At 64.5% G+C, this 54,077-nt stretch carries 62 protein-coding genes and 2 tRNA genes (2 of these 64 running past the window's edge); 49 read left to right on the top strand and 15 right to left on the bottom strand.

What is annotated here, in order from left to right:
• From pqqB to A9O65_RS01385, 12 genes are all read left to right on the top strand, one after another.
• Nucleotides 1–621 carry the 3' portion of a pyrroloquinoline quinone biosynthesis protein PqqB gene (gene pqqB, locus A9O65_RS01440; RefSeq protein ID WP_064701137.1) on the top strand. The gene continues 279 nt to the left of window position 1, outside the view, so 621 of the gene's 900 nt are visible here — the last part of the coding sequence; its start codon lies beyond the left edge, outside the window; the stop codon is at nt 619–621.
• Nucleotides 621–1,406 (top strand): pyrroloquinoline-quinone synthase PqqC, encoded by a 786-nt coding sequence (pqqC, locus tag A9O65_RS01435; RefSeq protein ID WP_064699150.1) that lies wholly within the window; start codon nt 621–623, stop codon nt 1,404–1,406. The genes pqqB and pqqC overlap by 1 nt, the downstream gene beginning before the upstream one ends.
• Nucleotides 1,403–1,684 (top strand): pyrroloquinoline quinone biosynthesis peptide chaperone PqqD, encoded by a 282-nt coding sequence (gene pqqD / locus A9O65_RS01430; RefSeq protein ID WP_064701136.1) that lies wholly within the window; start codon nt 1,403–1,405, stop codon nt 1,682–1,684. The genes pqqC and pqqD overlap by 4 nt, the downstream gene beginning before the upstream one ends.
• Complete coding sequence (gene pqqE, locus A9O65_RS01425) at nt 1,681–2,787, top strand: pyrroloquinoline quinone biosynthesis protein PqqE (protein WP_074749309.1); 1,107 nt, start codon at nt 1,681–1,683, stop codon at nt 2,785–2,787. The genes pqqD and pqqE overlap by 4 nt, the downstream gene beginning before the upstream one ends.
• A 112-nt stretch (nt 2,788–2,899) precedes the next feature.
• On the top strand, nt 2,900–3,835 hold the full coding sequence (locus tag A9O65_RS01420; RefSeq protein WP_064701135.1) for a segregation and condensation protein A: 936 nt from the start codon (nt 2,900–2,902) through the stop codon (nt 3,833–3,835).
• Nucleotides 3,832–4,743: an SMC-Scp complex subunit ScpB gene (gene scpB / locus A9O65_RS01415; RefSeq protein ID WP_064701134.1), complete on the top strand. Its 912-nt coding sequence runs from the start codon at nt 3,832–3,834 to the stop codon at nt 4,741–4,743. Before A9O65_RS01420 ends, scpB begins: the two co-directional genes overlap by 4 nt.
• On the top strand, nt 4,743–5,606 hold the full coding sequence (gene rluB, locus A9O65_RS01410) for a 23S rRNA pseudouridine(2605) synthase RluB (RefSeq protein WP_064699154.1): 864 nt from the start codon (nt 4,743–4,745) through the stop codon (nt 5,604–5,606). Before scpB ends, rluB begins: the two co-directional genes overlap by 1 nt.
• A gap of 143 nt (nt 5,607–5,749) precedes the next feature.
• A tRNA-Lys gene (locus A9O65_RS01405) sits at nt 5,750–5,825 on the top strand.
• 34 nt (nt 5,826–5,859) lie between these two features.
• A tRNA-Lys gene (locus A9O65_RS01400) sits at nt 5,860–5,935 on the top strand.
• Between the two features lie 308 nt (nt 5,936–6,243).
• Nucleotides 6,244–7,263 (top strand): quinolinate synthase NadA, encoded by a 1,020-nt coding sequence (nadA, locus tag A9O65_RS01395; RefSeq protein WP_074749310.1) that lies wholly within the window; start codon nt 6,244–6,246, stop codon nt 7,261–7,263.
• A 187-nt stretch (nt 7,264–7,450) separates the two neighbouring features.
• On the top strand, nt 7,451–9,295 hold the full coding sequence (ilvD, locus tag A9O65_RS01390; RefSeq protein WP_064699156.1) for a dihydroxy-acid dehydratase: 1,845 nt from the start codon (nt 7,451–7,453) through the stop codon (nt 9,293–9,295).
• A gap of 77 nt (nt 9,296–9,372) precedes the next feature.
• Nucleotides 9,373–10,482, top strand: coding sequence for an oxidoreductase (locus A9O65_RS01385; protein ID WP_064699157.1), 1,110 nt, complete (start codon nt 9,373–9,375; stop codon nt 10,480–10,482).
• A gap of 6 nt (nt 10,483–10,488) precedes the next feature.
• Here the strand turns inward: A9O65_RS01385 and nudE are convergent, their stop codons facing one another.
• Nucleotides 10,489–11,070: an ADP compounds hydrolase NudE gene (nudE, locus tag A9O65_RS01380; RefSeq protein WP_064699158.1), complete on the bottom strand. Its 582-nt coding sequence runs from the start codon at nt 11,068–11,070 to the stop codon at nt 10,489–10,491.
• A gap of 106 nt (nt 11,071–11,176) precedes the next feature.
• Between nudE and yrfG the strand changes: the two genes are divergently transcribed.
• From yrfG to hemH, 13 genes are all read left to right on the top strand, one after another.
• The gene (gene yrfG, locus A9O65_RS01375; RefSeq protein WP_064701132.1) at nt 11,177–11,857 is read left to right on the top strand and encodes a GMP/IMP nucleotidase; all 681 of its coding nucleotides are present in this window, start codon (nt 11,177–11,179) and stop codon (nt 11,855–11,857) included.
• Complete coding sequence (locus tag A9O65_RS01370; RefSeq protein ID WP_064699160.1) at nt 11,850–12,230, top strand: RNA-binding S4 domain-containing protein; 381 nt, start codon at nt 11,850–11,852, stop codon at nt 12,228–12,230. Before yrfG ends, A9O65_RS01370 begins: the two co-directional genes overlap by 8 nt.
• A gap of 105 nt (nt 12,231–12,335) precedes the next feature.
• Complete coding sequence (hslO, locus tag A9O65_RS01365) at nt 12,336–13,211, top strand: Hsp33 family molecular chaperone HslO (protein ID WP_064699161.1); 876 nt, start codon at nt 12,336–12,338, stop codon at nt 13,209–13,211.
• 255 nt (nt 13,212–13,466) lie between these two features.
• Complete coding sequence (locus A9O65_RS01360; RefSeq protein ID WP_064699162.1) at nt 13,467–15,047, top strand: phosphoenolpyruvate carboxykinase; 1,581 nt, start codon at nt 13,467–13,469, stop codon at nt 15,045–15,047.
• 132 nt (nt 15,048–15,179) lie between these two features.
• The gene (gene msrB / locus A9O65_RS01355) at nt 15,180–15,677 is read left to right on the top strand and encodes a peptide-methionine (R)-S-oxide reductase MsrB (RefSeq protein WP_064699163.1); all 498 of its coding nucleotides are present in this window, start codon (nt 15,180–15,182) and stop codon (nt 15,675–15,677) included.
• 214 nt (nt 15,678–15,891) lie between these two features.
• Nucleotides 15,892–16,263 carry a 30S ribosomal protein S6 gene (rpsF, locus tag A9O65_RS01350; protein ID WP_013333282.1) on the top strand — a complete coding sequence of 124 codons (372 nt, stop codon included), beginning with the start codon at nt 15,892–15,894 and terminating at the stop codon, nt 16,261–16,263.
• A 33-nt stretch (nt 16,264–16,296) separates the two neighbouring features.
• Nucleotides 16,297–16,524 carry a 30S ribosomal protein S18 gene (gene rpsR / locus A9O65_RS01345; RefSeq protein ID WP_013333281.1) on the top strand — a complete coding sequence of 76 codons (228 nt, stop codon included), beginning with the start codon at nt 16,297–16,299 and terminating at the stop codon, nt 16,522–16,524.
• A gap of 12 nt (nt 16,525–16,536) precedes the next feature.
• Nucleotides 16,537–17,388 (top strand): hypothetical protein, encoded by an 852-nt coding sequence (locus A9O65_RS01340; RefSeq protein WP_064699164.1) that lies wholly within the window; start codon nt 16,537–16,539, stop codon nt 17,386–17,388.
• A gap of 15 nt (nt 17,389–17,403) precedes the next feature.
• The gene (gene rplI, locus A9O65_RS01335) at nt 17,404–17,850 is read left to right on the top strand and encodes a 50S ribosomal protein L9 (RefSeq protein WP_064699165.1); all 447 of its coding nucleotides are present in this window, start codon (nt 17,404–17,406) and stop codon (nt 17,848–17,850) included.
• Between the two features lie 152 nt (nt 17,851–18,002).
• Nucleotides 18,003–19,394, top strand: coding sequence for a replicative DNA helicase (gene dnaB, locus A9O65_RS01330; protein WP_064699166.1), 1,392 nt, complete (start codon nt 18,003–18,005; stop codon nt 19,392–19,394).
• 70 nt (nt 19,395–19,464) lie between these two features.
• Nucleotides 19,465–19,758 (top strand): hypothetical protein, encoded by a 294-nt coding sequence (locus tag A9O65_RS01325; RefSeq protein ID WP_064699167.1) that lies wholly within the window; start codon nt 19,465–19,467, stop codon nt 19,756–19,758.
• A gap of 118 nt (nt 19,759–19,876) precedes the next feature.
• Entirely contained in the window at nt 19,877–20,179 is a 303-nt protein-coding gene (locus tag A9O65_RS01320; protein ID WP_064699168.1) for a DUF6482 family protein, read from the top strand.
• A 302-nt stretch (nt 20,180–20,481) separates the two neighbouring features.
• Entirely contained in the window at nt 20,482–21,537 is a 1,056-nt protein-coding gene (gene hemH / locus A9O65_RS01315; protein WP_064701131.1) for a ferrochelatase, read from the top strand.
• 34 nt (nt 21,538–21,571) lie between these two features.
• Here hemH and A9O65_RS01310 read toward each other — a convergent pair whose 3' ends face one another.
• Genes A9O65_RS01310 through A9O65_RS01285 form a run of 6 tightly spaced genes read right to left on the bottom strand, consistent with a single transcriptional unit; the run spans nt 21,572 to nt 27,410 of the window.
• Nucleotides 21,572–21,967 (bottom strand): Na+/H+ antiporter subunit G, encoded by a 396-nt coding sequence (locus A9O65_RS01310; RefSeq protein WP_170825749.1) that lies wholly within the window; start codon nt 21,965–21,967, stop codon nt 21,572–21,574.
• A 14-nt stretch (nt 21,968–21,981) separates the two neighbouring features.
• The gene (locus tag A9O65_RS01305) at nt 21,982–22,251 is read right to left on the bottom strand and encodes a K+/H+ antiporter subunit F (protein WP_064699170.1); all 270 of its coding nucleotides are present in this window, start codon (nt 22,249–22,251) and stop codon (nt 21,982–21,984) included.
• Nucleotides 22,245–22,742: a Na+/H+ antiporter subunit E gene (locus A9O65_RS01300; RefSeq protein WP_064699171.1), complete on the bottom strand. Its 498-nt coding sequence runs from the start codon at nt 22,740–22,742 to the stop codon at nt 22,245–22,247. The genes A9O65_RS01305 and A9O65_RS01300 overlap by 7 nt, the downstream gene beginning before the upstream one ends.
• Entirely contained in the window at nt 22,739–24,250 is a 1,512-nt protein-coding gene (locus tag A9O65_RS01295) for a monovalent cation/H+ antiporter subunit D (protein ID WP_064699172.1), read from the bottom strand. The genes A9O65_RS01300 and A9O65_RS01295 overlap by 4 nt, the downstream gene beginning before the upstream one ends.
• Complete coding sequence (locus tag A9O65_RS01290; RefSeq protein ID WP_064699173.1) at nt 24,247–24,594, bottom strand: Na+/H+ antiporter subunit C; 348 nt, start codon at nt 24,592–24,594, stop codon at nt 24,247–24,249. Before A9O65_RS01290 ends, A9O65_RS01295 begins: the two co-directional genes overlap by 4 nt.
• Complete coding sequence (locus A9O65_RS01285; RefSeq protein WP_064701130.1) at nt 24,594–27,410, bottom strand: monovalent cation/H+ antiporter subunit A; 2,817 nt, start codon at nt 27,408–27,410, stop codon at nt 24,594–24,596. The genes A9O65_RS01290 and A9O65_RS01285 overlap by 1 nt, the downstream gene beginning before the upstream one ends.
• 266 nt (nt 27,411–27,676) lie before the next feature.
• On the opposite strand from A9O65_RS01285, the gene A9O65_RS01280 reads away from it, so the two are divergent.
• From A9O65_RS01280 to rloA3, 9 genes are all read left to right on the top strand, one after another.
• Nucleotides 27,677–30,007: a putative monovalent cation/H+ antiporter subunit A gene (locus tag A9O65_RS01280; RefSeq protein ID WP_064701129.1), complete on the top strand. Its 2,331-nt coding sequence runs from the start codon at nt 27,677–27,679 to the stop codon at nt 30,005–30,007.
• On the top strand, nt 30,000–30,437 hold the full coding sequence (locus A9O65_RS01275) for a Na+/H+ antiporter subunit B (protein WP_064699176.1): 438 nt from the start codon (nt 30,000–30,002) through the stop codon (nt 30,435–30,437). Before A9O65_RS01280 ends, A9O65_RS01275 begins: the two co-directional genes overlap by 8 nt.
• 10 nt (nt 30,438–30,447) lie before the next feature.
• Nucleotides 30,448–30,795 carry a Na+/H+ antiporter subunit C gene (locus tag A9O65_RS01270; RefSeq protein ID WP_064699177.1) on the top strand — a complete coding sequence of 116 codons (348 nt, stop codon included), beginning with the start codon at nt 30,448–30,450 and terminating at the stop codon, nt 30,793–30,795.
• Complete coding sequence (locus A9O65_RS01265; RefSeq protein ID WP_064701128.1) at nt 30,792–32,309, top strand: Na+/H+ antiporter subunit D; 1,518 nt, start codon at nt 30,792–30,794, stop codon at nt 32,307–32,309. Before A9O65_RS01270 ends, A9O65_RS01265 begins: the two co-directional genes overlap by 4 nt.
• The gene (locus A9O65_RS01260) at nt 32,306–32,779 is read left to right on the top strand and encodes a Na+/H+ antiporter subunit E (protein ID WP_064699179.1); all 474 of its coding nucleotides are present in this window, start codon (nt 32,306–32,308) and stop codon (nt 32,777–32,779) included. Before A9O65_RS01265 ends, A9O65_RS01260 begins: the two co-directional genes overlap by 4 nt.
• Nucleotides 32,780–32,794: 15 nt before the next feature.
• Complete coding sequence (locus tag A9O65_RS01255; RefSeq protein WP_064701127.1) at nt 32,795–33,064, top strand: MrpF/PhaF family protein; 270 nt, start codon at nt 32,795–32,797, stop codon at nt 33,062–33,064.
• Nucleotides 33,057–33,458, top strand: a complete 402-nt coding sequence (gene mnhG / locus A9O65_RS01250; protein ID WP_064699181.1) for a monovalent cation/H(+) antiporter subunit G — start codon at nt 33,057–33,059, stop codon at nt 33,456–33,458. Before A9O65_RS01255 ends, mnhG begins: the two co-directional genes overlap by 8 nt.
• Nucleotides 33,459–33,537: 79 nt before the next feature.
• On the top strand, nt 33,538–34,803 hold the full coding sequence (locus A9O65_RS01245; RefSeq protein ID WP_064699358.1) for a lytic murein transglycosylase: 1,266 nt from the start codon (nt 33,538–33,540) through the stop codon (nt 34,801–34,803).
• A gap of 67 nt (nt 34,804–34,870) precedes the next feature.
• On the top strand, nt 34,871–35,422 hold the full coding sequence (rloA3, locus tag A9O65_RS01240) for a retropepsin-like aspartic peptidase RloA3 (protein ID WP_064699182.1): 552 nt from the start codon (nt 34,871–34,873) through the stop codon (nt 35,420–35,422).
• A 14-nt stretch (nt 35,423–35,436) separates the two neighbouring features.
• Here the strand turns inward: rloA3 and A9O65_RS01235 are convergent, their stop codons facing one another.
• Nucleotides 35,437–36,150, bottom strand: a complete 714-nt coding sequence (locus A9O65_RS01235) for a 16S rRNA (uracil(1498)-N(3))-methyltransferase (protein WP_064699183.1) — start codon at nt 36,148–36,150, stop codon at nt 35,437–35,439.
• 146 nt (nt 36,151–36,296) lie between these two features.
• On the opposite strand from A9O65_RS01235, the gene phaR reads away from it, so the two are divergent.
• From phaR to coq7, 6 genes are all read left to right on the top strand, one after another.
• On the top strand, nt 36,297–36,758 hold the full coding sequence (phaR, locus tag A9O65_RS01230; protein WP_064699184.1) for a polyhydroxyalkanoate synthesis repressor PhaR: 462 nt from the start codon (nt 36,297–36,299) through the stop codon (nt 36,756–36,758).
• A gap of 73 nt (nt 36,759–36,831) precedes the next feature.
• The gene (gene purD / locus A9O65_RS01225; protein ID WP_064701126.1) at nt 36,832–38,121 is read left to right on the top strand and encodes a phosphoribosylamine--glycine ligase; all 1,290 of its coding nucleotides are present in this window, start codon (nt 36,832–36,834) and stop codon (nt 38,119–38,121) included.
• A 55-nt stretch (nt 38,122–38,176) separates the two neighbouring features.
• Nucleotides 38,177–38,611, top strand: a complete 435-nt coding sequence (locus A9O65_RS01220) for an acyl-CoA thioesterase (RefSeq protein ID WP_064699186.1) — start codon at nt 38,177–38,179, stop codon at nt 38,609–38,611.
• Nucleotides 38,611–39,483, top strand: a complete 873-nt coding sequence (locus tag A9O65_RS01215) for a phosphoribulokinase (RefSeq protein ID WP_013333256.1) — start codon at nt 38,611–38,613, stop codon at nt 39,481–39,483. The genes A9O65_RS01220 and A9O65_RS01215 overlap by 1 nt, the downstream gene beginning before the upstream one ends.
• A gap of 83 nt (nt 39,484–39,566) precedes the next feature.
• On the top strand, nt 39,567–39,908 hold the full coding sequence (locus A9O65_RS01210; protein ID WP_064699187.1) for a histidine triad nucleotide-binding protein: 342 nt from the start codon (nt 39,567–39,569) through the stop codon (nt 39,906–39,908).
• Nucleotides 39,909–40,065: 157 nt separating this feature from the next.
• Nucleotides 40,066–40,710 carry a 2-polyprenyl-3-methyl-6-methoxy-1,4-benzoquinone monooxygenase gene (gene coq7 / locus A9O65_RS01205; protein WP_064701125.1) on the top strand — a complete coding sequence of 215 codons (645 nt, stop codon included), beginning with the start codon at nt 40,066–40,068 and terminating at the stop codon, nt 40,708–40,710.
• A 133-nt stretch (nt 40,711–40,843) separates the two neighbouring features.
• Here the strand turns inward: coq7 and speD are convergent, their stop codons facing one another.
• The 4 genes from speD to A9O65_RS01185 form a co-directional block, all read right to left on the bottom strand.
• Entirely contained in the window at nt 40,844–41,638 is a 795-nt protein-coding gene (gene speD / locus A9O65_RS01200) for an adenosylmethionine decarboxylase (RefSeq protein ID WP_064699189.1), read from the bottom strand.
• A gap of 151 nt (nt 41,639–41,789) precedes the next feature.
• The gene (locus tag A9O65_RS01195) at nt 41,790–42,209 is read right to left on the bottom strand and encodes an OsmC family protein (protein WP_064699190.1); all 420 of its coding nucleotides are present in this window, start codon (nt 42,207–42,209) and stop codon (nt 41,790–41,792) included.
• Nucleotides 42,210–42,279: 70 nt separating this feature from the next.
• Entirely contained in the window at nt 42,280–42,945 is a 666-nt protein-coding gene (gene murU, locus A9O65_RS01190) for an N-acetylmuramate alpha-1-phosphate uridylyltransferase MurU (protein ID WP_064701124.1), read from the bottom strand.
• Complete coding sequence (locus A9O65_RS01185) at nt 42,942–43,985, bottom strand: aminoglycoside phosphotransferase family protein (RefSeq protein WP_064701182.1); 1,044 nt, start codon at nt 43,983–43,985, stop codon at nt 42,942–42,944. The genes murU and A9O65_RS01185 overlap by 4 nt, the downstream gene beginning before the upstream one ends.
• A gap of 165 nt (nt 43,986–44,150) precedes the next feature.
• Between A9O65_RS01185 and A9O65_RS01180 the strand changes: the two genes are divergently transcribed.
• The 8 genes from A9O65_RS01180 to A9O65_RS01145 all read left to right on the top strand — a co-directional run bounded on the left by A9O65_RS01180 (nt 44,151) and on the right by A9O65_RS01145 (nt 51,991).
• On the top strand, nt 44,151–46,616 hold the full coding sequence (locus tag A9O65_RS01180) for an LPS-assembly protein LptD (protein ID WP_064701123.1): 2,466 nt from the start codon (nt 44,151–44,153) through the stop codon (nt 46,614–46,616).
• Between the two features lie 75 nt (nt 46,617–46,691).
• On the top strand, nt 46,692–47,336 hold the full coding sequence (locus tag A9O65_RS01175) for a SurA N-terminal domain-containing protein (RefSeq protein ID WP_064701122.1): 645 nt from the start codon (nt 46,692–46,694) through the stop codon (nt 47,334–47,336).
• Entirely contained in the window at nt 47,333–48,376 is a 1,044-nt protein-coding gene (gene pdxA, locus A9O65_RS01170) for a 4-hydroxythreonine-4-phosphate dehydrogenase PdxA (protein WP_064701121.1), read from the top strand. Before A9O65_RS01175 ends, pdxA begins: the two co-directional genes overlap by 4 nt.
• 37 nt (nt 48,377–48,413) lie before the next feature.
• Nucleotides 48,414–49,220, top strand: a complete 807-nt coding sequence (gene rsmA, locus A9O65_RS01165; RefSeq protein ID WP_064699195.1) for a 16S rRNA (adenine(1518)-N(6)/adenine(1519)-N(6))-dimethyltransferase RsmA — start codon at nt 48,414–48,416, stop codon at nt 49,218–49,220.
• The gene (apaG, locus tag A9O65_RS01160; protein WP_064701120.1) at nt 49,220–49,609 is read left to right on the top strand and encodes a Co2+/Mg2+ efflux facilitator ApaG/CorD; all 390 of its coding nucleotides are present in this window, start codon (nt 49,220–49,222) and stop codon (nt 49,607–49,609) included. Before rsmA ends, apaG begins: the two co-directional genes overlap by 1 nt.
• Nucleotides 49,610–49,679: 70 nt before the next feature.
• On the top strand, nt 49,680–50,486 hold the full coding sequence (locus A9O65_RS01155; protein ID WP_064701119.1) for a symmetrical bis(5'-nucleosyl)-tetraphosphatase: 807 nt from the start codon (nt 49,680–49,682) through the stop codon (nt 50,484–50,486).
• Between the two features lie 28 nt (nt 50,487–50,514).
• The gene (glpE, locus tag A9O65_RS01150; RefSeq protein WP_064701118.1) at nt 50,515–50,862 is read left to right on the top strand and encodes a thiosulfate sulfurtransferase GlpE; all 348 of its coding nucleotides are present in this window, start codon (nt 50,515–50,517) and stop codon (nt 50,860–50,862) included.
• Nucleotides 50,846–51,991, top strand: a complete 1,146-nt coding sequence (locus tag A9O65_RS01145) for a tRNA nucleotidyltransferase/poly(A) polymerase-related protein (protein ID WP_064701117.1) — start codon at nt 50,846–50,848, stop codon at nt 51,989–51,991. Before glpE ends, A9O65_RS01145 begins: the two co-directional genes overlap by 17 nt.
• A gap of 70 nt (nt 51,992–52,061) precedes the next feature.
• Here the strand turns inward: A9O65_RS01145 and folK are convergent, their stop codons facing one another.
• Nucleotides 52,062–52,577, bottom strand: coding sequence for a 2-amino-4-hydroxy-6-hydroxymethyldihydropteridine diphosphokinase (gene folK, locus A9O65_RS01140; protein WP_064701116.1), 516 nt, complete (start codon nt 52,575–52,577; stop codon nt 52,062–52,064).
• The gene (gene folB, locus A9O65_RS01135) at nt 52,577–52,942 is read right to left on the bottom strand and encodes a dihydroneopterin aldolase (RefSeq protein ID WP_064699201.1); all 366 of its coding nucleotides are present in this window, start codon (nt 52,940–52,942) and stop codon (nt 52,577–52,579) included. Before folB ends, folK begins: the two co-directional genes overlap by 1 nt.
• A gap of 136 nt (nt 52,943–53,078) precedes the next feature.
• Between folB and A9O65_RS01130 the strand changes: the two genes are divergently transcribed.
• On the top strand, nt 53,079–53,663 hold the full coding sequence (locus tag A9O65_RS01130; RefSeq protein ID WP_249260694.1) for a glycerol-3-phosphate acyltransferase: 585 nt from the start codon (nt 53,079–53,081) through the stop codon (nt 53,661–53,663).
• A 30-nt stretch (nt 53,664–53,693) separates the two neighbouring features.
• On the opposite strand, the gene tsaD is transcribed toward A9O65_RS01130, so the two are convergent.
• Nucleotides 53,694–54,077 carry the end of a tRNA (adenosine(37)-N6)-threonylcarbamoyltransferase complex transferase subunit TsaD gene (gene tsaD / locus A9O65_RS01125; RefSeq protein ID WP_064701115.1) on the bottom strand. It continues 645 nt past the right edge of the window, so the window shows 384 of its 1,029 coding nt (coding positions 646–1,029); its start codon lies beyond the right edge, outside the window; the stop codon is at nt 53,694–53,696.

The following is a 54,077-nucleotide window of genomic DNA, read 5'->3' as shown; positions in this document are numbered from 1 at the left end:
ATCGGTGGCCTGCTGAGCCTGCGTGAAAGCTCTCCCTATCGCCTCTATGCCACGCCGGAAATCCATACCGCCCTGGGCGACAGCCCGGTCTTCAACGTGCTCAACCCCGATCACGTCGAGCGCTGCGGCGTCGAACTGGAGCAGACCCTGGAGCTGGCCGAGGGGCTCGAGGCGCGGATCTTCGCCGTGCCCGGCAAGGCGGCGCTGTACCTGGAAGGCGATGACGTCGAGATCGGTGGCGAGGGCGAGGCCACTGTGGGCGTGGAGTTCCGCGTCGGTGAACGGCGGGCCTACTACATTCCCGGCTGCGCGACGCTGACCGAGCGACTGGCGGCGCGCCTTGAGGGCGCCGACCTGGTGATGTTCGACGGCACCCTGTGGCGGGACGACGAGATGATTCGCGCCGGCGTCGGCCACAAGACCGGCCTGCGGATGGGGCACATGTCGATGGCCGGCAATGACGGCAGCATGGCTGCTCTGGCGTCGTTGAACCTCGGACGGCGCGTGTTCGTCCACATCAACAACACCAACCCGGTGCTGATCGAGGGCTCCCCCGAGCGGCAGGAGGCCGAGCGGCAGGGATGGGAAATCTCCTACGATGGCATGGAGCTGGAGTGCTGATGAGTGATATCGATGCGCCGCTGCGCGAGGTGCTGAGTCCGAATGAACTTGAGGCCCGGCTGCGCGCCATCGGCGAGCAGCGCTACCACCATCGGCATCCCTTCCAGCTGATGCTGCAGAACGGCGAGCTCGACCGCCGCCAGGTAAGTGCCTGGGCGCTCAATCGCTACTACTATCAGTCGATGATCCCGCTCAAGGATGGCTCGCTGATCGGGCGTCTGGAGGAGCCGGCGCTGCGCCGCGAGTGGCGCTCCCGGCTGGAGGATCACGACGGCCACGCCGAGGGTGAAGGTGGCATCGCGCGCTGGTTGATGCTCACCGACGGCCTGGGCCTGGACCGCGAGATGGTGATCTCGACGCGCCGCATCCTGCCGGCCACGCGCTTCGCGGTGGAGGCCTACCTGCATTTCGTGCGTGAGCGCAGCCTGCTGGAAGCCATTGCCTCGTCGCTGACCGAGCTGTTCTCGCCGATGGTGATCGGCCAGCGGGTCAGCGGCATGCTCCAGCATTACGATTTCGTCTCTGCCGAGACCCTGGCTTACTTCGCGCCACGCCTGACCCAGGCGCCGCGGGACGCGGAGATGGCGCTGGACTACGTCAAGCGCCACGCGCTGCGGCTTGACCAGCAGCAGGCGGTGCTCGACGCGCTGATCTTCAAGTGCCAGGTGCTGTGGACCCAGCTCGATGCCCTGCAGCATGCCTACGTCGCGCCCGGCCAGGTGCCGCCCGGCGCCTGGGACGGCGAGACGACCGGCGGCAGGCTCCAACCCGGTAAGGCCCTATGACCGAGATTCAGGAAAGCTACATCGTCCGCATCCCGCGTGGCGTGAGGCTGCGTGAGGACAAGCAGCGTGGCGGCTGGGTGCTGCTGGCGCCCGAGCGTGTCTTCCAGCTCGACGGCATCGCCCAGGCCGTGATCGGCCACGTGGACGGCGAGCGCCGCGTCGGCGAGATCGTCGACCGCCTGTGCGAGGCCTACCAGGCACCGCGCGAGCGCATCGCCGAGGACGTGATCGCCATGTTCGCGGGCCTGGTCGAGAAGCGTGTGCTGGAGGTCGCGTGACGGCATCGCGCTCCTATGACGTCCGCCCGCCCATGGGCCTGCTGGCGGAGCTGACGCATCGCTGCCCGCTGCAGTGTCCCTACTGCTCCAACCCGGTGGCGCTGGAGCGCCGTCGGCAGGAGCTGGACACCGAGACCTGGCGGCGCGTCTTCGCCGAGGCCGCCGAGCTCGGCGTGCTGCAGGTGCATCTGTCCGGCGGCGAGCCGGCCCTGCGGCCCGACCTGCCCGAGCTGGTGGCGGCCTGCGTCGACGCCGGGCTCTATGCCAACCTGATCACCGCCGGGGTCAACCTCGACCGCGCCCGCCTGGAAGAGCTGGCGGATGCCGGGCTCGACCACGTGCAGCTGTCGCTCCAGGGCGCCACGCCCGAGGTCACCGATCACGTCGCCAACATGGCCGGCGCCCATGTGCGCAAGCTGGCCTTCGCCGCCGAGGTAACCGACCTCGGGCTGCCGCTGACCCTCAACGCGGTGATTCACCGCGCCAATCTGCATCAGATCGACGACTTCGTCGACCTGGCGCTGGAACTCGGCGCGCGACGCCTGGAGATCGCCCACGCCCAGTACTACGGTTGGGCGCTGGTCAACCGGGCCGCCCTGATGCCCACCCGGGAGCAGGTTGTGGAAGCCGTCGAACGGGTCGAGGCCGCGCGCGAGCGCCTGCAGGGCCGGCTGGTGATCGACGCCGTGGTGCCGGATTACTACGCGCGTCTGCCCAAGCCGTGCATGAACGGCTGGGGGCGTCAGTCGCTCAACGTCACGCCCTCGGGCAAGGTGCTGCCGTGCCACGTGGCGGAGTCGATCCCGCACCTGGAGTTCTGGAACGTCGCCGAGCATTCGTTGGACGAGATCTGGTACGACAGCCCTGCCTTCAACGCCTACCGCGGCACCGACTGGATGCCCGATGCTTGCCAGAGCTGCGAGCGCAAGGAGATCGACTGGGGTGGTTGCCGCTGTCAGGCGCTGATGCTCACCGGCGACGCTGCCCAGATGGACCCGGTCTGCGAGCAATCGCCCTATCATGACGAGGTCCAGGCGCTGGCGGTGATCGATGCCTCGGGCAGTCCCGACTTCATCTACCGGCGCTTCGCCCGCGCGACCTGACACCGATTCGGACGCCTCGCGACACGCGGGCGTGTTCGCTCCTCGACTGCCTTGCTAAACTGCGCGTTTTTCGCAGGCGCGCCGTAAGGCGCAGTCGAGGAGAAGGTCACGCGTGAGCGATACGCCACAGCCCGCCGATGCCGCCACCGAAGCCGGTGCCGTCCAGAGCGCCGAGGTGTTGGGCCGGCTGTTCGACGAGCCGATCACTCAACTGCCGGAAGATCTCTACATCCCGCCGGAGGCGTTGCGTGTCTTTCTCGAGGCCTTCGAGGGGCCGCTGGATCTGCTGCTGTACCTGATCCGGCGCCAGAATCTGGACATCCTGGCCATCGACGTGGCGGCCATCACCCACCAGTACATCGAGTACGTGGAGCTGATGAAGGCGATGGAGATCGAGCTGGCCGGCGAGTACCTGCTGATGGCGGCGATGCTGGCCGAGATCAAGTCGCGCACCCTGTTGCCCAAGCCGCCCAAGGAAGGCGGTGACGACGAGGAAGAGGATCCGCGCGCCGAGCTGATCCGTCGCCTGCAGGAGTACGAGCGGCTCAAGAATGCCGCCGAGTCGCTGGGCGATCTGCCGCGCCAGGGGCGCGACTGGTTTCCGGCGCGAGCGGCATTGCCGCCGCTCGAGTCCCGAGTGATCCATCCGGAGGTGGAGCTCGATGAGTTGCTGGGAGCGCTGGCCGGCATACTGCGCCGGGCAGAGCTCAACCAGGCTCACCAGATCAGCCGCGAGGTGCTCTCCACCCGCGAGCGCATGCTGGCGATCATGGAGCGCTTGAGTCATGAGCACCATACGCCCTTCGAGTCGCTGTTCAGTCTCGAGGAAGGGCGAGCCGGTGTGGTCGTCACTTTCATGGCGATTCTTGAGCTGGCCAAGGAGTCCTTGATCGAGATCGTGCAGAACGCCCCGCTGTCGCCGATTCATGTCCGCGCCCGGGGCGGCCCGCAGGACGACGAGGCAGAAGAAGACGTCTACGCTGACGACGAGCCAGAAGGGGAGAGCCCCTTCGCGGATGACGACGACCAAGGGAGCCAGTCGCCATGACCGCCATGGAAATTCCCGAGGCCCTGGACGAGATCCTCGAGGCCGCGCTGCTCGCCGCCGGGGAGCCGCTCTCGCTGGAGCGGCTGGAGAGCCTGTTCGACGACCATGAGCTGCCGCCCCGACGCGCCCTGCGCGAGGCCCTGAGGCGCCTCGAGACGCGCCACGAGCGCGGCGCCATGGAGCTGCTAGAAACCGCCTCGGGCTACCAGCTGCGCATCCGGCCGCGGCTCTCGAGCTGGGTCTCGCGGCTGTGGGATGAGCGCCCCCAGCGCTATTCGCGGGCGCTGCTCGAGACCCTGGCGATGATCGCCTACCGCCAGCCGGTGACGCGGGCCGACATCGAGGAGGTGCGTGGCGTTTCGGTGAGCGGCTCCATCATGCGCACTCTGGTCGATCGAGGCTGGGTCAGGGTCGTGGGGCACCGTGATGTTCCCGGTCGACCGGCGGTCTACGCGACGACGCGGTCCTTTCTCGACGACTTTGGCCTCAAGACGCTCGACGAGCTGCCGCCGATGCACGAACTCAAGAGTTTCGGCGAGGAAGCGTCGCATCAGGAGGACGAGCCGCCACCTCCCCAGCAGGAGGTACTGGCGCAGGCGGATGAGCCCATCGATGGTCCCGAGGACGACACCGAGGCGACGGGCGAGTCCGAGAGCGGCAGTGACCGGGAATTCGAGGAGGCGACACCGGAGACGGTCGTCGCCGAGCAAGAAGAATCGCCGGCTCGATCCGGCGAGCCGTCGACCGGGATGGCCGACGAGAACGAGAGACACGCCGGGACGGCGTCCGAGCGGACGAGTCCGAGCTTCGCCGATATCGAGGCTCGGCTGTCCGAGCGTGCCCGTGGCCGCGTCGACGAGGACGCTGCTGCGGGGACGGAATCCACGACAAGTGAGACAGACGACTGATGAGTAACACCAGCGAAAAACTGCAGAAGGTCCTGGCCCGGGCGGGGCTGGGGTCGCGCCGTGAAATGGAAACCGCCATCGCCGATGGCCGGGTCAAGGTCAACGGCCAGGTGGCGACCCTGGGAGACCGGATCGAGCTGCGCGACAAGGTGGCCTTCGACGATCGTCCGGTGACCCTGCGTGGTGCCGACGACGTGCCCCGCCGGGTGATCATGTACAACAAGCCGGAAGGCGAGCTGTGCACGCGCAAGGATCCGGAAGGACGTCGTACCGTCTTCGATCGCCTGCCGCGCCTCAAGGGCGAGCGCTGGATCGCCATCGGCCGGCTGGACATCAACACCAGCGGGTTGCTGCTGTTCACCACCGACGGTGAGCTGGCCAACCGGTTGATGCATCCCGCCACCCAGATCGAGCGCGAATACGCGGTACGCGTGATGGGCGAGGTGACCATGGAGCACATCAAGTCGATGGTCGAGGGCGTGATGCTCGATGATGGTCCGGCGCGCTTCACCGATGTGCAGGAGTTCGGCGGCGAGGGCATCAATACCTGGTTCCATGTGGTCATCATGGAGGGCCGCAACCGCGAGGTGCGCCGGCTGTGGGAGTCCCAGAACCTCACCGTCAGCCGTCTCAAGCGCGTGCGCTATGGCAATATTTTCCTCGACAAGCGCGCCAAGGCGGGGGAGTGGGTCGAACTCGGCCAGGACGAGATCGACGACCTGGCCGGCCAGGCAGGGCTGCCATCGCGCAAGGTGCCGGAACTGACGCCCGATGAAAAGAATCGCTGGAGTCGTGACAAGAACAAGCGACGTCCGGTACAGGGAGTGCGCAAACCCAAGTCACCCCGGAACAGGGGGCGCTGATCCCGCAAGGCGGTGTGGCTCGGGGGCTGCGGCATGCAAGGTCGCTGTTTTTGCAGGACTCGTTGGCAAGCTGATCGCCTGACGATGAAAAAATCGCTTGCCAGCGACCGGGCCCATCCGTATTATGTGCACCCGTTCGGCAGGGGTCGTTAGCTCAGTTGGTAGAGCAGTTGGCTTTTAACCAATTGGTCGTAGGTTCGAATCCTACACGACCCACCAACCGAACCTGTGTTGGCCTCATCAGGGCCATGCCGGGTCGTTAGCTCAGTTGGTAGAGCAGTTGGCTTTTAACCAATTGGTCGTAGGTTCGAATCCTACACGACCCACCAGATATCGCGCCCCCGCCTCGTTTCGAGGCGGGGGCGTTTTCGTCTGTCGGGCTGCGGGCGTGCACGAGGCCGCCGAACCGGTCGAACTTGCAACCCGAGCGTGTCAGCGTCATTATCGAACAACGTCATTTTCATTGCACCGGCATCGCGGAGCGCGAATCGGTCGCAAGAGACGCGGGTCGACCACAGCGAGAGACGCAACGGTTGGCCCTCTGGTGTGTCGAGCCGTGCGGAGCGCACGAATCCCGGCACCTGGTGTAACGCAGGGGGATGCCCTGCCGGTCACAGTGGTAGACACGATGACGATCATGACTTCCCGTGCCGAGCTGCGCGAACAGCTGGCACGCCGCTATTGCCCCACCCGTATTCCCGCCGAGGACGAAGCGCGCGTCGAGGAGATCAAGCGACTGCTCGAGGCCAACAACGCCGTCCTGGTGGCGCATTACTATACCGACGATGCCATTCAACAACTGGCCGAAGAGACGGGCGGCTGCGTGGCCGACTCCCTGGAGATGGCGCGCTTCGGTGCGCGTCACGAGGCCGACACCCTGGTGGTGGCCGGTGTGCGTTTCATGGGCGAGACGGCCAAGATCCTCTCGCCGGAGAAGCGCGTGCTGATGCCGACCCTGGAGGCAACCTGCTCGCTGGACGTCGGCTGTCCGGCCGACGAATTCTCGGCCTTCTGCGACGCGCATCCGGATCGCACCGTGGTGGTCTACGCCAACACCTCGGCGGCGGTGAAGGCACGTGCCGACTGGGTCGTGACATCTTCCATCGCCGTGGACGTGATCGAGCACCTGCAGGCGCGGGGCGAGAAGATCCTGTGGGCTCCGGACAAGCATCTGGGCGGCTACATCCAGCGCAAGACCGGGGCCGACATGCTGCTCTGGGACGGTGCCTGCATCGTCCACGAAGAATTCAAGGCCAAGGGGGTCGAGGACCTCAAGGGGTTGTATCCCGACGCGGCGGTGCTGGTGCATCCGGAATCGCCGTCCTCAGTGGTCGAACTGGCCGACGTCGCCGGTTCCACCTCCCAGTTGATCAAGGCCGCCAAGGAACTGCCGCAGCAGGAACTGATCGTGGCCACCGACCGAGGCATCTTCTTCAAGATGCAGCAGGCGGTACCGGAAAAGACGCTCTTCGAAGCACCCACGGCCGGCGATGGCGCTACCTGCAAGAGCTGCGCCCATTGCCCCTGGATGGCGATGAACGCCCTGGACAACCTGGCAGGCGCCCTGCGTCATGGCAGCGGCGAAATCTTCGTCGACGAGGCGTTGCGTCAGCGCGCGCTCAAGCCGCTGGAGCGGATGCTCAACTTCAGCGCCTGAGGCTGATCGAGGGCGCGTCACGGCAAGCAAGGGGCCTGTGTGGGCGCCGAAGCGCCGGCCCGGCAGCAGGCCGCCGCATCTGGCATGCCTGCGCCTCTCATGCCAGAATCGGAGTCCAACCTGGACACCGAGACCGTCAGGCGGCTGTGCGCCCGCCGGAGGCGGCGTGACTGAGCAAGAGGATCCCATGCCCGAGTACCGCTCCCGAACCACCACTGCCGGCCGCAACATGGCCGGTGCCCGCGCCCTGTGGCGCGCCACCGGCATGAAGGACGATGATTTCCACAAGCCGATCATCGCCGTGGCCAATTCCTTCACCCAGTTCGTGCCGGGGCACGTGCACCTGAAGGACATGGGCCAGCTGGTGGCCCGGGAGATCGAAAAGGCCGGTGGCGTGGCCAAGGAGTTCAACACTATCGCCGTCGATGACGGTATCGCCATGGGCCACGATGGCATGCTCTATTCGCTGCCGAGCCGCGACATCATCGCCGACAGCGTCGAGTACATGGTCAATGCCCACTGTGCCGATGCCCTGGTGTGCATTTCCAACTGCGACAAGATCACGCCGGGAATGCTGATGGCCGCGATGCGCCTCAACGTGCCGGTGATCTTCGTCTCCGGCGGGCCGATGGAGGCCGGCAAGACCAAGCTGCTGGATCATGGGCTGGATCTGGTCGATGCCATGGTCATGGCTGCCGACGACTCGGTGGACGACGAGACGCTCTCCGAGGTGGAGCGTAGCGCCTGCCCGACCTGCGGTAGCTGCTCGGGCATGTTCACCGCCAACTCCATGAACTGTCTGACCGAGGCGCTGGGGCTGGCGCTGCCGGGCAATGGCACCGTGGTGGCGACCCATTCCGATCGCCGCCGGCTCTTCGAGACGGCGGGGCACCGCATCGTCGAGCTGGCCAAGCGCTACTACGAGGGTGACGAGGCGCACCTGCTGCCTCGCGCCATCGGCTCCAAGGCGGCCTTCAAGAACGCCATGACGCTAGACATCGCCATGGGCGGTTCCACCAATACCATCCTGCACCTGCTGGCTGCCGCCCAGGAGGCGGAGATCGATTTCACCATGACCGATATCGATCGCCTCTCCCGGGAGGTGCCGCAGTTGTGCAAGGTGGCGCCCAATACCCAGAAGTATCACATCGAGGACGTTCATCGCGCCGGCGGCATCATGGCCATTCTCGGCGAGCTGGACCGGGCAGGCGTGCTGGATACCCGAGTGCCCACCGTCTATGGCGACAGCTTGGCCGAGGCGCTCGAGACCTGGGATATCATGCGCTCGCCGAGTGCCGACGTGGTGGAGTTCTATCGGGCCGGCCCCGGCGGTGTGCCGACCCAGACGGCATTCTCCCAGAGCGCTCGTTGGCCGAGCCTCGATGGCGACCGGGCCACCGGCTGCATCCGTGATCTCGAGCATGCCTTTTCGAAAGAGGGCGGGCTCGCCGTGCTGCACGGCAATATCGCCCGCGATGGCTGCGTGGTGAAGACGGCCGGGGTCGACGAGTCGATCCTGGTGTTCGAGGGGCCGGCGCATGTCGTCGAGTCCCAGGACCAGGCGGTGGAGCACATCCTTGGCGGCCAGGTAAAAGAGGGCGATGTGGTGGTGATCCGCTACGAGGGCCCCAAGGGCGGCCCGGGCATGCAGGAAATGCTCTACCCGACCTCCTATCTCAAGTCGAAGGGGCTAGGCAAGGCGTGCGCCCTGCTCACCGACGGTCGCTTCTCCGGTGGTACATCGGGGCTTTCGATCGGTCACGTCTCGCCTGAAGCGGCGGCGGGAGGCGCTATCGGGCTGGTCGAGAGCGGCGATACGATTCGCATCGATATCCCGGGACGCGCCATCGACGTCCTGCTCTCCGACGAGGAGCTCGAGCGACGTCGCCAGGCTCAGCAGGCGCGCGGGCGCGATGCCTGGAAACCGACCGTCCAGCGTGTCCGCAAGGTGTCCGCGGCGCTCAAGGCCTATGCGCTGTTGGCGACATCCGCGGACAAGGGCGCGGTGCGCGACCTGACCAAGCTCGATTGAGCGCCTGGTCGCCTGGATCGGATTCCCCCGGCTAGCTTGCCGGGGCCTCATCTTCATTGTTGCTAGGACGCCTTGGTATGAAGACTCAGACCCTCAACGTTGGCCTGATCGGCTTCGGCATGGCCGGCAGAACCTTTCACGCGCCTCTGATACAGGCGGCTCCGGGCCTGGAGTTGTCCGCCGTGGTCAGTGGCGACGCGGCAAAGGTGCAGGCGGTGTATCCCGATGTGACGGTGCATGCCAGGTCCCAGGCGTTGTTCGCCGACAGGGATATCGACCTGGTGGTGATCGCCACGCCCAACGAGTCCCACTTTCCGCTGGCCAAGTCGGCATTGTCTGCCGGCAAGCACGTGGTGATCGACAAGCCCATGTCGGTGTCGCTGGCCGAGGCGCGTCAGTTGAAATCGCAAGCTGATACGGTGGATCGCTTGCTCAGCGTCTTCCACAACCGTCGCTGGGACAGTGACTTCCTGACGCTCAAGTCGCTGCTCGAGCGTGGCGAGTTGGGGCGGGTCGCGGCGCTGGAGTCCCGTTTCGATCGGTTCCGGCCCCATGTCAGCGATCGCTGGCGGGATCATCATCGCCCTGGCAGCGGCATCTGGTTCGACCTGGGGCCGCACCTGCTCGACCAGGCTCGGGAGTTGTTCGGCATGCCGCGGGCGATTCTGCTGGAGTTGTCGACCGCGCGGGACGGTGCCGAGATCGACGATGACTTCCTGGCGGTGCTGGATTATGAGGGCACGCGCGTGATCCTCGGCGCCAGTTCCCTGGTGGCCGAGCCGACACCGCGTTTTGCGGTGTATGGCACGCGAGGCAGTTTCATCAAGTATGGCCTCGATCCCCAGGAAGCCTGGCTCAAGGCCGGCGAAACGCCGGAAGTGGGCTGGGGCGAGGATGACAATCCCGGTCGGTTGACGCTCGATGAAGGGCAGGGCGATGAGGTCTCGTTGGTCAGTCATGAGTTGCCCGGCGAGGCAGGCGACTATCGAGCCTACTATGACGGCATCGCCAAGACGCTATTGAGGGGAACGCCACCGCCGGTGAGCGCCGAAGAGGCCCTGGACACGATGTCGCTGCTCGAAGCCGGGCTCGACAGCTACCGGCAGGGGCGCTGGGTCAAGCTCAAGGAAGGCAATGGCGTCCGTCGTCGATTGCTGCATGCCCAGGGGAACGGCGAGTCCGCCTGACGGGCCCTACCACAGGGCTGGGGTGGTCGACTCGGCGCGCATCTTGTCTCTGGCAATGAACAGGGCGGCGATGGCCCGCGCCTCGTGGAAGTCGTCCCTTGCCAGAAGGGAGCCGATTTCGTCGATGGCGTGGGTTTCCACGATCAAGGGCTCGGGCTCGTCGCCAGGAAGCCGCCTGGGATAGAGGTCGGTGGCGAGCATGACCTGCATGCGATGGCACATGTAATTGGGGGCCAGGGTCAGTTCCACCAGCGGTTCGAGGCGGTGGGCGCCGAAGCCACATTCCTCCATCAGCTCGCGGTTGGCGGCGGCCACGACATCCTCGCCGGGATCCACCAGTCCCTTGGGCAGCGTCAGGGCATACTCCTCGAGGCCGGCGGCGTACTCGCGAATCAGCAACACATGCTCGGGATCGGGCATGGCGACGATCATCACCGCGCCGCCGCCCCTGGCATTGCCGCTCAGCCGCTCGAAAGTGCGCTCGGCGCCGTTGGCGAAGCGTAGTTCCATTTCCTCGATGTTGAACAGGCGGCTCGTGGCGACGCTGCGTCGCGACAGGACATGCGGTTTAGCGTGATGTTCGGCCATGGGGACTCCAGTCGATGAGGGCGTCGAAATGCGTCGTCAATGTCGATTGGTTACACTATCACGCCTACTACCTGCGAGACGCCATCGCGTCACCCACGAGGAGCCCATGATCGACTGGCGTGCCATTGATACCGTCCTGCTGGACATGGACGGCACTTTGCTGGACCTGCATTTCGACAGCCATTTCTGGCTCGAGCACCTGCCACGGCGCTACGTGGAGCTGCACCGCCTCGACGACGCCACCCAGGAAGAGGTTCGTGCGCGCATCATCCGCGAGCAGGGGACTCTGGACTGGTACAGCCTGGCTTACTGGCGTCGTGAGCTCGGGGTCGACATCCTGGCGCTCAAGCGCGAGGTCCAACACCTGATCGGCTTGCGCGGTGACGCCCTGGATTTCCTGACATGGCTCAAGCAGGCCCATCCACGGGTGATCCTGGCAACCAACGCCGATCGCGAGAGCCTGGCACTGAAGCTGCCGCTGACCGGTCTCGAGGATTACCTCGATGCCATCGTCTCGTCCGCCGATCTTGGTGTTCCCAAGGAAGAGCAGGCGTTCTGGTTCGCCCTTCAGGAAGTGGAACCTTTCGATCCGGCCCGCACCCTGTTCATCGACGACAACCCCTCGGTGCTGGAGAGCGCGCGCGAATTCGGCATTCGTCACCTGCTGGGCATTCTGCAGCCCGACAGCCAGCGACCGGGTCGTGAGCTCGAGTCTTTCATTGCTCTGGATCGGTTCGCGGCGCTGCTGCCCGAGGACCTGCCGCCCAAGGGAGGTATTCATGGATAACGTCAGGCTCGACAAGTGGCTGTGGGCCGCGCGCTTCTTCAAGACCCGTGCGCTCGCCAAGAAAGCCATCGAAGGTGGCAAGGTGCACTATGATGGTGGCCGGGCCAAGACCAGCAAGAACGTCGAAATCGGTGCCTTGATCAAGGTGCCCCAGGGGTGGGATGTCTGGGAAGTCGAAGTGATGGCGTTGTCGGACCAGCGACGCGGTGCTCCCGAGGCTCGCCTGCTTTACCGCGAGACGGCGGAGAGCGAGGCGCGTCGAACGAAGGAGGCCGAGCGCCGACGTCAGGCCAATGAGGCCATGCAACATCCCTTCAAGCGACCCGACAAGCGCCAGCGCCGCGAGATCAAGCGCTTCATGCGCGGGGAGTAAAGACACCGCGAAGCGGGACAGAGACAAGCAAGGAGCAAACAGGGCCGAGGCAGGTGTCGTCTTCCTCCTCCTCTGATTTCTTACTACATAGTTCAGGCAGTATTCATGACCGACCAGATACAGCGTTTCCTTTTCGACAACACCAATGTGCGTGGTGAAGTCGTTTCCCTCGAGCAGGCCCATGCCGAGGTCCTCGAGCGGCACGACTATCCGCCTGCCGTCACCCGGCAGCTCGGCGAGCTTCTGGCCGCCGTAGCGCTGCTCACTGAGACCGTCAAGCTCGATGGCACCATGAGCATCGAGGTCCGGGGCAAGGGAGCCTTGTCGTTGCTGATGGCGGAATCGAATCCCGGTGGCGAGCTGCGTGCCATCGCCCAACTGGATGAGAATGCCGCGATCCCTGATGATGAGGCCGGCTTTGCCGAATTGCTTGGCGAAGGGCAGATCACCATCACCCTGGATCCCCGTGAAGGGCGACGGTATCAGGGCATCGTCACGCTGGAGCGGGATAGCCTGGCCGGATGTCTGGAAGATTACTTCAGCCGCTCCGAGCAACTGCCCACGCGACTCTGGCTGGCTGCCGATCAGCAACGCTGTGGAGGGCTGCTGCTGCAGCGCTTGCCCGATGAGTCCTTGAATCAGGACGAGGATGCCTGGGAGCGCATGGTGCATCTGGCTGCCACCGTCACGGCCGATGAACTGCTGGCGCTGGAACAGCATGACCTGCTGCATCGTCTCTTCCACGAGGAGCAGGTGCGGGTGTTCGATCCCAAGGCCTTGCGCTTTGGTTGCACCTGCTCCCGTGAGCGCATTGCGGGAGCCCTGTTGAGTCTGGGTAATGAGGAATTGCGCGATATCCTGGCCGAGCAGGGTGGCATCGCCACCCAGTGCCACTTCTGCCATACCCGCTACCAGTTCACCGTCGCCGAGGTCGAGGCGATGCTCGACGACCCGGAAGGGCCTCCGCCGACGGTTCACTGAATCAGGAGCGGCAAGTCGAACAGCGTGGATCATGAGGTGATCGGTCCTGATGTAGTAGTAAAACTACAAGAACGTCGGGCAATGTCGGCGTTTCCCGATGGCTGGGTTTTTGCCATAATGCGCGCCACTCATCCTCAAACGGGCGTCGCCGAACACGAGACGGGTAACCGCATGCGGCGTTCGAGGGATGGGCAGACACGCGTCAAGGACGCCCGGCAAACGAGAGAGAATTGGCCGCAAGGCCCAGGAACCGACATGACCACGACTCAAGCCGTTCCACAGGCTGCCAGTGCGCAGTCCGCCACCGCCCACGTCAACCTCAGCAGCGCCGAGTTGATCGAGCGTGCCGTGGCCAATGGCGAAGGCCGTCTGGCGGCCAATGGCGCACTGGTGGTGAATACCGGTCAACGTACCGGCCGCTCGCCCAAGGATCGTTTCATCGTCGAGGAGCCGTCCACCAGCGGCCAGATCGACTGGGGCAGTGTCAACCAACCCTTCGATGCCAACAGGTTCGATGCCCTCTGGGAGCGTGTCGAGGCCTATCTGGGTGCCAGCGAGCACTATGTCTCCGAGTTGCACGTGGGCAGCGACCCGGTCCACTACCTGCCGGTTCGCGTGACCACCGAGACGGCCTGGCACAACCTGTTCGGCCGCACCATGTTCGTGCGTCCCGAGCCGTACAACCCCTCGGCCAAGGACGAGTGGACCATTCTCAATGCGCCTTTCTTCGAGTGCGAGCCGGCGCGTGATGGCACCAATTCCGAAGGCTGCGTGATCATCAACTTCGCCGCGCGCCGGGTGCTGATCGCGGGCATGCGTTATGCCGGCGAGATGAAAAAGGCTATGTTCTCGGTACAGAACTTCCTGCTGCCGGCCTCCGATGTGCTGCCGATGCATTGCAGTGCCAATGTCGGCGAGGATGGCGAGACCACCTTGTTCTTCGGGCTTTCCGGAACCGGCAAGACCACCCTGTCCGCCGACCCGTCGCGTTTCCTGATCGGCGACGACGAGCACGGCTGGGGTGTGGGGACCGTCTTCAATATCGAAGGGGGATGCTATGCCAAGTGCATCGATCTCTCCGAGAAGAACGAGCCGGTAATCTGGAATGCCATCCAGTTCGGCACCGTGCTCGAGAACGTGGTCCTCGATGATCGTCGCCAGCCGGATTATGCCGACGACAGCCTGACCCAGAACTCGCGTGCCGCGTATCCGCTCGAACACGTCGAGAAGCGTGTGGCCGAGAATCGAGCCGGCGAACCCAACGCCATTGTCTTTTTGACCTGTGACATGAGTGGCGTGCTGCCGCCGGTTTCCGTGCTCTCCAAGGAAGCGGCGGCCTATCATTTCCTGTCGGGCTATACGGCCAAGGTGGGCTCTACCGAGATGGGCTCCTCCGAGGGGCTGGCGGCCACCTTCTCCACCTGCTTCGGGGCGCCGTTCTTCCCGCGCCCGGCCCGGGAATACGCCGACCTGCTGATCAAGCGCGTGGCCGAGAAGGATGCCCAGGTCTATCTGGTCAACACCGGCTGGACCGGCGGTGCCTACGGTGAGGGTGGGGCGCGTTTTTCCATCCCCACCACGCGCGCCATCATTCATGCCATTCAGTCCGGGGTGCTGCGCGATATCGAAACCAAGCGCATCGAAGGCCTCAATCTGGAGGTGCCGACGGCCGTGCCGGGCGTTGAGACCCGCCTGCTCGACCCGCGCGAGACCTGGGCTGACCGGGAGTCCTATGATCGCCATCTCAAGGAGCTGGTGTCCAAGTTCGTCGATAACTTCAAGAAGTTCGACGGCGTCAGCGAGGCCATCATCAAGGCCGGTCCCAGCCTCGACTGAGTTCCGAGGGCGACACTGAACACCGCTGCTTGCGGAGAGTCGAAAGCGGAGAGGGGCATTCCTCTCCGCTTTTTTCATCGCACCTGGGGCAGCGGGCCCTCGCGGATCACGTCCTGGAAAAGGAGTCGTGCCATGCAACGTCGTCATTTTCTCGGTCTGTTGGGGCTCGGTGGCCTGGCCGGCCTGGCTCCCGGCCTTGCCAGTGCTCGCCCCAAACTGGATCTCTCCCCGGCGCCGGGCCTCGAGACGCTCGAGCTCACCGAGGCCGAGTGGCGGGAGAAGCTCACCGATGAACAGTTCGAGATACTGCGGGAAGCGGGGACGGAGCCGGCCTTTTCCAGCCCGCTGGATCAGGAAACCCGGAAAGGCGTCTATCATTGCGCCGGTTGTGACCTGCCATTGTTCGAAAGCGGCATGAAATATGACTCCGGCACGGGCTGGCCGAGCTTCTTCACTCACATCCAGGGTCACCTGCTCACTGAGCTGGACTTTGTCCTGTTGATACCGCGTACCGAATATCACTGTGCCCGTTGCGGCGGTCATCAGGGGCATGTCTTCGAGGATGGCCCCGAGCCCACGGGACTGCGCTGGTGCAACAACGGGCTGGCCCTGACCTTTGTGCCGGCCTAGACGTGCGTGGCGAGGCTCGCGCCTCGAGCGTCGTGTGGCCGCGGAGGCGGGAGTGAGCGCTTGCCTGCAGCTTGCGTACACCCCGCGCACTCTATAGAATACTTGCGCCCGTTCGTCCAGCGAGCGGGCAACGTATATTCCGAGAACCACCTCCTTGCTTCCCCTGGGGTGCTCAACGCCTCCACCGGAAGCTGCCAAACCGCAAGGAGAATCCATGCGTCATTACGAGATCGTCTTCATGGTCCACCCGGACCAGAGCGAGCAGGTCCCGGCGATGGTCGAGCGTTATACCGGCATCGTCACCGAGAACGGCGGAACCGTGCACCGTCTCGAGGATTGGGGGCGCCGCCACATGGCCTACCCGATCAACAAGATCCACAAGGCTCACTACGTGCTGATGAACGTCGAATGCAGCGGCGAGACGCTCGAGGAAATCGAGAACATCTTCCGTTTCAACGATGCCATCATTCGCAGCCTGGTGGTGCGCTGCAAGGAAGCCATCACCGAAGCTTCACCGATGATGAAGCCGGCCGAGGACAAGCGCGCGCGTCGCGACGAAAAGCCGCGCACCGCCGAGTCCGCCTGAGCCCAACCGTCGCACGTTTGAAGGAGTCTTCACATGGCACGCTTTTTCCGTCGCCGCAAGTTTTGCCGTTTCACCGCCGAAGGCGTGAAGCAGATCGACTACAAGGATCTGGACACGCTCAAGGCCTACGTCACCGAGACCGGCAAGATCGTTCCCAGCCGTATCACCGGCACCAAGGCTCGCTACCAGCGTCAGCTGTCCACCGCCATCAAGCGGGCACGCTACCTGGCGCTGCTGCCTTACACCGATAGCCACCAGTAAGCCACCGTCACGATGCTGCCTGTCGCTCGATGGCTGATGCAGGGCTTGCCCCAGGCGACGATCGGGGCGGCCGTCAGCACCCTGGTTCCCTGGCTTTTCTGGCTGGGGGCTGCCATCGCGGCGCTGGTCACACTGCGCAGGGGGCTGTCGTCGGCCTTGCCGGTGATCGTGGCCGCCGCCCTGCCCGCAGGGTGGTGGTGGAGCCAGGGGGATGTCATTCCCCTGTCCAGCGTCCTGCTGGTGACCCTGATGGCAGTAGTGCTGCGTGCCCGGATGCGCTGGAGCGAAGCGCTTGTCATCGGTGCCCTGGGAGGGGCGCTGATGATCCAGTTGGGGATCTTCCTGCCGCCTGGCGGGGTCGAGCCCCTGCTGGAGCAACTGCGCCAGGGCGCACCGGAGATCGCGACGATGCTCGACGATCTGGCGGGGCAGGGCGTGGACACCAGGCAACTCGCCAATCTATTGATCGGCGGTGTCACCGGCCTGGTGGTGCTGCTGGTGTCGGTAGGGTGCCTGGCGCTGGCCAGAGGTTGGCAGGCCGGGCTCTATAATCCCGGCGGCTTCCGCGAGGAATTCCATGCCCTGCGGCTGGCGCCTCGTGAGCTGCTGGTGCTGTTCGGGATCGGCCTGGCTGGCGTAGTGCTCAACCTGCCCGGTCTGGGCATGCTGGTCTGGGTTCCGCTGCTGGTGGCCGGCATCGCGCTGGTACATGGTTTTATTGGATTGAAGGGAATGCATGGGGTGTGGCTGGGCATCTTCTATGTCCTGCTGATCTTCACCTGGCCCATGATTCTCATCGTGCTGCTCGTGGCCTTGCTGGATTCGTTCGTGGATTTCCGCGCACGCCTCGGCCACGGCAACTGACAAGAGGTTAACGAGATGGAAGTCATTCTGCTCGACAAGATTGGCAAGCTGGGCGGTCTGGGTGACCAGGTCAACGTCAAGCCTGGCTATGGCCGTAATTACCTGGTGCCCTACGGCCTTGCCGTGCCGGCCACCAAGGAAAACATCGAGGCCTTCGAGGCCCAGCGCGCCGAGCTCGAGGCCGAAGCGGCCGAGCGCAAGGCCGAGGCCGAGGCTCGCGCCGAACAACTCAACGACATCGAATTGTCGCTGGTTGCCAAGAGCGGTGACGAAGGCAAGCTGTTCGGTTCCATTGGTCCGCGTGATCTGGCCGAGGCGATCTCCTCTGCCGGTATCGAAGTGGCCAAGAGCGAAGTTCGCATGCCGCAGGGGCCGATTCGCCAGACCGGCGAATACGACATCGACCTGCACCTGCATGCCGAAGTCGACGCCACCGTGCGCGTGGTGGTCGTGGGCGAATAAGCCCGATCAGCGATGTCCACGCGGATGTCCAGGGGCGCGAGGGCTAACCTCGCGCCCTTTTTTGATTGCCTGTGTGCCACCACCGAGGCATGGGGTCGTCTTTCCCCTTCGGGTAGAATGGTGGCGCCGATTTCGTCAAGGGCCTCGCCGTCATGAATGAACCCCTCGAGCTCGACAAGGAAACCGCGGCGCTCAAGGTGCCGCCTCACTCGCTGGAGGCCGAGCAGTCGGTACTCGGCGGTCTGATGCTCGATAACCTCGCCTGGGACAATGTGGCCGACCGGCTCGTGGCGGATGACTTCTACCGCTACGAGCATCGCCTGATCTTCAACGTCATGGGCCAGCTTGCCGAGGAGGCTCGCCCCATGGACGTGGTGACGATGTCGGAGGCACTGGAAGGGCGCGACCAGCTGGACACCGTGGGCGGCTTGGCCTACCTGGCGGAACTGGCCCGCAACACGCCGTCGGCCAGCAACATCCGCGCCTATGCCGACATCGTTCGCGAGCGGGCCACCCTGCGCAAGCTGATCCGCGCCGCCAATCAGGTGGCGGAGAGCGCCTTCGCGCCCCAGGGGCGTCCTGCCGACGAGCTCGTCAACGAGGCCGAGCGGCTGGTCTTCCAGATCAGTGAGGAGCGGCCCAAGTCCGGTGGCCCCATCGGCATGAGCGATCTGCTGGCCAAGGCCGTGGACCGCATCGATGAGCTGTTCAACATGCAGGGTGAGATGACGGGGCTGTCCACCGGCTTCCGTGATCTCGACGACATGACGTCCGGTCTGCAGCCTTCCGATCTGGTGATCATTGCCGGACGCCCTTCGATGGGCAAGACCACCTTTGCCATGAACCTGGTCGAACATGCGGTGATCTCCAGCGACAAGCCGGTGATGGTGTTTTCCATGGAGATGCCGGCGGAGGCGTTGATGCTGAGGATGCTGTCGTCGCTCGGGCGCATCGACCAGACGCGGGTACGTACCGGCCAGCTGGAAGACGAGGACTGGCCGCGGCTTACCTCGGCAGTGAACCTGCTCAAGGACAAGCAGCTGTTCATCGACGATACGGCGGCCCTGTCGCCCAACGAGATGCGTTCGCGCGTCCGGCGAGTGGTGCGGGAGCACGGTAATCTCGCCCTGATCATGATCGACTACCTGCAGCTGATGCAGATTCCCGGATTCTCCGAGAACCGTACCGGGGAGATCTCGGAGATATCGCGCTCGCTCAAGGGCCTTGCCAAGGAGTTCGGCTGCCCGGTGGTGGCGCTCTCCCAGCTCAACCGCTCCCTGGAGCAGCGTCCCAACAAGCGCCCGGTCATGTCGGACCTGCGCGAGTCGGGCGCCATCGAGCAGGATGCCGACATCATCGGCTTCGTCTATCGTGATGAAGTCTACAATCCCGATAACCCCGACAATCAGGGGCTGGCCGAGGTCATCATCGGCAAGCAGCGTAACGGTCCCATCGGTACGGTGCACATGGCCTTCATCGGCAAGTACACGCGCTTCGAGGATCTCGCCCCCGACAGCTATGGAGGCGGCGGGTTCGGCGAGTGAGGCGCAATGCTTGAGCCGAGCAGCGAGCCCCGTATAATCCGACCCCCCAACAGCATACTGGAGGAAGACCATGGCAGGCGGATTTCGGCGCGGCAACCGTCGCCGTGCCCCGAAGCTCGAGGCGCGTGGCGAGTTGCAATCGGTGGAGCGGGAAGGGCCTTTCAAGGAATGGCTGGGGATGCCCGATCTGTACCGCTATCAACTGGTGGTGGATGGCGAGCATTACAGCTATCAGACCGAGGATGCCGAGTTGCCCGTCGAGGTCGGTGATCGAGTAGTGCTGCGCTACAAGGAAACCAAGGCCGGCAAATGGGTCGATCGCAACTCCCTGGGCAAGGCCATCGATCCCTCGGAATACCAGTAAGGGAACCCAAGGTCTCGCCATCGGTCACAGGAGCGACACGGATCGGTCATCCAGGTGTCACGTGACATCTCCAGGCTGGAGCCGATCTACCCTAGTCGACTCCCGGATGGAGGGATTCATGGACCTCAATGACCTCAGGGCCTTCGTGGCTCAGCACGACAATTTCGAAATCCGCGTGATCGGCCATGCGGGCAATCGGTTCTACCAGGTGGAACTCGAAGACGTGGAAGGGCAGCGCCACATGCTGACCTCTACCGGCAAGCCCATGCTGTTTCGCTCGCTGGACGACGTCTACCTGGAACTCAAGCGCGCCGGTGTAAACCGGGCCTATCTGGTGGAACAGGTGCCCGAAGACGAGATGATCGGTCACCGGGCCCGTTATCGGGATCCGCTGAACGCGCGCATGCCGCTGGTCTTCTGAACGGCCACCATCGACTGCCATCATTCACCCTGATATCACCTCTTTCGGCTCCGACGTTGGCGAGCCGATCTTTCCTCCCGCCATACACCTCATCGATCGACACAACGACCGTCGGGCCTTCGAGAATCGGGCCACGGCGGAGCCGCGCGTGTGGGTGACGGCACGTTCCGGTTCGCTCGCCTCGGTCAGTAATCGCTACAATTCTTGTACAAATTGAGTTGATAGTATAACTCTATTCCGCCAGTCGCCGTGCCAATGGTATCCTTGTGCTCCCATGGCCCCGCACCGCAGGAGACTTCGACATGGCACACCCCGAGGAAACGGCATCCTTGTCCCGGACACCTGAGGGGCATCCCGAACTCAAGGGGGGCAAGGTCGGCGTGGTTCTGGCCAATCTTGGCACGCCGGATGCGACCGACTACTGGTCGGTACGGCGTTACCTCAGCGAATTTCTCTCCGATCGCCGTGTCGTCGACTACTCGCCCTGGCTATGGCAACCGCTGCTGCAACTGGTGATCCTCAGCCGTCGTCCCTTCGCCTCTGGCAAGGCCTACCGTGGCATCTGGAACCGGGAAAGGGACGAGAGCCCCTTGCTGACCATCACCCGCGAACAGACTGACAAGCTCGCGACCGAACTCGGACGTCTCTATGGGGATAGGCTCGAGGTGGCATTCTGCATGCGCTACGGTAATCCTTCGACCGAAAGCGTCCTGAAGCGGTTGCAGGCCCAAGGGTGCGAGCGAATCGTGTTTTTCCCGCTGTACCCGCAGTACGGTTCGCCGACGACCGCGACGGCCAACGACCAGGCCTTCCGGGCCTTGATGAAGCTCAAGTGGCAGCCGGCCATCCGGACCGTGCCGGCCTACTTCGATCATCCGGCCTATCTCGAGGCTCTGAGTGCTTCGGTGCGCGAGGCCTATGCCGCCGCCACGTCCCGCCCGGAGGTGCTGGTGGCCTCCTATCATGGCGTTCCCAAGCGATTTCTCGACGAAGGCGACCCCTATTACTGTCATTGTCGCAAGACCACGAGGCTGTTGCAGGAACAGCTGGGGCTGGATGACGACGCCATCGTCACCACCTTCCAGTCGAAGTTCGGGCCTGAAGAGTGGGTGGGGCCGGCTACCGTGGAGCATGTCGCCGAGCTCGCCAGGCAGGGCGTCCGGCATATCGCGGTGGTGTCGCCGGCGTTCTCCGCCGATTGCGTGGAGACTCTGGAGGAAATCGAGGAAGAGATTCGCGGCGCCTTTCTCGATGCCGGCGGCGAGACCTTTACCTATGTGCCATGCCTCAATGCTCGTGACGACCACATTCAGGCGCTGACGGCCATCGTCGAGCGCGAACTCGCCGGCTGGCTATGAGCGCCGACGCTCCTTAAGGGGCCATCATGGCCCCTTAGTCGTGTCCCGCGTCCGGATGATGCGGCACCGGTTTCTTCCCGACTTCCTCGTCACGTAGTTCGGCCGGCTGACCCTGCGTCTTGTCAACGCGCTTGAGCTGCTGGTGCAGGCCCGTCTTGGCCAGCAGGTGCGCACTGACGGGGGCCGTGATGAAGAGGAACAAGGCGATCAGCAGTTCCTGAATCACGGGGTAGTTGTCGATGACGCCGAAGTAGAGCATCGAGGCGACCAGGATGCAGCCGATCCCCATGGTAGTGGCCTTGGTCGGCCCGTGCAGGCGCATGTAGAAGTCCCGCAGGTGAGTCATGCCCAGCGAGCCGATGAAGATGAAGGCGCCGCCGGCGATCAGAAAGAGTGATATCACGCCTTCCAGGATCACATAGATCGACATGTGATGTGCTCCTTCTATTCGATGATGTCGCCGCGTAGCAGATACTTGCACACGGCCACGGTACTGATGAAACCGAGCATGGCGATCAGCAGCGCGGCCTCGAAGTAGGTCTTGGTATTGAGCCACAGCCCCATCAGCACGATCAGCGCGATGGAGTTCACGTACATGGTGTCCAGCGCCAGGATGCGGTCCGGCATGTCGGGCCCGACCGAGAGGCGGTAGGTATTGAGCAAGATGGCGATCAACACCAGGGCCAGGCTGATCTTCAGCGCGATATCTAGCATTCGTAGATCTCCTTGAGCGGCCGCTCGTAGCGCTCACGGATTTGCTCGATGAGCGCTTCGTCATCTGCAACGTCCAGCGCGTGGATCAGCAGGGATTTGCCATCCATGCGCAGGTTGGCCGATACCGTCCCCGGCGTCAGGCTGATGGTGTTGGCCAGCAGCGTGATGGTGAAGCGCTCCTGCAGCATCAGCGGATATTCCACGAAGTGCGGGCGCGTGCGCCGCCAGGGATTGACGATCAGCCAGGCGACATGGAAGTTGGCGACGATGATGTCGCCCAGCACGCGCAGCACGAAGCGTAGCAACAGCCCGGGGCGGCGTACGCTTGGCTGAACATCCCAGAAGCGATAGGTATACAGGGGGATGACGATCGCCAGGACGCTGCCCAGCAGGATCTGGCCCGGTGATAGGCTGCGCACCATCAGCAGCCAGACGGCCAGCAGCAGCAGCGACAGCAGGGGAATGGGGAGCCAGCGGCGGGGCTTGATCATGGGGCGCCTCCATTGTCGGACAGTAACGCGCTCACCAGGGCGCCGGGATCGGCCAACTGAGCAGCGGTGGCTTGGGTATAGTCGCTGATCGGTCCGGCCAGGGCTACCAGCAGCGGCGAGGTGGCAAGCAGCAGGCTCACGCCGATCCATTGTTGGCGGGGCAGCGGCTCGCCGCCTCGTTCGCCTTCATGGCTACGCCAGAACAGCGTCGATCCCGCCCGAGAAAGAGCGATGATGGCGCACAGGCCACTGATCAGCAGAATGGGCCAGAGCCAGGGGCGCTGCCCGGCATCGGCGGCATGCAGCAGCAGCGCCTTGCCGATGGCACCGGAAAGTGGCGGCAGGCCGGCCATGGCCGCGGCGCCGAGGAAGAAGAGCCCCGCCAGGGCGCCGCCCTGGGTCAGGGGGCGGCCCTTGACGATGCGTGTGCCGGCCTTGCCGCGCTGCTGGGCGATCATTTCCGCCAGCAGGAACAGGCCGCCGGTGACCAGGGTCGTGTGCACCAGGTAGTAGAGCAGCGAGGCGGTGGCCTCGGGCGTATTCATGCCGACCCCGGCCAGCAGGGTGCCGGCAGAGACCAGGACGAGATAGGCGACCAGCAGGCGAAGATCTCTCGCGGCCAGCACGCCGATGGTGGCGGCCACCAGGGTGGCGAGTGCCATCCACCACACCCAGGGCTGCTCGAGGGCAGCGAGCTCGCCGGCCTGCTCGCCGAACACCAGAGAATAGACCCGCAGGATGGCGTAGACGCCGACCTTGGTCATGATGGCGAATAGCGCCGCCACCGGTGCCGGGGCGGCGGCATAGGCACGTGGCAGCCAGAAGTAGAGCGGCAGGATGGCGGCTTTCAGGCCGAAGACCACCAGCAGCAGCAGGGCGCCGGCGGTGACCAGCCCGTTGCGCTCGGCGGGAAGCTCGCCCAGGCGTGCGGCCATGTCGGCCATGTTGAGGGTGCCGGTGGCGCCATAGAGCACGCCCACGGCGATCAGGAACAGCGCCGAGCCGGCCAGGTTGAGCACCACATAGTGCACGGCCGACTGTATCCGCGATTTGCCTCCACCATGCAGCAGCAGGGCGTAGGAAGCCAGCAGCAGCACCTCGAAGAAGACGAAGAGGTTGAACAGGTCGCCGGTCAGGAAAGCGCCGTTGATCCCCATCAGCTGGAGCTGGAAGAGTCCGTGGAAGTTGCTGCCTTTCTCGTCGTCACCGCCGCAGGCGAAGATCACGCAACCGATCGCGAGAACCGAGGTGAGCATCACCATCAGGGCCGAGAGTCGATCCAGCACCAGCACGATGCCGAAGGGCGGCTGCCAGCCACCGAGGGCGTAGTAGGCAATCTCGCCGTCGGCGGCCCGCAGCAGCAGGGCCAGGGAGATGGCGGCGAGTGCCAGGGTGGCGGCGACGCTCGCGATGCGCTTGAAGCGCGTGCTGCCGAAGCGCGAGCGCAGCAGTACGACGCCCATGACGAGCGGCAGGACGACGGGCAGGACGATCAAATGCTGTATCACCGACGCGTCTCCTCTCGATCCTCATGCTTGCGACCATCGACATGGTCGTTGCCCATGTCGCCCCGGGCGCGCATGGCCAGGATGACCGCAAAGGCCGTCATGGCGAAGCCGATGACGATGGCGGTCAACACCAGTGCCTGGGGCAGCGGATCGGCGTAATCGCCGTCACCGTTGACGACGACGGCGCCATCGGTCGTCAGTCCGCCCATGGAGAACAGGAAGAGATTGACGGCATAGGACAGCAGGGTCAGGCCGACCACCACGGGGAAGGTTCTGCCCCGTAGTGTCAGGTAAAGGCCACAGGCGCTGAGCACGCCGGTGGTGATGGCATAGAGGCTTTCCATCAGCTCGTCTCCTCGCTGGGGGGCGCGATGTTGCTTTCCTTGCTCGGCCGGTGCGGTGTCGTCAGCTTGCCGAGGTTGGCCAGGATCATCAGGGTCGCTCCGACCACGGCCAGGTAGACGCCGAGGTCGAAGATCATGGCCGTGGCCAGTTCGAAGTCACCGATCACCGGCAGATGGAAGTGGCCGAAGGACGATGTCAGGAAGGGATGGCCGAACAGCCAGCTGCCGAGACCGGTCAGGGTGGCCAGACCGACCCCGGCGATGGCCACGGGCTGGTACTGGAAGTCCAGGCGCGCCTGCGCCCACTCCACGCCCCGGGCCATGTAGAGAAGGATCAGGGCCACGGCCGTGATGAGGCCGGCGATGAAACCGCCTCCCGGGAGATTGTGCCCGCGCAGGAAGATGAAGGCGGACACCAGCAGGGCCAGGGGCAGCAGCGCCTGGGAGATGGTGGTCAGGATCATCGGATAACGATCGGGAGACCAGAGCCGGCCCTCGGAATCGCTGTGTGGCATGAACAGGCGCAGACGATTGAGCAGCTTCAGGATCGCCAGTCCGGCGATGGCCAGCACGGTGATCTCGCCCAAGGTATCGAAGCCACGGAAGTCGACCAGGATGACGTTGACCACGTTGTGACCACCGCCGCCGGGAACGCTGTTGTCGATGAAGAAACCGGCGATGCTGGCATTGTCCCGGGTCAGGACAGCGTAGTTGAGGCTGGCGATGACCATGCCGAGTGCCATGGCCAGCGCGCTGTCGCGAAGATTGCGCGGCATCGAGGATTCACGAGGCGTTTTCTGGGGCAGGAAGAACAGCGCCAGCATCAGCAGGATCATGGTCACCACTTCCACCGAGAGCTGGGTCAGGGCCAGGTCCGGGGCGGAGAAACGGGCAAAGGTCAACGAGACCAGCAGGCCCACCATCGACAGCATCAGCAGTGAAATCAGGCGATAGCGATGGGTGGCCACCGTGGCGATGCCACTGAACATCAGCAAGATGGCGCCGGTCAGTAGCACACCGTCGATTTCGCCGCGGGGCTGGTCACCAGCCAGGTTCGGCATCATGAACAACCCGAGGCCGGCCAGCACCACGGCGGTGAGCAGCAGCAGGCTCATGTAGCGTTGCAGGGAAGCGTTGTCGAAGCGCCCGAGCCAGGCTTCGGCGTAGCGGCCGACGCATTGCACCGAGCCCTCGAACACCAGGCGTGCATCCACTGGCTTGAAGCCCTTGAGGAAGCGCTGCAGGTGGCGGTGCCCCAGATAGGTGCCGACCCCGGCGGCCAGGGCGATCAGACTCATCAGCAGCGGCAGATTGACGCCATGCCAGATGGCCAGATGGAATTCCATGGGCTCGCCGAGTACCGCTCGGGTGGCCAGGTCGAGCAGGCCGCCGGCCAGTGGCGAGGGAAGCAGCCCCACCAGGATGCAGAGCACCGCCAGCAATTCGACCGGCGCTCGCATCAGGCGAGGGGGTTCGTGAGGCGACTTGGGCGGTGCCTCGCGAGCGGGCTTGAAGAAGACCGCATGCACCAGGCGCAGCGAGTAGGCGACCGACAGGATACCGCCCAGTGTGGCCAGTACCGGCAGCAGCCAGCTGATGCCGCCGAGCATGTCGGTGCCGGCGGCGCTGGTGAAGAACATCTCCTTGGAGATGAAGCCGTTGAGCAGGGGGACGCCCGCCATGGCTGCCGCGAGGATCGAGGTCAGCAACGCGGTGATCGGCATGGCCCTACGCAGGCCGCCGAGTCGTGAAAGGTCGCGGGTACCGGTCTCGTGATCGATGATGCCCGCGCTCATGAACAACGCTGCCTTGAAGGTAGCGTGATTGAGGATGTGAAACAGCGCGGCTAGTACCGCCATGGGCGTGCCGATTCCCAGCAGGGCTGTGATCAGGCCCAGGTGGCTGACCGTGGAAAATGCCAGGATGCCCTTGAGATCGGTCTTCATCAGCGCGAACCAGGCGCCGTAGAGCAGGGTCGTCATGCCAACCAGCGTCACGACCAGGGTCCAGAGCTCACCACCGGCGATGGCCGGGTGGAGGCGGGCCATCAGCAGAATCCCTGCCTTGACCATGGTGGCGGAGTGCAGGTAGGCCGAGACCGGTGTGGGCGCGGCCATGGCGTGAGGCAGCCAGAAATGGAAGGGGAACTGGGCTGACTTGGCGAAGGCCCCGAGCAATACCAGGCCAAGTGCCAGCGGGTAGCGCTCATCGGCCAGGATGACGTCGCCACTGGCCAGCACCTGGTTCATGTCGAAGCTGCCGATCATGTCGCCGAGCAGCAGCAGCCCGGCCAGCAGCGCCAGGCCTCCGGCGCCGGTGACCGCCAGTGCCATGCGTGCGCCCTTGCGGGCGTCACTGCGATGCGACCAGAACCCGATCAGCAGGAAGGACGACAGGCTGGTGAGTTCCCAGAACATCCACAGCAGCAGCAGGTTGTCGGCCATGGCGATCCCGACCATGGATGACATGAACAGGATCAAATAGGCGTAGAAGCGCCCGTAGGGCTCCTCGGGGGCCAGGTAGTAATGGGCATAAAGCAGGATCAGCAGGCCAATGCCCAGGATCAGCAGGTTGAAGAGCACCGACAAGCCGTCGAGCCGGAAGGCGAGTTCCAGGCCCAGGGAGGGCACCCAATCCACGGCAAAACGCAAGGTCTCGCCGTCGAGCAGGGCGGGGAGCTGTGCCAGGGTCAGCAGTAGAGCCGTGGTCGGCAATACTGCAGTGACCAGTGAGCAGAGAGGGCGTTCGAGGCGAGCGCCGAATGCCGGCACCAGTACTCCGACAAGAGGGAGCAATGCGATCCAGAGCAATGTCATCGATTGGTCATCCTGCGCGTTTGCGTTAGGCCAAGGGTACTGTCCCACCGCAGGAGGGATCGACGACAAGCGCTGAGTGGCGCGTCCGTCCCTGGGTGAACAGGCCCATCAATGGCATTTGGCCACTACTCTAACGCAAAATGGACGCGTCACGCCCCCTTCTCTGGCAAAAGGTAAAGTATCGTGCCCTCTCTTGCCTCGGGGTCACGAGTCGCTCTAGAGTCGGGCCTGGTTTTGAGTACGCTCGGTCGGCTGGGGGTGGCGGCATGCAACTGGCGATACTGGCAGGTTTTGTGGTGGCGGGGCTGGCGCCGCTGCTCCATCGTGGCTTCGGGGCCAGGACACCCTTGTTGATGGCCATGTTGCCGGCGGCCTTCGCCGTGTGGCTTGCCAGCCTGTGGCCGGTTCTTGCCGATGGCGAGTCGCTCCTGCTGGAGTGGGCCTGGGTGCCGGGGCTGGATATCACCCTGACCTTCCTGATCGATGGCCTGTCCTGGTTGTTCGCCATGCTGATCACCGTGATCGGCACGCTGGTGCTGGTCTATGCGGGAGAGTACCTGAAGGGAGAGTGTGACCTGCCGCGCTTTCTGGTGGTGATCACCGCCTTCATGATGTCGATGCTGGGCCTGGTGCTGGCCGATAATCTGGTGGCGTTGTTCGTCTTCTGGGAACTCACCAGCATCACGTCCTACCTGTTGATCGGCTTCCATCATACCGATCCCGTGGCCCGCAAGTCGGCCCAGCAGGGGCTCTTCGTCACCGTCGGAGGCGGGCTGGCGCTGCTGGCGGGGTTCGTCATGCTCGCCCAGGCCGGCGACAGCTGGTCGCTGGCCGTGCTCAACGAGCGAGGCGGGCAGCTCACCGGTCATGAGCTCTATACGCCGATGTTGCTCTGCATCCTGATCGGCGCCTTTACCAAGTCGGCCCAGTTCCCCTTCCATTTCTGGTTGCCCAATGCCATGGCCGCGCCCACGCCGGTCTCGGCCTACCTGCACTCCGCCACCATGGTCAAGGCCGGAGTCTATCTGCTGGCACGCCTGCACCCGGCACTGGGGGGAACCGAGCTCTGGGAGGTGACGCTTTCGCTGGTGGGGGCCGTGACCATGCTGACCGGTGCCTTCCTGGCCATTCGCAGCATCAATATCAAGCTGCTGCTGGCCTACTCCACGGTGATGGCGCTGGGGACGCTGACCATGCTGCTGGGGCTCGGTACCGAAGGGGCGCTGGTCGCCTTCGTCGTCTTTCTGCTGGCCCACTCGCTGTACAAGGGCGCCTTGTTCATGGTGGCCGGTATTGTCGATCACGAGACCGGGACCAAGGATGTCACGGCCATGGGCGGGTTGCGCCGCGTGATGCCGCGAACGGCAGTGGTGGCCTGCGTGGCGTCGTTGTCGCTGGCGGGCCTGCCGCCGCTGTTGGGGTTTCTCGGCAAGGAGTTGATGCTGAAATCGGTTCTCGCCGCCGATCACTATGGCGGGCTGATTCTGCTGCTGGCCTTCACTGGCGCCTTTCTGACGCTTGCGGTGGCGACCATCGTGCTACTGAAGCCGTTCTTCGGGCCGCGCGTCGAGACCCCGAAGACACCTCATGAAGCACCGGCTGGCATGCTCGTTGGGCCAGCCTTGTTGGCGGCGCTTTCCTTGCTGTTCGGCCTGGCTCCCGGCACCCTCGATACCCTGGTGGAGGTCACCGTGAACGGCCTGGGCGCCGTCGAAGCGAATGTGCACTTGGCGCTCTGGCATGGCATCAACCTGCCGCTCTTGCTGTCGATGGCGAGCCTGGTGCTGGGGCTTCTGGTCTTTCGATACTGGGATGGGGTCCGCCGGCGACTGGCCTGGCTCGATCCGCTCATCCATCGAGGTCCAGAACGCGGTTACGAGAAGCTGATGGCCGGCATGGTGTGGGTTGCCGAGTGGCAGACCCGGTGCCTCCAGAACGGCTATGTTCGCAATTATCTGGTGATGACGCTGCTGGTCCTGCTGGGGCTGGTCGGTCATGCGCTGCTCGTTCGCCACCCGCTGGATATCGAGATGTCAATCGATGCCTACTTCCACGAAGTGGTGGTGGCAGGGCTGATGATTGCCGGCGCCCTGGCGGCCTGCGTGATGCGCTCGCGACTGGCCGCCGTGGCTGCCGTGGGCATCATGGGTTTCTCCATTGCCTTGATCTTCGTGCTGTTCAGCGCCCCGGACCTGGCCATCACACAATTGCTAGTGGAGACCCTGACCGTGGTCTTGCTGGTGCTGGTGCTCTTCCGCTTGCCGCGATTTGCCACCCTGTCCGCTCCGGCGGAGCGTTGGCGTGACCTGGTGGTGGCCGGCAGTTTCGGTACGCTGATGACGCTACTGATGCTGTCGGTGCTGAACGGCGAGCGCCTGCCGCGCATCTCCGACTACATGGTGGCCAACAGTCAGCCCCTGGCCCATGGCCATAACATCGTCAATGTCATTCTGGTGGATTTCCGGGCGCTCGATACGCTGGGCGAGATGTTCGTACTGGCGCTGGCCGCGATCGGCGTCCATGCGATGCTGCGTTTCCATGCCGCCGAATACGATGCCGGCCACGGTCAGTCCGGCAGGAGGGGAAACAATGGTTAGATCCGGCACCCTGATCCTCAGTGTGGCGGCACGCCTGCTGCTGCCCCTGCAACTGTTGTTCTCCGTGTTCCTGCTGTTGCGTGGCCATGACGAGCCGGGCGGCGGTTTCATCGCTGGCCTGGTGGCGTCCGGGGCCTTCACGCTCTACTTCTTCGCCTACGGCCGCGGTGCTTTGAGCAAGATGCTCAAGGTATCGCCCCGCGATCTGGTCGCCATGGGGTTGTTGTTCGGTGTGCTCTCGACCCTGCCGGCCTGGTGGATGGGGGAGCCCTTCTTCACTTCCCAGTGGTGGACGATTCCGGTCATCGACTTCAAGGCCTCCACGCCGTTGATCTTCGATATCGGGGTCTATCTGGCGGTCGTCGGTTCGGTGCTGACGGCGATCACCGCGCTGGTCGATACGGATCATGCCGACGATTCGCGAGATTGAGGAGAGAGTCATGGAATCTCTGATGGCAGTGACGATCGGCGTGCTCTTCGCCACGGCGATCTACATGATGCTGCGCCGCTCCATCGTCAAGCTGGTGATTGGCTTGATGCTGCTTTCCAATGCCGCCAACCTGCTGATCTTCTCCATGGCGGGGATGGTGCGCGGTGCCCCGCCGCTGGTGCCGAAGGGACTATCGGCACCAGCGGGGGCCGTGGCTGACCCGCTACCACAGGCATTGGTACTCACGGCCATCGTCATTGCCTTTGGCGTCTTGTCCTTTGCTGTGGTGCTGGTACGCCGAGCCTGGGAGGTCGTGCGTGCCGATGATCTCGATCGGATGAAGGATACCGACACGTGACCCCTCAGATTGCATTGCCCATCCTGATCCCTCTGCTGGCCGGTGCCGTGTCGCTGGTGTTCTGGCGGTCCCGTGGCATGCAGCGTTTCATTGCCGTGCTCGGCACCGCTGGCTTGCTGCTCACCAGCATCTGGTTGCTGGTCTCGGTGAGTCGTGACGGCATCCTGGTGATGCAGATGGGAGACTGGCAGGCTCCCTTCGGTATCAGCCTGGTCGCCGATCTGCTGGGCGCCATCATGGTGGTGTTGACCGGGATCATCGGATTCGCGGTGGCGATGTTCTCGCTGGCCACCACGGGTCGTGGCCACGAGGCCTTCGGCTACTTTCCGCTGATGCACTTGTTGCTGGCCGGGGTGGCGGGCGCCTTTCTCACCGGCGACATTTTCAACCTCTATGTCTGGTTCGAGGTGATGCTGGTGGCTTCCTTCGCGCTGCTCACCCTGGGCAGCGAGAAGCCGCAGATGGAAGGGGCGATCAAGTACGTCACGCTCAACCTGGTGTCGTCGGTGATCTTCCTGATCGCGGTGGGGTTGCTGTACAGCATGGTCGGCACTCTCAACATGGCCGATATCGCCCAGCGACTGCCCAGGCTCGACGGCAACGGCATGGTCGATGCGCTGGCGATGATGTTTCTGGTTGCCTTCGGCATCAAGGCGGCGGCATTTCCGTTGTTCTTCTGGTTGCCGGCGGCCTACCACACGCCGCCGGTGGCGGTATCGGCACTGTTTGCCGGCCTGTTGACCAAGGTGGGTGTCTATGCCCTTTATCGGGTCTTCACGCTGATCTTCCATCATGATCCGGGCTATACCCATGAAATCCTGTTGTGGGGTGCCGGTCTGACCATGCTGTCCGGGGTGCTGGGTGCTGCGGCGCAGTTCGAGTTTCGGCGTGTCCTGTCGTTTCACATCGTCAGCCAGATCGGCTACATGATCCTGGGACTGGCCCTGTTCACGCCCTTGGCGATCATCGGTGGGGTCTTCTACATCGCGCACCACATCATCGTGAAGGCCAACCTGTTTCTGATCAGCGGTATCGTGCACCGGCTGCAAGGCAGCTATCGCCTCGAGGCATTGGGCGGTTTGTATCGTCAGCACCCGTGGCTGGCGGTGCTGTTTCTGATTTCGGCCCTGTCGCTGGCCGGGATGCCGCCCTTGTCGGGTTTTTTCGCCAAGTTCATCGTGATTCGTGCCGGCCTTGAGGCGGGCGCCTATGGCGTGACCTTCATCGCCCTGCTGGTGGGGCTGTTGACGTTGTATTCGATGGTCAAGCTCTGGTCCGAAGTGTTCTGGAAGGCCAATCCGCGCGAGGACGATGAGGCGCCAGATCAGGCCATCGGGCGCGGCGAGCTGTGGTTGATGGTGACGCCGGTGGCGGGACTGGCGCTCTGTACCCTGTTCATCGGGTTCAATGCCGGTCCGCTGTACGCCCTTGCCGAGGCCTCGGCCGGTCAGTTGCTGTCGCCGGAGCGTTACATCGAAGCCGTGCTCGGCGATGTCAGGGGAGGGGAGCGATGATCGGCGTGGTCTGGAACTTGCTGCTGGGGCTGGCCTGGGTCGTGCTGACCGGCGACTTCAGCGGCGGCAACCTGCTGGCGGGGCTGGTCTTCGGGTACCTCGTGCTGGCGCTGATTCAGCCCCAGGTGCCGGCACTGTCGGGCTATGCCCAGCGCTTGCCTCGCCTGGTGCGTTTCGTCGGCTTTTTTCTCAAGGAACTGGTGATGGCCAATTTCAAGGTGTCGTATGACATCGTCACGCCACCCTGGTACATGAAGCCGGGGGTCATCGCCATGCCGCTGGAAGCCCGGACGGAGGTCGAGATCGCCTTTGTGGCCAATCTGATCTCGTTGACGCCGGGCACCCTGAGCCTGGATGTGTCCGATGACCGCCGGGTGTTGTACATCCACGCCATGTTTCTCGATGACGAGCCGGCGCTCAGGCGTAGCCTGGCCGAGCTGGAGCGTCGAGCCCTGGCGCTGTTTCGCTAGCAAGAGAGGTTCTGCATGTCGACCATGGTTCTGATCAGTCTGGCGGTAATGGCATTGGCACTCTGCCTGACCTTCATTCGCCTGTTTCGTGGCCCGAGTCTGCCCGACCGGGTGGTGGCCCTGGAGCTGTTTTCCTCGATTCTCGTCGGCATCATCGGGGTGGTAGCCATTGCCGCCGATGTAGCCCTGTTGCTGGATGTCGCCATCGTCGTGGCGTTGATGGGGTTCATGGCGACGATCGGATTTGCGCGTTTTCTCGAGCGGGGAGGGCCGCGTGATGATTGAGTGGTTCGTCGCGGGCCTGACTCTGATCGGCGCCGCCTTCATGTGCCTGGCCGCGCTCGGCGTACTGCGGTTGCCCGATTTGCTGACCCGCATGCACGCGACGACCAAGGCGGCGACCCTTGGCGTGTCGCTGGTCATGCTGGCAGTGGCCCTGCACTTCGCCGAGGAGGCCGTGGTGGCCAGGGCCTTCGGGATCATCCTGTTCATCATGATGACCGCGCCCGTGGCGGCCCATGCCATCGGGCGTGCCGGCTATTTTGTCGGCGCACGCCTATGGGATGGCACCCTGAAGGATGAACTCAAGCCGCATTACGATCCGCTGAGTCACCGGCTGGACAGTGGGCTGGACAGCGAACGAGGCGACCAGGCCGATGTGTCGGATCGGGAAAAGTGACGAGATGGCGCGATGGGCTGGCGCCCGGTGCCCTTTGTAGGCGATGATCGGGGCCGACACCGCCAAGGAATGCGATGCCATGACGCTCAAGCTGCTCCCCCTCGCCATCTTGTGTGCTGCCCTGGTCGGCTGCCAGAGCACCCAGCCCCGGGATGCCCGGGCCGAGTCTTCCACGACCTCGGAAAACGCCGGATCGACCAGTGGGGCCTCCGTGACCGAAGCGGAGAAAGAATCCTTCGAGGCCTGGCTGGCGAACTTTCGTCGCCAGGCCCGTGCCGAGGGCATCGACGAGACGACCCTCGCGCGCGCCCTGGATGGGCTGCGCTATCAACCCCGGGTCATCGAGCTGGATGGCTCTCAGCCGGAGTTCGTGAGACCGATCTGGGAGTATCTCGACAGTGCCGTGTCGGCGTCGCGCGTCAGCAATGGGCGCGAGCGCCTGGCCGAATACCGCGATACGGCTCGTCAGATGAGCGAGCGATACGGGGTGCCCAGCGAGGTCCTGGTGGCCATCTGGGGCATCGAGAGCAGCTACGGCGACTATCTCGGTGACTTCTCGACTCTGGAAGCGCTGGCCACGCTGGCCCATGACGGCCGCCGCCGTGACTTCGCCAGAGGCGAGCTGCTTGCCGCTCTGCGCATCATCGAGGCCGGCGATATTTCCCCGGAACGCATGAAAGGCTCCTGGGCCGGTGCCATGGGGCATACCCAGTTCATTCCCTCCAGCTTCCTGGCCCATGCCGTGGACGGTGACGGTGACGGTCGCCGGGATATCTGGAGCAACATCGCCGATGTCCTGGCCTCCACGGCGAATTATCTCGACGAGGCTGGATGGCGGGAAGGCGAGCCTTGGGGGACCGAGGTGCGCCTGCCACAAGGTTTCGATTATACCCTGACTGAGCCCGATATCCGGCGTTCCAGTGCCGAGTGGGCGGCGGCCGGCGTGCGTTCCTGGGATGGCCAGCCGCTACCCGACCTTGCCTCGGCCTCGGTGATCACCCCGGCCGGTGCTCAGGGGCCGGCCTTCCTGGTTGGCCACAACTTCCGGACCATCCTGCGTTACAACAATGCCACCAGTTACGCGCTTGCGGTGGCAACGCTGAGTGACAGGATCGCCGGACGCGATGGCATTCAGGGTGACTGGCCACGCGAGCAGCCGCCCCTGAAACGCAGCGAGGTGCGCGAGATGCAACAGCGTCTCGACGATCGAGGCTTCGACGTGGGAACTCCCGACGGCATTCTGGGGCCGAATACCCGTCGTGGGCTGCGTGCCTTTCAGCGACAGATCGGTGTGACGCCCGATGGTTTCGCGACCAAGGCGTTGCTCGAGCGCCTGCGTCGCTGACACGCATGGCATGGAATAGCACGGCAAATAGATAGTACGTCGTCGTTACGATCAAGGAGAGCCCTTCATGAATGCGATGCTTCGTCCTCTGCTGTTGTCCTTGGTGTTGTGCTCCTCGTGGGCGATGGCCGCCGATGAGCAGCATGACGCGGATCAGCCGCTTGGCTGGGTGGAGAAGGTCACGCTCGAGCCCGGGAATGTGGAGATCAAGGCCAAGCTGGATAGCGGTGCGTTGACCTCGTCGCTGGATGCTCGTGACATCGAGGTCTTCGAGAAGGACGGCGAGGAGTGGGTGAGCTTCCGACTCAAGCTCGAGAACGAGGCCAATGGCGAGCGTTTCTCCGAGCGTCTGGAACGTCCGCTCTATCGCGACCTGACGGTGCGCGGTGCGGGCGGTCGGGACGAGCGGCCGGTGGTGCTGCTCGAGGTCTGCGTGGGAGATACACGCTACGAGGAGCAGTTCAGCCTGCGCAATCGCGAGGAAATGAATTACCCGATGCTGCTGGGCCGTCGCTCCATCGGCCATCTCGGCGTGCTGGATGTGCGCGAGACCTTCACCACCGAGCCGGATTGCGATACCGACTCGCCGCTGGTGGCTTTCGACCCCGACGAGGAGTGAGCCCTCGTCGGTCTTCAGGCAAGGCGTGCCAGCAGGGCGGTGACGGCGGTTTCCACCCGCAGGATGCGAGGCCCCAGGTGCACGCCTTGACACCCTGCCTCGAGGAGCTTGTCGACTTCCCAGGGAATGAAACCGCCCTCCGGGCCGACGACCAGGAGAGTCGGTTCATCGACGCCGCGTGGGCAGGCCTCCGGCATGCCGGGGTGTGCCACCAGCCCGCGGCGAGATGCCAGCAGTTCCGGCAGGTGGTCCTCGACGAAGGGGCGGAAGCCCTTGGCCAGCGTCACTTCGGGTAATCGGGTATCGCGCGCCTGCTCGAGACCGAGGACCAGGTGGCGATGGATCTTGTCTGCGCCGAGTTCTGGCGACTGCCAGTAGCTCTTTTCCACGCGACGGGTATTGAGCAGGGTCAGGGATTTCACGCCCAGGGCCGTGGCGTGCTCGAGGCTGCGTGCCAGCATGCGCGGGCGAGGCAGTGCCAGGACCAGGTGAACCGGCAAGGCTGGCGGTGGTGCTTCCCCGAGACCGCTGACATCGAACAGAGCCTCGTCGTCGCGGTGCTCGAGCAGGGTGCCGCGTCCCAGGAGACCGTTTTCGATCCCCAGTGTCAGGGTGTCGCCGACGCGCGCTCGATGCACGTCGCGGAGATGCGCCAGTCGGCGAGGGTCGCGGACCCGGGCCAGTTGCCCGGTCTCGAGGTCCTCGGGCGAGAGCAGGATCAGGTTCATGGCGTCTCGTGATACCTTGTGGTGGATGGAAGGGACCCTGGCGGCGCTTGCCGATTTTCCCCGGGTGCCTTGCATGGTGGGTGGCGCGGTGCACAATACTTGGATGAAGGGCGATCGCCCAGTCGACAATGACAAGGAGCAGCGCCGTGCGCGTGATACGCAAGTATGCCAACCGTCGGCTCTATGATACCGAACAGAGCCGCTATGTAACCCTTGAGGACCTGCGTAGCCTGGTGCTCGACGAGGTACCTTTCCGGGTTGAGGACGCCAAGTCCGGCGAGGATCTGACGCGTACCATCCTGCTTTCGATCATCATCGAGCAGGAGCAGGCCGATGGCGAGGCTGAAGTCTTTTCCAACGACCTGCTGGCCCAGTTCATCCGGGTCTACGACATGGCCAAGCCGCTGCCCCTGGCGCGTTACCTGGAGCAGGGGACTCGCCTGATGCTGGAACAGCAGAAGCACATGCAGGACCAGTGGCAGCAGGCCATGCGGCACACGCCCATGGAGCTGATGCGCGAGCTGGCCGAGGAGAACATGCGTTTCTGGCAGCAGAATCTTGGTGGCAACCGCAACAAGCAGGACGACGACGACAACGACAAGTCGTGATCGGGCGGCGGTCGCGGCGAGTTTCTGACATAATGCCGCGACGTTTCCCCGAGGTATTGAGGTAGAGCAGCGGATGAAGGTTCTGATCATCGGCGGCGGTGGCCGCGAACACGCCCTGGCCTGGAAGGTCGCCCAGTCGGCTCGGGTCGAGTCCGTCCACGTGGCCCCGGGCAATGCCGGCACCGCCCGTGAGCCGGGGCTCGAAAACGTGGCGATCGGCGTCGACGACCTGGATGGCCTGGTGGCCTTCGCGCGCGACGAGGACATCGATTTGACGATCGTCGGCCCCGAGGCGCCGCTCGTCGACGGCGTGGTGGACCGGTTCCGTGAGGCCGGGCTGACAATCTTCGGCCCCACGGCCGGCGCGGCTCAGCTCGAAGGATCCAAGGCCTTCACCAAGGATTTTCTGGCACGCCATGCGATTCCTTCCGCCGAGTATCGCACCTTCGTCGCGGTGGAGCCGGCGCTCGACTATCTCGCCGAGAAGGGGGCTCCGATCGTCATCAAGGCCGATGGCCTGGCGGCTGGCAAGGGCGTCATCGTGGCCATGACCGAGGCCGAGGCCGAGGCGGCGATTCGCGACATGCTCGAGGACAATGCCTTCGGCGATGCCGGTGCGCGCGTGGTGATCGAGGAATTCCTCGAGGGCGAGGAGGCCAGCTTCATCGTCATGGTAGATGGCAACACGGTGCTGCCCATGGCGACCAGCCAGGACCACAAGCGTGCCCTCGATGGCGATACCGGTCCCAATACCGGCGGCATGGGCGCCTATTCGCCGGCGCCGGTGGTCACCCGCGAGGTCCATGAGCGCATCATGGCCCGGATCATCGAGCCCACGGTGCGAGGCATGGCCGAGGAAGGCCATCCCTACACCGGCTTTCTCTATGCGGGGCTGATGATCGATGCCGAAGGCAATCCCAAGGTGATCGAGTACAACTGTCGGTTCGGCGACCCCGAGACCCAGCCGATCATGATGCGCCTGACCTCGGATTTCGCCGAACTGTGCCTGGCCGGTGCCCGAGGCAAGCTCGACGGGCTTTCCTGTGACTGGGACGCGCGCGATGCCGTGGGCGTGGTGATGGCGGCCGGCGGTTATCCCGGCGAGTATCGCAAGGGCGATGTCATCACTGGTCTCGAGGCCGCCGACGCCACCGGCTGCAAGGTCTTCCATGCCGGAACCCGGTTCGGCGAGGGGAAAGAGGTCGTGACCGCCGGCGGCCGAGTGCTTTGTGTGACTGCCTTGGGCGAGGGAATCTCGGCAGCCAGGGATCTGGCCTATCGCGGCCTGGCCGAGATCGACTGGCCCGATGTCGCCTATCGTCGTGATATCGCTCATCGCGCCATCGAGCGCGATGACGGCTGAGAGGCACCTGGGCGCGTGATATTCCGCTCGCAAGAACATTTCAGGAGGTCGCAACATGGAACGCGTCAGGCTCGAGTTTCCTGAAGCGGATGTGCGTCATCGCCATGGCTTGACGGTGCGTGTCACCGACATGAACTACGGGCGTCATCTCGGGCATGACGCCGTGGTGTCGCTGATGCACGAGGCGCGCGTACAAGCCCTGGCCAGCCTGGGACTCTCCGAGGGCGACATGGAGGGCTATCTCTGCGTGGTGGCGGATCTGGCAGTGCAATATCAGGCCGAGTCACGCTGGCCGGATGCCCTGATGATCGAGACCGGCATTCCCGCGCCGTCGCGCAAGTCGATCGCCGTCTACCATCGTCTGCGCCGCGAGTCGGATGACCGCAGCGTGGCAACCGCGCGTCTCAATCTGATGTTGATTGATCCCGATACGGGACGCCCAGCGCCGGTACCCGCTACCCTGGCAGACCGTCTGATGGGGAACGACTGATGTCACGGGAGTATCCGATCATCGCTGTCACCGGCTCGTCCGGGGCGGGCACGACCACCGTGAAACGTACCTTCGAGCGCATGTTCGCCCGCGAGGATGTGCACGCGGCCTTCGTCGACGGCGATGCCTTTCATCGCTATACCCGCCAGGAACTGGCGCGCATGTTCCGCGAGGAGCCCGAGCGCAAGGACGAGCTCTCTCACTTCGCGGTGGAAGCCAACCTGCTCGACAAGCTCGAGGAGCTGTTCCTGGAGTATGGCGAAAACGGCGTCGGCACCTATCGGCATTACATCCATGCCGAAGACAAGTCGATGATCGAAGCCGGCTACCAGGTCGGGACCTTCACCGAATGGCAGTCGCTGCCCTCGGGCACCGACCTGCTGTTCTACGAAGGGCTGCACGGTGGCCTGGTCACGGCCGAGCATGACATCGCCCGACACGTCGACCTGCTGGTGGGCGTGGCGCCGACCATGAATCTGGAGTGGATCCAGAAGATCGATCGTGACATCCAGGCGCGGGGTTACACCCAGGAAGCGGTGATCGACACCATCCTGGGGCGCATGGACGACTATGTGCGCTATATCCTGCCCCAGTTCTCGCGGACCCATATCAATTTCCAGCGCGTGCCCACGGTGGATACCTCCAACCCTTTCGAGGTGCAGGACATCCCCACCGATGCCGAATCCTTCGTAGTGATCCGTTTTCGCGATCCAGCCACCGTGGATTTCCCGTATCTGCTGGCGATGATCCAGGACTCCTTCATGAGCCGCCCCCATACTCTGGTGGTGCCCGGGTCGCGTCTGTCGCTGGCCATGGAACTGATCCTGGCCCCGCTGGTGCGACACCTGCTGGCTCAGCGGCGGTTTCGTTGAGCCGGGCGGGACTGACAGCGCCCTTTTCGACCGTTACTCTCGTGGGGTAGCGTTTTCGTCGATGCCTTCCCCTGGAGCCTGACATGGACTGCCTGTTCTGCAAGATCATCAATCGCGAGATTCCCGCCGATATCGTCTACGAGGACGATGACGTTCTGGCCTTCAACGATATCGATCCCAAGGCGCCGATCCATATGCTGGTGGTGCCGAAAAAGCACATTGCGACCCTGAACGACATCGAAGAGGGCGATCTGGCCCTGGTGGGGCGCCTGCAGTACACCGCCGCGCATCTGGCCAAGGAGCAGGGGTTCGCCGACGATGGCTATCGGGTGGTGATGAACTGCAATGACCAGGGCGGCCAGACGGTCTATCATATTCATATGCACCTGATGGGCGGTCGTCGCTTCACTTGGCCGGCTGGATAGCCGGAACCCGCGCGGCGTCAGGCCGTGCTGTCGCAAGTGCTCGACGCATCGGGTGCATCTCGTAGCGCCGCCCGCGAGGCGGCGTTTCGTATTCCGGGCGCTGTGCGCGGCCGATGGCTCGGTTACAATGTCGTGACTGATCTCACGAGGGGGTGCCATGACTCGTCAATATTCCCGCGCCGACGACCTGATCCACCAGTTCGATACCGTATTGCGCACCCTGGTGCCCAGGGCAGCTCAGCCCTCGCGGCCTTCGCCTGCCACCGACGAGATACAGGACGAGGCGCTCGACGACGAGCAGCGACGTCATGCCGCCGGGCTGATGCGCATCAATCATACCGGCGAGGTTTGTGCCCAGGCGCTCTACCAGGGACAAGGCTTGACCGCCAAGCTGCCCGAGGTACGTGGCCAGATGGAAGAGGCCGCTCAGGAGGAAGTCGATCACCTGGCCTGGTGCGATGCCCGCCTGCAGGAACTCGATGGCCGTACCAGCCTGCTGAATCCGATGTTCTATGCTGCGTCCTTCGGTATAGGCGCCGTGGCGGGAGCCGTGGGCGATCGTGTCAGTCTGGGGTTCGTGGCTGCCACCGAGGAGCAGGTGGGGCGCCATCTCGATGAGCATATGGAAAAGTTGCCGCCTGGCGATCGTCGTTCCAGGGCGGTGCTCCGCCAGATGGCCATCGACGAGGCCCATCATGCCCATCAGGCTCTGGAAGCCGGTGGGGCGCGTTTCCCGGCGCCAGTCAAGGTCGGCATGACGCTGATGTCCAAGGTGATGACCAAGTCTGTCTACAGGCTTTGAAAGCCCCTTTGGGGCGAGCCATAAGCTCGAAGCCGGAAGAACCCTAAAAAGCGAACCCCACCCCGAGCTTGTCAGGGTGGGGTTCGCTTTTGCTTACAGCTTAAGGCTTACAGCTCCCGCGCGCCGCAGCGGGTCAGTCCAGGTTCCGCGAGTAGAAGATCTCGAGCATTTCCTTGCGTAGCCGGCCTTCGATGTCGCGCGCTTCCTCGAAGGAGATGTCGCGTCGCGAGGTGCCGAACAGGTAGTTGTCCAGCTCGAAGTCCTTGAGCAGCATCTTGGTGTGGAACATGTTCTCCTGATACACGTTGACATCGATCATCTGGTAGGCGCGCTTGGTGTCCTCGGCCAGGTAGTCCTGGATGGACGTGATGTCATGATCGATGAACAACTTGCGGCCATCCACGTCCCGGGTGAAGCCACGTACCCGGTAGTCCATGGTGACGATGTCGGAGTCGAAGCTGTGGATCAGATAGTTGAGGGCCTTCAGCGGGCTGATCTGGCCACAGGTGGAAACGTCGATGTCCAGGCGAAAGGTGCTGATGCCGTTGTCGGGATGCGATTCCGGGTAGCTGTGGACGGTGACGTGGCTCTTGTCGAGATGGGCGACCACGGTTTCGGGCAAGGGGCCGGGGCCGGGGGCCATCTGTTCGGGCGCCGCCTCTTCCAGCTCGTGCTCGGCGATCAGGATGGTCACGCTGGCGCCATGGGGCTCGTAATCCTGACGGGAGATATTGAGCACCTGGGCGCCGATGATGTTGGTGACATCCTTGAGAATCTGGGTGAGACGCTCGGCATTGTAGAGCTCATCGATGTAATCGATGTAGGCCTGCCGCTGCTCCTCGGTCTTGGCGTAGCAGATGTCGTAGATGTTGAAGCTCAGGGAGCTGGTCAGGTTATTGAACCCGTGGAGTCGGAGATTGCCGGTCACGTCCGAGCCTCCTTCGATATGGCTGATGGTGTGCATCCCGACGAACGCGCCGGAAGACGCGTGGCGATGTGAAGGCGCGTATTATGCACAGCCCTTGGTGGGCGCGCACCCGGCAAGCCATGTTTTTTTCCGTATTGCCCGGGCGTGTGCCTCACTGTTCGACGATGGTAAAGGAATGCGTCACGTCGACGCCGCCGTTGGCCAGCATGATCGAGGCGCTGCAATATTTTTCGGCGGAGAGTTCCACGGCACGCTTGACCTGCTTTTCCTTGAGTCCCTGGCCGCTGACGGTGAAGTGCACATGAATCTTGGTGAAGACACTGGGCACGCTGTCGGCGCGTTCGGCCTCGATGCTGGCCACGCAGTCCGATACCGGAGCGCGGGACTTCTCGAGGATTTCCAGGACGTCGAAGGAGGTGCAGGCGCCCATGCCCATAAGCAGCATCTCCATGGGACGCGGGCCGGTGTTGCGGCCGCCGTGGTCGGGCGGCCCGTCGATCACCACGCTATGGCCGCTGCCGGCCTCGGCGACGAACTGGCGACCGTCTGTCCATTTGACGCTGGCTTTCATGGCGCAAGGTATCCTTATTCATTCAGAAGACGAGTAGGGGGCGTCAGCATAGCAGTTGCCGGCGTTTGACTCAGCCCCGCAGGATCCGGTCCAGGGAAGCGAGTCGTTCGGGAGTGCCCACGTCGACCCACTGTCCCCGGTGATGATGGCCGGTGACTCTATCGTCGGCCATGGCGGCACGCAGCAGCGGCGCCAGGGCGAAGGAGCCCTCGTCCCGATCGGCGACCAGGGCGGGGTCGAGCTGGGCGATCCCGGCATAGGTCAGGCGCGGGCCAGGCCCTTCTCGAACGCGACCGTTTGCATCGAGCAAGAAGTCGCCATCGCGATGATGGTCCGGATTGTCGACCAGCACGAGCCGCGCCAGGTCGGTGCCCAGCGATGATGGCAGCGTGGCGGGATCGAGATCGCACCAGACATCGCCGTTGACGAGCAGGAAGGGCTCGTCGCCGAGCAGGGGCAGAGCCTGGCGAATGCCACCGCCGGTCTCCAGGGGGGTCGTTTCATGGCTCCAGGCGATGGACACACCGAAGGCGCTGCCATCGCCCAGGGCATCGACGATCTGCTCGGCGCGGTAGCTGACGTTGATCACCAGCTCCCGGATGCCGGCATGGGCAAGTCGTTCCAGATGATGGACGATCAGCGGCTTGCCGCCGGCTTCCAGCAGCGGCTTGGGGCAATGGTCGGTAAGCGGACGCATGCGAGTGCCGAGCCCCGCGGCCAGGATCATCGCCTTCATGCCACGTGCTCCCAGGTGATGCCTTGGGCCGCCAGCTTGGCCAGCAGGGCCGGACGAAGGGTATCGGCGACCCAGTGCCGGAAATCGGCCAGCTCGTCCAGTTCTGCCAGGGCATCCTCCAGGTGGTCGAGAAAATGCGGTATGCGGGCGAGATAGCCCTGGCGGCTGTCTCGCAGCGTCAAGCGGCAGAAGATCCCGATGACCTTGAGGGCACGCTGCACGGCCATGCAGGCGACCCAGTGGTGAAATGACTGTGGTTCGATGCTGTCCAGGCGGCCATCGGCCACGGCTCGCTGGCGGAATGCCTCGATCCAGGCGCGGCGACGGCTTGCCGAAAATCGGCAATAGCGGCCATGCAGCAGCGAGATCAGGTCATAGCTCAAGGGGCCGGCCACGGCGTCCTGAAAATCAATCAGGCGCAGCTCGTCGTCGACCACCATCAGGTTCATGGCATCGAAGTCGCGATGCACGGTCACCACTGGCTGGGCCAGGGCGGTATCGATCAGCGACTGACGAAGCGCGGGCCAGCTTGGCGGGGCGGGCAATGCCAGCCAGCGCTCCAGGCTCCAGGTCGTGAAGAGGTCCAGTTCGCGACCCAGCAGGCTGGCGTCGTAGGCCGGCAATCCTGCCGGGTCGGCACGATTCTGCAACATGTCGAGCAATGCCAGGGCCCGGTCGTGCCAGGCCTGGGTGATCGGGGCCTCTGACGTCTCGAAGCAGTGCTGGAGGGGCGTGTCGCCGAGGTCCTCGAGCTCCAGAAAACCGGCGTCCAGGTCCACGGCATAAAGGTCGGGGACCGGCAGGCCGGCGTCCGCCCAGCGGCGGGCAATGGCCACGAAGGGGGCGCTGTCTTCCTTGTCCGGCGGCGCGTCCATGAGGATACGTTGGGTGCCATCGGGAAGGACCAGCCGAAAATAGCGTCTGAAGCTGGCATCGTCGGCGGCCAGGCGCAGGTCGAGGGCGGCGGGCGCAATCCCGTGGCGTTCGGCGGCCCACGCGAGAAGGGCGGCATGGCGCGAGGTCGTGTCGGCCTCTGGCATCTTCACCTCTGTTTCGTTCGGTCCGGGACGTCCTTTGGTTGACGACCCCAAGGCGTCGCCGCATGCTGAAGCCCGATGTCGTCGGCGATGACAGGGCTCGTCGGCGGGACAGCTCGTTCAGGGGCTGTATAATACCGATTCACTCCGCCAAGGACATCGTTGAACATGGGCAATCGATCCTCCTGGACGGCCCTGGCCGGCCTCGTGACCTCGAGCATGGTGACTGCCCCGCTGTGGGCAGCCCCCCCCGAGTCATTGCCGGCCGAGCAGCTGGATTGGCACCCATGGGGCGAGGATCGCCCCGAGGGAGCCGTGTGTCGGGGATACTACCAGATGCCGTCGTATCGGCTGGCGGCGCCACCCGAAGGCAAGGTGGCAAGCGAGGCCGATGACGGTCAGTACGGCGAGGATGGTGAGACGGTCCTCAGCGGTGAAGTGGTACTGCGGCGTGGCAATACCCAGCTCGAGGCGCCGCAGGTGCGAGTGCCGGCTTCCCGCGAGCGTGTGGTGGCCGAAGGGCCGCTGGCGTTGCGTGATCACAATTTGCTGGTGCGTGGTGATGCCGCCTCCTTCTCGCTGGACAGCGAGGCGGCGAGCATCGACCAGGCACACTATGTGGCCCATGAACAGCGGTTGCGCGGCGATGCCGTGCAGTTGGCGCGTGTCGCGGAAGGGCGCTATCAGCTCACCGAGGCCAGTTTCACCACCTGTGAGCCGGGCAACGACCTGTGGCGCCTGGTGGGCAATGACATCGAGCTGGATCGGCAGAGCGGTTTCGGCACCGCGCGCCATGCTCGCCTCGAGGTCGGCGAGGTGCCGGTCTTCTACTGGCCCTGGGTCCGTTTCCCCATCGACGAGCGTCGCCAGACCGGCTTTCTGTGGCCGACACTCGGGGTTTCCGGTGACGGGCTCGATTATGCCCAGCCCTTCTACTGGAACATCGCGCCCAATCAGGACGCCACCATCACGCCTCGGGTGATCAGCGATCGTGGCCTGCTGCTCGGCGGCGAATATCGCTATTTGCTGCCCTCCGACGCGGGCACCATCGAGGGCGCCTATATTGCCGACGACCGACGTGCCGGCGATGAAGCGTCGGCCTATTCGACGCTGGAGGATGGCGATGCCCGCTGGTACCTCGATTATCGCCACGCTGGCCGCGTCGATGAGCGTACCCGTTATCAGCTGCGCTATGGCGCCGCCAGCGATGGCAACTATTTCGATGACTTCGGCCAGACGTTCGGCGACACCGACACCCAGAGCATGAAGCGCCTGGCACAGATCGAATACCGTGGCGATACCTGGCGGCTGGAGGGCAAGGCCCAGGGCTATCAGGTGCTGGACGATCCCCTGGACGAGAACGACAAGCCGTTCTACCGGTTGCCGAGCCTGACCGCCGAGGCGCGCTGGCAGCAGGATGTCGGTTTCTACGAGGAGTGGAAGGCCAACGCGACCTACTTCTGGCGTGATATCGAGGGTGATGAACAGGGCTTCTACGATTACAAGGACCGTCAGCGCCAGGTGCCGCTGCGCGAGGCGGCCAACGGGGCTCGGCTGCAATTGACGCCGGCCGTCGGCTGGCGAGGCGATACGACCTGGGGCTTTTTCGAGCCACGACTGCAGCTGCACCATACCAGCTATGAGCTGGATTATGGCGATCGTCTCACCGACCGCGACGAGAGCCTGACGCGCACGCTGCCGGTGGCTTCCGTGGATGCCGGGCTGGTCTTCGAGCGTGATCTCGAATTCGGTGGTGATGCCTTCCGCCAGACCCTGGAGCCCCGGCTCAACTATGCGTACGTGCCGGCGCGGGACCAGAGCGAGTTTCCCGACTTCGACACCTCGGAGCTGGCCTTTTCCTGGAACCAGTTATGGTCGCCCTATCGCTTCAGCGGCGGTGATCGCGTCGGTGATCTCAACCGGCTCTCCTATGGCGTGAAGAGCCGTTTTCTCGAGGACAGCAGCGGTCGTGAACGGCTTTCCTTCGGGCTGGGCCAGGCGGCCTACTTCGAGGATCGGCACATTGACATGCAAGGGAATTCCGACACTCTGCCCGAGGATCCGGATGAGCGTTATCGGGCCACTCGTCAACGCTCGCCCTGGGTGACGCAGCTCGACTGGCGGATCGACGATCATTGGCGCACTCGCTGGGAGTGGCTCTACGACGACCGCAAGAGTCGCACCGAAAGCACGGGATTCGATGTGCAATACCGGGCCGAGGCCGGGCATGTGTTGAACCTCGGCTATCGCTGGCAACTCGAAGGCTTCGAGCCCGCCGAGGATCTCGAGGACACCCGGACTTACGATCTAGAAGAGTTCTCCGCTTCCTTCGCCTACAAGGCGATGGATCGCCTGGACCTGATCGGTGGGGTACGTTACGACAACACGAATGACCGGATGCTCGAGCAACTGGCGGGTGTGCAGTGGAACGACTGCTGCTATGGTCTGCAGCTGGTGTGGCGCGAGTGGATCGATGACGAGGACACCGCCAATACCATCGAGGACGATACCACCGATCGCGGGCTCTTCTTGCGTTTCGTGTTCAAGGGCCTGGGCGGCGTCGGCGGGGAGGCCGGAGGCTTTTTCGAATCGTCGGTCCCCGGCTATCTTGGCACCGACTTCGGCCGCCCCTGATCGGTGCCTGAAACCGCGCAAGACCGCCATCTTCAGGCGTTCTCGCTACCCATCATGACGAAAGGAAGGATAGACATGCGCAGCCGACATATTGCCACCCTGACACTGGCCCTGTGCCTCGGCCTGGCGCCGGTGGGGGCCGCCATGGCCCAGGAGGCGCGTCAGCCCCTGGACCGCATCGTGGCGGTGGTCAACGAGGGCGCGATCATGAACTCCCAGCTCGAGGGTCGCGTGGCACGGACCCGTGCCCAGCTGGAATCCCAGGGCATGCAGATGCCGCCGGATGACGTGCTGCGTCAGCGGGTGCTCGACCGGTTGGTCGTCGAGGAGATCCAGTTGCAGATGGCGCGGGAAGCCAATCTCAGCGTGGACGATACCGAGCTCAACCGTCAGGTGCGGGCCATCGCCCAGAACAATGGCATGACCCTGGAACAGTTCGCCGATGCCCTGGAGGCCGATGGGCTGTCGCTCGGCGTGGTGCGCGATCAGGTGCGCCGTGAACTCTTGATGCGTCAGATCCAGCAGCGCCGTGTCGGCAGCCGGGTCAGCATCTCCGAGGCCGAGGTCGAGCGTTTCATCGAACAGCAGGGGGGCGGAGTGACGGCCGAGCAGGCCCGTCAGGCGCTGTTCCAGCGCAAGGCCAACGACGAGATGGAAGCCTGGGTGCAGGAGATTCGTTCTCAGGCCTTTGTGGAAGAGCGCCTCGGATCGGAGTCGTGAGCGACATTGACCTACCCGTTCTTGCTCTGACCACCGGCGAGCCGGCCGGCATCGGCCCCGAGCTTGCGGTGGTGATGGCACGCGACATGCCGACCTCCGCGCGTGTCGTGGCGGTGGGCGACCCGGCGTTGCTCGAGGAGCGCGCTCGAGCCGTCGGTTGTGACGTCACGGTTCTCGCACTCGCCCCGGGAGAGACGCCACCGGTGCCCCGCGCCGGCGTGCTGCCGGTATGGCCCGTCGCACTGAGGGCACCTTGTCGGCCTGGGGAGCTGGAGGCACGTAATGCCGCTTACGTGCTGGAGACCCTGGGCCGGGCCGTGGCCGCCTGCCAGGCTGGCGAGGCGGCGGGCATGGTCACCGCGCCCCTGCACAAGGGGGTGATCATCGAGGCGGGCCATGCCGACTTCCGGGGCCATACCGAATACCTGCGTGATGCCTGCGGTGTCGATGAGGTCGTCATGATGCTCGCCACCGATCCGGCTCTGCATGCCATGTCATCCACCTGGCATGGCGAGACAGCGCTGCGAGTCGCCCTTGCCACCACTCATCTGCCGCTTCGCGAGGTGGGCGATGCCGTGACCGGGCCTCGCCTGACGCGTATCCTGCGTATCCTCGACGCCGAACTGCGACATCGTTTCGGTGTCCTGTCGCCACGCATCCTGGTCTGCGGGCTCAATCCCCATGCCGGGGAAGGCGGGCATCTGGGGCGCGAGGAACTCGATGTCATCATCCCGACCCTGGAGGCGCTGCGTGCAGAAGGGCTGACGCTTGACGGGCCGTTACCGGCGGATACCCTGTTCACCCCGCATCATCTGGCCCGAGCCGATGCCGTCCTGGCGATGTATCATGACCAGGGCTTGCCGGTGCTCAAGTACGCTGGTTTCGGACGCGCTGCCAATATCACCCTGGGCCTGCCATGGGTTCGTACCTCGGTGGATCATGGCACGGCGTTGGATCTCGCCGGTTGCGGTTCGGCCGATCCGGGCAGCCTGATCACTGCCGTGAGCTTGGCCATCGAGATGGTGCAGCGCGGCGCGTGATGCACAGAAGATCATAGCGATAGAAGGACACCCCTGAATGTCATCCCGCCCCACGGGTCATCGCGCACGCAAGCGCTTCGGCCAGAATTTCCTGCGTGACCCCGGCATCATTTCCCGGCTGGTACGAGCCATCGGCCCCAGGCCCGGCCAGCGGCTCGTGGAAGTCGGTCCAGGTCAGGGAGCGCTGACCGAGCCCCTGCTCGAGGCGGCAGAGGGGCAACTCGAAGTGATCGAGCTGGATCGTGACCTGATACCGGGGCTGCGTGTCCAGTTCTTCGACAAGCCGGGGTTCGTCATCCACGAAGGTGATGCCCTCAAGTTCGATTTTCGTGAGCTGAGAGGCGACGGCCCCGCTCTGCGCGTGGTGGGAAACCTGCCCTACAATATTTCCACACCGCTGATCTCCCACCTGCTGGCGGCCGGCGAGGCCGTGGCGGACATGCACTTCATGCTGCAGAAGGAAGTGGTCGAGCGTCTCTCGGCCGCGCCCGGTGATGCCGAACGCGGTCGCCTCTCGGTGCTGGCTCAGTACCATTGTCATGTCGAGTCGCTGTTCACCGTGCCGCCGGAGGCCTTCGTGCCTCGTCCCAAGGTGGAATCGGCCATCGTGCGGCTCACGCCGCACGAGGTCCCGCCGCATCGCGCCCGGGACGAGGTGCTGCTGTTCGAGGTGGTGCGCGAGGCCTTTGCCCAGCGGCGCAAGACATTGCGCAACAACCTCAAGCGTCGCCTGTCGGGCGAGGCATTGTCGGCGCTGGACATCGATCCGGGGCGTCGCCCTCAGACGCTTTCGGTGGCAGAATTCGTGCGCATCGCCGATCACCTGACGGAGGAGGGGAACTGATGGATGCCGTCCCCCAGGGCGAACAGGTGCATGTCGATGTCGAGCCAGCCTTCTGCGTCGACGAATCGGCACCCTCGGAACGACGTTATGTGTTCAGCTATACCATCACCGTGCACAATCATTCCCGGCACAGCATGCAACTGATGGCGCGTCACTGGATCATCACCCAGAGTAGTGGTCAGGTGCAGGAGGTCAGGGGCAAGGGCGTGGTCGGCCAGCAGCCGATGATCGCGCCCGGGCAGACCTTCCGCTATACCAGCCGGGCGATCCTCGATGGCCCCGTAGGGGTCATGGAGGGGGCCTTCACCTGCGTCGACACCGCCACCCAGCGGCCCTTCGAGGTGCCCGTCGCGCCCTTTCGGCTGGCCGGGCCGAACCAGGTGCATTGAGGCCGGGGCTTGAGCGCCATGGCTTGTATCGACCCGCTCATGTCATCCCCTCACCACAACAGGAGCGAGCATGCCCACCTATGCCATCGGTGACCTGCAGGGTTGCCATGCCGAATTCGTTGCCCTGCTCGAGCGCTTGTCGTTCGATCCGCGCCGTGATCGACTCTGGCTGGCTGGCGACCTGGTCAATCGTGGGCCGGCCTCGCTCGACTGCCTGCGCGAGGTCATGGCGCTGGGCGAGTGTGCTGAGGTGGTGCTGGGCAACCATGACCTGCACCTGCTGGCCGTGGCGCGAGGCGGTGCCGGGCTCAAGCGCAAGGACACCCTGGCGGCCATCCTCGAGGCGCCCGATCGCGAGGCACTGCTCGACTGGCTGCAGAGTCGTCCCTTGCTGGTGCGTCGAGGCGAGACGCTGATGACGCACGCCGGTGTGCCCCCGCATTGGGAGGCCGACCAGGCCGAGCGCCTGGCCGGCGAAGTCGAGGCTTGCCTGAGCGGCGAGCGTGCCGGGGACTTCCTCGAACGCATGTATGGCAACGAGCCATCATGCTGGCGCGAGGATCTCGAGGGCATCGAGCGCCAGCGGGTGATCGTCAATACCTTCACGCGGATGCGCTTCATTGATGCCGAGGGATGTCTCGATTTCGCCGCCAAGGAAGGGCTCGACAGCGCACCTGACGGCTTCGCGCCCTGGTTTCAGTTCGCCCGTCGCGACCGAGTGCGCCTGCTGTTCGGTCATTGGGCGGCATTGCAGGGGCATACGCCGGGCAGCCGCGTCAATGCCGAGGCTCTGGATACCGGTTGTGTCTGGGGCGGCGAGCTGACCGCACTGAATCTCGAGACCGGCGAACGCATCAGCGTGCCCGGCTGGCGCTGACATTTTCCTTCCGACGACGGAGGCTCGCATGACATCTTCTTCCTTCCAGCATCTGGATGCCGCCACCCTGAGCGGCTGGCTGGATGCGGCGCGGCCGCTGACGCTGGTCGACATTCGCGACCCGGCCAGTTTTGCCGCCGGCCATCTACCTGGCAGCCGTCATCTGGATAACGACGGGGTACCCGCGCTGTTGGCCGAAGCCGATCGCGAGCAGCCGCTGGTGGTGGTCTGCTATCACGGCCATTCTAGCCAGCAGACCGCCACCTGGCTGGCGGGTCAGGGCTTCGACGACGTCTACAGTCTGGATGGCGGCTTCACCGGCTGGCAGATGCAGCATCCCGAACGGGTGGTCGCCGGTGATGCCGACGAAGCCTGATCGTCGTCTCGACGGCCTCGATGTCTACCGGGTCGGTGGCGCCGTGCGCGACGCCCGGCTGGGCTGGCCGGTCACCGATGTTGATTGGGTCGTGGTCGGCGCCACGCCCGAGGCTATGCGGCAGCGCGGTTTCAAGCCGGTGGGGAGCGACTTCCCGGTCTTCCTGCATCCCGAGAGTCATGAGGAATTCGCCCTGGCGCGCACGGAGCGCAAGTCGGGGCACGGTTACACCGGCTTCGAGATCCACGCCAGTCCGTCGGTCACCCTCGAGGAGGATCTGGCGCGGCGCGACCTGACCATCAATGCCATGGCCGAGACGCCGTCGGGCGAGCTGGTCGATCCTTTCGGCGGCCGCGACGACCTGGAGGCCAGGGTGCTGCGTCATGTCTCGCCGGCATTCATCGAGGACCCACTGCGGGTGCTGCGGGTCGCCCGTTTCCTGGCACGCTATGCCGGCCTGGGCTTCGTCATTGCCGATGAGACCCTGGTGCTGATGCATCGGCTGGTGGCGAGCGGCGAGATCGCGCATCTGGTCGCCGAGCGGGTCTGGGCGGAAACCGAGAAGGCCCTGGGCGAACCCTGGCCCGATGTCTACTTTCAGACGCTTGACGACTGTGGCGCCCTGGCGGTGCTGATGCCGGAGCTGGTGGCGGATGATGCGCAGCTGGATGATGCCCTGGGGCGATTGCAGCGTCTACCGGAGGATATCGCTTCTCATGAGGCGGCGCCCTGGCGTTGGGCGCGCCTGGTGGAGCATCTGGCACCAGAGAGGCGTCGCCGGCTGGCCGAGCGGTTGCGACTTCCCAAGGCGGTGAGTCGTCTGGCCGAGCAGGCGGCTTGCACGCATCGTCTGGTCCACGAGGAGGGCGCGGTCGATGGCGAGCGGGTCATGGCCTGGCTCGAGCGCATCGATGCCTGGCGGCGCAGCGAACGGGTGCCGCCGCTGATCGCGCTGGTCAGCCTGGATGACGCCGCCCTGGCCGAGGATTTGGCGCTGGCCTGGCGGCTGGCGATGCAGATCCTGCCGAAGGCGCTGGTCGATGAAGGCTACCAGGGGAAGGCGCTCGGGGAGGAACTGGCGCGACGTCGTCGTGAGGCCATCGATGAGGTGATGACGCAGGCTCGTTAGGCGCTGCCTGCGACATCGGCGAGTGCCGTTCGTCTTCGTGGCGAGCCGGGGCTCGAGGGTGACGAGGAGGCTAGTCGCGGGACAGGTCGCGTCCCTGCCAGATGAAGCTCACCGGCCAGAGGCGCTGGTCGCGGGTGTCCAGGGCGTTCCACAGGTCGCGATACCGTTCACCGTTGACCGGGTGGGGCGTGTCGGGCAACAGTTCCGCCAGTGGCTTGAGCACGAAGGCGTGGTGCAGGATCTCCGTGCGAGGCAGGCTGACGCCGTCGTGCTCGCCGCTGAGGCCGCCTACATCGAGCAGATCGATGTCCAGGGTGCGCGGGCTGAACTTCGGACTGTCGGGGCGTCGGCCGTGGGCGACTTCCAGGCGCTTGCACCAGGCCTGCAGTTCGCCCACCGTCCAGTCGCAGTCGAACAGAGCCACCAGGTTGTAGAAGTTGCGACCGTCCTCGAAGCCTACCGGCTCGCTCTCGTAGACCTTCGAGACACGCAGGCCGTCGAAGGTCTCCGCGAGGGCATCCAGGCAGGCGCGAACGTGGCGCTCGCGTTCGATGTTGCTGCCGATGCTGACGCTGATCCGAGCCATCAGTCCGTTACCTCTCGTGTGCCGCGCTCGATGCGTACGCCCACCGCTTTGGCTGCAGGCACTGCTCCGGGCTTGCGCAGTGTCAGGCGTAGCCAGGCAATGCCATATTCGTGGCGCAGCGTCTCGGCGAGTCGTTCGGCGAAGGTTTCGACGAGCTCGAACCGGTGGCTGGCGCCGAAGTCTGCGATACGCTCGCTGATCGCCGCATAGTCGAGGGTATCCTCGACGGCATCGCGAGCCGCGGCAGGGCGGATGTCGGTGGCCATTTCCAGATCCAGCACCAGTGTCTGGGTCATGGTGCGTTCCCAGTCATAGACGCCGATCACGGTGTCGACCTTGAGTGCTTCGATCAGTACGAGGTCCATCGGAGGTCCTGGCGCTGTTGGCGGTGGAGGCGCGAGTGATTGTACGCGAGCCCGCTCGCCGACGACAGCGGGGCGCTGTTCTCGGCAGAGTGTGGCTGGCAGAATGGCTCGTTGAACCCTTCTTCGAGGCGTGGCCGTGCTGACGACACTCGAAACGACCCTGCCGCTGATGGCCCTGGGTTATCTCAGTGGCACTTGGCTCGGCGCCCTGATGGTGTGTCGCCTGGCCGGTGTGAGCGATCCCCGTCTGTCCGGCTCCTGCAATCCCGGCTTTTCCAATGTGTTGCGTCTGCATGGCACGCGCCTGGCGCTGGCGACCTTGCTGGTGGATACCGTCAAGGGCATGCCGGTGCTGGGGCTGGCACTGCTCCGGGATCTACCGCCCTGGGCGCAGGGGCTCGTGGGGCTCGGTGTCATGCTGGGCCACAGTTATCCTGTCTGGTATCGCTTTCGGGGCGGGCGGGCCGTCGCCTGCGCCTTCGGCGTGATGCTCGTGTTGACGCCCTGGGTGGCGCTTTGCTGCGCGCTGTTATGGTGCCTGCTGGCCTGGAGCGGTCGCACCGCGGCGCTTGCTTCCTTGGCCAGCGCGGCCGTGGCGCCCTTGTTCGCGCTCTGGCTGGCGCCGGCCTATACCGAGGTGGTGATCGTCTTCACGCTGCTGGTGCTGATCCGGCACGCCCTCTATCTGCGGCGTTGGTCCAGTCCCGGCCGGGACGACTAGCCGCTCGCGAGCCATGGATGGGGCCGAGGCTCAAGGCTCGGCCAGGGTTTCCAGCGGCCAGCGGGGAACCGCCTGCATCTGTCCGGGTTCGTCGTGCTGGCCGGCGCGCAGGCGCTGGGCGCCGGCATAGGCGATCATGGCGCCGTTGTCGGTGCAGAACCGACCGCGTGGATAGTACACCCTGGCGTCGCGCTTACGGGTTTCGCGCTCCAGGCGCTCGCGCAAGCGATGATTGGCGCTGACGCCGCCGGCGACGACCAGCCGCGTCAGGCCCGTGGCGTCGAGGGCGCGTCGGCACTTGATCACCAGGGTATCGACCACGGCATCCTCGAAAGCGCGTGCCACATCCGCGCGCGCCTGGTCATCGAGCGCACCGTCGGCCTCGAGCTGGCGGATGGCGGTCAGGGTATGGGT

This window comes from Halomonas caseinilytica (genome assembly GCF_001662305.1).
GTDB classification, from domain to species: Bacteria; Pseudomonadota; Gammaproteobacteria; order Pseudomonadales; family Halomonadaceae; genus Halomonas; species Halomonas caseinilytica.
The sequence above is the reverse complement of the archived record's forward strand: the minus strand, read 5'-3'. Positions and strand labels throughout refer to the sequence as shown.

Bases quoted from the DNA above. Each gene is read 5' to 3' on its own strand.
- pqqC (WP_064699150.1), top strand. From the start codon at position 621: ATGAGTGATATCGATGCGCCGCTGCGCGAGGTGCTGAGTCCGAATGAA.
- pqqD (WP_064701136.1), top strand. From the start codon at position 1,403: ATGACCGAGATTCAGGAAAGCTACATCGTCCGCATCCCGCGTGGCGTG.
- scpB (WP_064701134.1), top strand. From the start codon at position 3,832: ATGACCGCCATGGAAATTCCCGAGGCCCTGGACGAGATCCTCGAGGCC.
- rluB (WP_064699154.1), top strand. From the start codon at position 4,743: ATGAGTAACACCAGCGAAAAACTGCAGAAGGTCCTGGCCCGGGCGGGG.
- nadA (WP_074749310.1), top strand. From the start codon at position 6,244: ATGACTTCCCGTGCCGAGCTGCGCGAACAGCTGGCACGCCGCTATTGC.
- ilvD (WP_064699156.1), top strand. From the start codon at position 7,451: ATGCCCGAGTACCGCTCCCGAACCACCACTGCCGGCCGCAACATGGCC.
- A9O65_RS01385 (WP_064699157.1), top strand. From the start codon at position 9,373: ATGAAGACTCAGACCCTCAACGTTGGCCTGATCGGCTTCGGCATGGCC.
- nudE (WP_064699158.1), bottom strand. From the start codon at position 11,070: ATGGCCGAACATCACGCTAAACCGCATGTCCTGTCGCGACGCAGCGTC.
- yrfG (WP_064701132.1), top strand. From the start codon at position 11,177: ATGATCGACTGGCGTGCCATTGATACCGTCCTGCTGGACATGGACGGC.
- A9O65_RS01370 (WP_064699160.1), top strand. From the start codon at position 11,850: ATGGATAACGTCAGGCTCGACAAGTGGCTGTGGGCCGCGCGCTTCTTC.
- hslO (WP_064699161.1), top strand. From the start codon at position 12,336: ATGACCGACCAGATACAGCGTTTCCTTTTCGACAACACCAATGTGCGT.
- A9O65_RS01360 (WP_064699162.1), top strand. From the start codon at position 13,467: ATGACCACGACTCAAGCCGTTCCACAGGCTGCCAGTGCGCAGTCCGCC.
- msrB (WP_064699163.1), top strand. From the start codon at position 15,180: ATGCAACGTCGTCATTTTCTCGGTCTGTTGGGGCTCGGTGGCCTGGCC.
- rpsF (WP_013333282.1), top strand. From the start codon at position 15,892: ATGCGTCATTACGAGATCGTCTTCATGGTCCACCCGGACCAGAGCGAG.
- rpsR (WP_013333281.1), top strand. From the start codon at position 16,297: ATGGCACGCTTTTTCCGTCGCCGCAAGTTTTGCCGTTTCACCGCCGAA.
- A9O65_RS01340 (WP_064699164.1), top strand. From the start codon at position 16,537: ATGCTGCCTGTCGCTCGATGGCTGATGCAGGGCTTGCCCCAGGCGACG.
- rplI (WP_064699165.1), top strand. From the start codon at position 17,404: ATGGAAGTCATTCTGCTCGACAAGATTGGCAAGCTGGGCGGTCTGGGT.
- dnaB (WP_064699166.1), top strand. From the start codon at position 18,003: ATGAATGAACCCCTCGAGCTCGACAAGGAAACCGCGGCGCTCAAGGTG.
- A9O65_RS01325 (WP_064699167.1), top strand. From the start codon at position 19,465: ATGGCAGGCGGATTTCGGCGCGGCAACCGTCGCCGTGCCCCGAAGCTC.
- A9O65_RS01320 (WP_064699168.1), top strand. From the start codon at position 19,877: ATGGACCTCAATGACCTCAGGGCCTTCGTGGCTCAGCACGACAATTTC.
- hemH (WP_064701131.1), top strand. From the start codon at position 20,482: ATGGCACACCCCGAGGAAACGGCATCCTTGTCCCGGACACCTGAGGGG.
- A9O65_RS01310 (WP_170825749.1), bottom strand. From the start codon at position 21,967: ATGTCGATCTATGTGATCCTGGAAGGCGTGATATCACTCTTTCTGATC.
- A9O65_RS01305 (WP_064699170.1), bottom strand. From the start codon at position 22,251: ATGCTAGATATCGCGCTGAAGATCAGCCTGGCCCTGGTGTTGATCGCC.
- A9O65_RS01300 (WP_064699171.1), bottom strand. From the start codon at position 22,742: ATGATCAAGCCCCGCCGCTGGCTCCCCATTCCCCTGCTGTCGCTGCTG.
- A9O65_RS01290 (WP_064699173.1), bottom strand. From the start codon at position 24,594: ATGGAAAGCCTCTATGCCATCACCACCGGCGTGCTCAGCGCCTGTGGC.
- A9O65_RS01285 (WP_064701130.1), bottom strand. From the start codon at position 27,410: ATGACATTGCTCTGGATCGCATTGCTCCCTCTTGTCGGAGTACTGGTG.
- A9O65_RS01280 (WP_064701129.1), top strand. From the start codon at position 27,677: ATGCAACTGGCGATACTGGCAGGTTTTGTGGTGGCGGGGCTGGCGCCG.
- A9O65_RS01275 (WP_064699176.1), top strand. From the start codon at position 30,000: ATGGTTAGATCCGGCACCCTGATCCTCAGTGTGGCGGCACGCCTGCTG.
- A9O65_RS01270 (WP_064699177.1), top strand. From the start codon at position 30,448: ATGGAATCTCTGATGGCAGTGACGATCGGCGTGCTCTTCGCCACGGCG.
- A9O65_RS01260 (WP_064699179.1), top strand. From the start codon at position 32,306: ATGATCGGCGTGGTCTGGAACTTGCTGCTGGGGCTGGCCTGGGTCGTG.
- A9O65_RS01255 (WP_064701127.1), top strand. From the start codon at position 32,795: ATGTCGACCATGGTTCTGATCAGTCTGGCGGTAATGGCATTGGCACTC.
- mnhG (WP_064699181.1), top strand. From the start codon at position 33,057: ATGATTGAGTGGTTCGTCGCGGGCCTGACTCTGATCGGCGCCGCCTTC.
- A9O65_RS01245 (WP_064699358.1), top strand. From the start codon at position 33,538: ATGACGCTCAAGCTGCTCCCCCTCGCCATCTTGTGTGCTGCCCTGGTC.
- rloA3 (WP_064699182.1), top strand. From the start codon at position 34,871: ATGAATGCGATGCTTCGTCCTCTGCTGTTGTCCTTGGTGTTGTGCTCC.
- A9O65_RS01235 (WP_064699183.1), bottom strand. From the start codon at position 36,150: ATGAACCTGATCCTGCTCTCGCCCGAGGACCTCGAGACCGGGCAACTG.
- purD (WP_064701126.1), top strand. From the start codon at position 36,832: ATGAAGGTTCTGATCATCGGCGGCGGTGGCCGCGAACACGCCCTGGCC.
- A9O65_RS01220 (WP_064699186.1), top strand. From the start codon at position 38,177: ATGGAACGCGTCAGGCTCGAGTTTCCTGAAGCGGATGTGCGTCATCGC.
- A9O65_RS01215 (WP_013333256.1), top strand. From the start codon at position 38,611: ATGTCACGGGAGTATCCGATCATCGCTGTCACCGGCTCGTCCGGGGCG.
- A9O65_RS01210 (WP_064699187.1), top strand. From the start codon at position 39,567: ATGGACTGCCTGTTCTGCAAGATCATCAATCGCGAGATTCCCGCCGAT.
- coq7 (WP_064701125.1), top strand. From the start codon at position 40,066: ATGACTCGTCAATATTCCCGCGCCGACGACCTGATCCACCAGTTCGAT.
- A9O65_RS01195 (WP_064699190.1), bottom strand. From the start codon at position 42,209: ATGAAAGCCAGCGTCAAATGGACAGACGGTCGCCAGTTCGTCGCCGAG.
- murU (WP_064701124.1), bottom strand. From the start codon at position 42,945: ATGAAGGCGATGATCCTGGCCGCGGGGCTCGGCACTCGCATGCGTCCG.
- A9O65_RS01185 (WP_064701182.1), bottom strand. From the start codon at position 43,985: ATGCCAGAGGCCGACACGACCTCGCGCCATGCCGCCCTTCTCGCGTGG.
- A9O65_RS01180 (WP_064701123.1), top strand. From the start codon at position 44,151: ATGGGCAATCGATCCTCCTGGACGGCCCTGGCCGGCCTCGTGACCTCG.
- A9O65_RS01175 (WP_064701122.1), top strand. From the start codon at position 46,692: ATGCGCAGCCGACATATTGCCACCCTGACACTGGCCCTGTGCCTCGGC.
- rsmA (WP_064699195.1), top strand. From the start codon at position 48,414: ATGTCATCCCGCCCCACGGGTCATCGCGCACGCAAGCGCTTCGGCCAG.
- apaG (WP_064701120.1), top strand. From the start codon at position 49,220: ATGGATGCCGTCCCCCAGGGCGAACAGGTGCATGTCGATGTCGAGCCA.
- A9O65_RS01155 (WP_064701119.1), top strand. From the start codon at position 49,680: ATGCCCACCTATGCCATCGGTGACCTGCAGGGTTGCCATGCCGAATTC.
- glpE (WP_064701118.1), top strand. From the start codon at position 50,515: ATGACATCTTCTTCCTTCCAGCATCTGGATGCCGCCACCCTGAGCGGC.
- A9O65_RS01145 (WP_064701117.1), top strand. From the start codon at position 50,846: ATGCCGACGAAGCCTGATCGTCGTCTCGACGGCCTCGATGTCTACCGG.
- folK (WP_064701116.1), bottom strand. From the start codon at position 52,577: ATGGCTCGGATCAGCGTCAGCATCGGCAGCAACATCGAACGCGAGCGC.
- folB (WP_064699201.1), bottom strand. From the start codon at position 52,942: ATGGACCTCGTACTGATCGAAGCACTCAAGGTCGACACCGTGATCGGC.